At 68.4% G+C, this 57,671-nt stretch carries 43 protein-coding genes and 1 pseudogene (2 of these 44 only partly in view); 28 read left to right on the forward strand and 16 right to left on the reverse strand.

All coding sequences use genetic code 11. The features are described from left to right. A protein-coding gene (locus CFB52_RS24645; RefSeq protein WP_059639790.1) for a LysR family transcriptional regulator crosses the window boundary here: on the reverse strand, nucleotides 1-221 show its 5' portion. Its footprint begins 694 nt before the window's first position; the window shows 221 of its 915 coding nt (coding positions 1-221); the start codon lies at nucleotides 219-221; its stop codon lies off the left edge, out of view. A 108-nt stretch (nucleotides 222-329) separates the two neighbouring features. Between CFB52_RS24645 and lysA the strand changes: the two genes are divergently transcribed. Further along, nucleotides 330-1,577: a diaminopimelate decarboxylase gene (gene lysA, locus CFB52_RS24650; RefSeq protein ID WP_099317687.1), complete on the forward strand. Its 1,248-nt coding sequence runs from the start codon at nucleotides 330-332 to the stop codon at nucleotides 1,575-1,577. A 132-nt stretch (nucleotides 1,578-1,709) separates the two neighbouring features. Here lysA and CFB52_RS24655 read toward each other — a convergent pair whose 3' ends face one another. Further along, nucleotides 1,710-2,597, reverse strand: a complete 888-nt coding sequence (locus tag CFB52_RS24655) for a DMT family transporter (protein ID WP_099317688.1) — start codon at nucleotides 2,595-2,597, stop codon at nucleotides 1,710-1,712. Nucleotides 2,598-2,721: 124 nt separating this feature from the next. Here CFB52_RS24655 and CFB52_RS24660 point away from each other — a divergent pair, with 124 nt between their 5' ends. Then, nucleotides 2,722-4,185, forward strand: coding sequence for a PLP-dependent aminotransferase family protein (locus tag CFB52_RS24660; protein ID WP_099317689.1), 1,464 nt, complete (start codon nucleotides 2,722-2,724; stop codon nucleotides 4,183-4,185). A 42-nt stretch (nucleotides 4,186-4,227) separates the two neighbouring features. On the opposite strand, the gene CFB52_RS24665 is transcribed toward CFB52_RS24660, so the two are convergent. Both CFB52_RS24665 and CFB52_RS24670 read right to left on the reverse strand, forming a co-directional pair. After that, nucleotides 4,228-5,661 (reverse strand): nicotinate phosphoribosyltransferase, encoded by a 1,434-nt coding sequence (locus CFB52_RS24665; RefSeq protein ID WP_059584662.1) that lies wholly within the window; start codon nucleotides 5,659-5,661, stop codon nucleotides 4,228-4,230. Nucleotides 5,662-5,734: 73 nt separating this feature from the next. Next, the gene (locus CFB52_RS24670) at nucleotides 5,735-6,775 is read right to left on the reverse strand and encodes a bifunctional nicotinamide-nucleotide adenylyltransferase/Nudix hydroxylase (protein WP_099317690.1); all 1,041 of its coding nucleotides are present in this window, start codon (nucleotides 6,773-6,775) and stop codon (nucleotides 5,735-5,737) included. A gap of 191 nt (nucleotides 6,776-6,966) precedes the next feature. On the opposite strand from CFB52_RS24670, the gene CFB52_RS24675 reads away from it, so the two are divergent. Beyond that, nucleotides 6,967-7,419: an SRPBCC family protein gene (locus CFB52_RS24675; protein WP_099317691.1), complete on the forward strand. Its 453-nt coding sequence runs from the start codon at nucleotides 6,967-6,969 to the stop codon at nucleotides 7,417-7,419. Here CFB52_RS24675 and speD read toward each other — a convergent pair. The 5 genes from speD to CFB52_RS24695 are packed head-to-tail and all read right to left on the reverse strand — an operon-like array spanning nucleotide 7,382 to nucleotide 10,919. Continuing rightward, complete coding sequence (gene speD / locus CFB52_RS24680; protein WP_099317692.1) at nucleotides 7,382-7,798, reverse strand: adenosylmethionine decarboxylase; 417 nt, start codon at nucleotides 7,796-7,798, stop codon at nucleotides 7,382-7,384. The two genes, CFB52_RS24675 and speD, sit on opposite strands and share 38 nt — an antisense overlap. Beyond that, nucleotides 7,795-7,944, reverse strand: a complete 150-nt coding sequence (locus CFB52_RS34765; RefSeq protein ID WP_155634559.1) for a hypothetical protein — start codon at nucleotides 7,942-7,944, stop codon at nucleotides 7,795-7,797. Before CFB52_RS34765 ends, speD begins: the two co-directional genes overlap by 4 nt. Beyond that, nucleotides 7,941-9,455: a DUF4178 domain-containing protein gene (locus CFB52_RS24685; protein WP_099317693.1), complete on the reverse strand. Its 1,515-nt coding sequence runs from the start codon at nucleotides 9,453-9,455 to the stop codon at nucleotides 7,941-7,943. Before CFB52_RS24685 ends, CFB52_RS34765 begins: the two co-directional genes overlap by 4 nt. Before the next feature lie 9 nt (nucleotides 9,456-9,464). After that, entirely contained in the window at nucleotides 9,465-10,505 is a 1,041-nt protein-coding gene (locus tag CFB52_RS24690; protein ID WP_099317694.1) for an SPFH domain-containing protein, read from the reverse strand. 27 nt (nucleotides 10,506-10,532) lie between these two features. After that, nucleotides 10,533-10,919, reverse strand: a complete 387-nt coding sequence (locus CFB52_RS24695; protein ID WP_099317695.1) for a DUF350 domain-containing protein — start codon at nucleotides 10,917-10,919, stop codon at nucleotides 10,533-10,535. 121 nt (nucleotides 10,920-11,040) lie between these two features. Between CFB52_RS24695 and CFB52_RS24700 the strand changes: the two genes are divergently transcribed. From CFB52_RS24700 to CFB52_RS24715, 4 genes are all read left to right on the forward strand, one after another. Then, complete coding sequence (locus CFB52_RS24700) at nucleotides 11,041-12,555, forward strand: polyamine aminopropyltransferase (protein ID WP_069617304.1); 1,515 nt, start codon at nucleotides 11,041-11,043, stop codon at nucleotides 12,553-12,555. Then, nucleotides 12,555-14,174, forward strand: coding sequence for an NAD(P)/FAD-dependent oxidoreductase (locus tag CFB52_RS24705; RefSeq protein WP_059584649.1), 1,620 nt, complete (start codon nucleotides 12,555-12,557; stop codon nucleotides 14,172-14,174). Before CFB52_RS24700 ends, CFB52_RS24705 begins: the two co-directional genes overlap by 1 nt. A gap of 124 nt (nucleotides 14,175-14,298) precedes the next feature. Further along, the gene (locus CFB52_RS24710; RefSeq protein WP_099317696.1) at nucleotides 14,299-15,063 is read left to right on the forward strand and encodes an N-acetylmuramoyl-L-alanine amidase; all 765 of its coding nucleotides are present in this window, start codon (nucleotides 14,299-14,301) and stop codon (nucleotides 15,061-15,063) included. 55 nt (nucleotides 15,064-15,118) lie between these two features. Further along, nucleotides 15,119-15,508, forward strand: a complete 390-nt coding sequence (locus tag CFB52_RS24715) for a lysozyme inhibitor LprI family protein (protein ID WP_099317697.1) — start codon at nucleotides 15,119-15,121, stop codon at nucleotides 15,506-15,508. Between the two features lie 133 nt (nucleotides 15,509-15,641). Here CFB52_RS24715 and CFB52_RS24720 read toward each other — a convergent pair whose 3' ends face one another. The 3 genes from CFB52_RS24720 to CFB52_RS24730 form a co-directional block, all read right to left on the reverse strand. After that, a complete protein-coding gene (locus tag CFB52_RS24720; RefSeq protein WP_099317698.1) occupies nucleotides 15,642-16,988 on the reverse strand; it encodes a glutamine synthetase family protein in 1,347 nt (448 codons plus the stop codon). A gap of 157 nt (nucleotides 16,989-17,145) precedes the next feature. After that, nucleotides 17,146-17,703: a helix-turn-helix domain-containing protein gene (locus CFB52_RS24725; RefSeq protein WP_059584641.1), complete on the reverse strand. Its 558-nt coding sequence runs from the start codon at nucleotides 17,701-17,703 to the stop codon at nucleotides 17,146-17,148. A 17-nt stretch (nucleotides 17,704-17,720) separates the two neighbouring features. Continuing rightward, a complete protein-coding gene (locus CFB52_RS24730) occupies nucleotides 17,721-19,010 on the reverse strand; it encodes an FAD-binding oxidoreductase (protein WP_059584639.1) in 1,290 nt (429 codons plus the stop codon). Nucleotides 19,011-19,165: 155 nt separating this feature from the next. On the opposite strand from CFB52_RS24730, the pseudogene CFB52_RS35440 reads away from it, so the two are divergent. The 5 genes and pseudogenes from CFB52_RS35440 to CFB52_RS34770 form a co-directional block, all read left to right on the forward strand. Then, nucleotides 19,166-19,282 (forward strand): annotated as a pseudogene (locus CFB52_RS35440) (IS5/IS1182 family transposase); the annotation flags it as partial. A gap of 401 nt (nucleotides 19,283-19,683) precedes the next feature. Next, the gene (locus CFB52_RS34345) at nucleotides 19,684-20,004 is read left to right on the forward strand and encodes a hypothetical protein (RefSeq protein ID WP_124859847.1); all 321 of its coding nucleotides are present in this window, start codon (nucleotides 19,684-19,686) and stop codon (nucleotides 20,002-20,004) included. Nucleotides 20,005-20,227: 223 nt separating this feature from the next. Beyond that, a complete protein-coding gene (locus tag CFB52_RS34350) occupies nucleotides 20,228-20,896 on the forward strand; it encodes a hypothetical protein (RefSeq protein WP_144029756.1) in 669 nt (222 codons plus the stop codon). Continuing rightward, nucleotides 20,893-21,540 (forward strand): hypothetical protein, encoded by a 648-nt coding sequence (locus CFB52_RS34355; protein ID WP_124859842.1) that lies wholly within the window; start codon nucleotides 20,893-20,895, stop codon nucleotides 21,538-21,540. Before CFB52_RS34350 ends, CFB52_RS34355 begins: the two co-directional genes overlap by 4 nt. A 163-nt stretch (nucleotides 21,541-21,703) precedes the next feature. After that, a complete protein-coding gene (locus CFB52_RS34770; protein WP_180278250.1) occupies nucleotides 21,704-21,847 on the forward strand; it encodes a hypothetical protein in 144 nt (47 codons plus the stop codon). Nucleotides 21,848-21,863: 16 nt separating this feature from the next. Here CFB52_RS34770 and CFB52_RS24735 read toward each other — a convergent pair whose 3' ends face one another. After that, nucleotides 21,864-24,146 (reverse strand): TonB-dependent receptor, encoded by a 2,283-nt coding sequence (locus tag CFB52_RS24735; RefSeq protein WP_180278251.1) that lies wholly within the window; start codon nucleotides 24,144-24,146, stop codon nucleotides 21,864-21,866. Between the two features lie 504 nt (nucleotides 24,147-24,650). Here CFB52_RS24735 and CFB52_RS24740 point away from each other — a divergent pair. From CFB52_RS24740 to CFB52_RS24765, 6 genes are all read left to right on the forward strand, one after another. Continuing rightward, the gene (locus CFB52_RS24740) at nucleotides 24,651-25,154 is read left to right on the forward strand and encodes a sigma-70 family RNA polymerase sigma factor (protein ID WP_099317930.1); all 504 of its coding nucleotides are present in this window, start codon (nucleotides 24,651-24,653) and stop codon (nucleotides 25,152-25,154) included. Next, nucleotides 25,151-26,134 carry a FecR domain-containing protein gene (locus CFB52_RS24745; protein WP_099317700.1) on the forward strand — a complete coding sequence of 328 codons (984 nt, stop codon included), beginning with the start codon at nucleotides 25,151-25,153 and terminating at the stop codon, nucleotides 26,132-26,134. The genes CFB52_RS24740 and CFB52_RS24745 overlap by 4 nt, the downstream gene beginning before the upstream one ends. Nucleotides 26,135-26,411: 277 nt before the next feature. Then, the gene (locus tag CFB52_RS24750) at nucleotides 26,412-27,173 is read left to right on the forward strand and encodes a response regulator transcription factor (protein WP_099317701.1); all 762 of its coding nucleotides are present in this window, start codon (nucleotides 26,412-26,414) and stop codon (nucleotides 27,171-27,173) included. 977 nt (nucleotides 27,174-28,150) lie between these two features. Further along, nucleotides 28,151-28,297, forward strand: coding sequence for a hypothetical protein (locus CFB52_RS34775; RefSeq protein WP_180278252.1), 147 nt, complete (start codon nucleotides 28,151-28,153; stop codon nucleotides 28,295-28,297). A 146-nt stretch (nucleotides 28,298-28,443) separates the two neighbouring features. Continuing rightward, entirely contained in the window at nucleotides 28,444-29,196 is a 753-nt protein-coding gene (locus CFB52_RS24760) for a thioesterase II family protein (RefSeq protein ID WP_059584631.1), read from the forward strand. Between the two features lie 259 nt (nucleotides 29,197-29,455). Further along, the gene (locus CFB52_RS24765) at nucleotides 29,456-30,118 is read left to right on the forward strand and encodes a helix-turn-helix transcriptional regulator (RefSeq protein WP_081059157.1); all 663 of its coding nucleotides are present in this window, start codon (nucleotides 29,456-29,458) and stop codon (nucleotides 30,116-30,118) included. 44 nt (nucleotides 30,119-30,162) lie between these two features. Here the strand turns inward: CFB52_RS24765 and CFB52_RS24770 are convergent, their stop codons facing one another. The 3 genes from CFB52_RS24770 to CFB52_RS24780 form a co-directional block, all read right to left on the reverse strand. Then, nucleotides 30,163-31,419, reverse strand: a complete 1,257-nt coding sequence (locus CFB52_RS24770) for an MFS transporter (protein WP_059584627.1) — start codon at nucleotides 31,417-31,419, stop codon at nucleotides 30,163-30,165. Then, the gene (locus CFB52_RS24775) at nucleotides 31,416-44,021 is read right to left on the reverse strand and encodes a hybrid non-ribosomal peptide synthetase/type I polyketide synthase (protein WP_099317702.1); all 12,606 of its coding nucleotides are present in this window, start codon (nucleotides 44,019-44,021) and stop codon (nucleotides 31,416-31,418) included. The genes CFB52_RS24770 and CFB52_RS24775 overlap by 4 nt, the downstream gene beginning before the upstream one ends. Before the next feature lie 88 nt (nucleotides 44,022-44,109). After that, on the reverse strand, nucleotides 44,110-48,123 hold the full coding sequence (locus tag CFB52_RS24780) for an amino acid adenylation domain-containing protein (protein WP_099317931.1): 4,014 nt from the start codon (nucleotides 48,121-48,123) through the stop codon (nucleotides 44,110-44,112). A 218-nt stretch (nucleotides 48,124-48,341) separates the two neighbouring features. Here CFB52_RS24780 and gntB point away from each other — a divergent pair, with 218 nt between their 5' ends. The 10 genes from gntB to CFB52_RS24835 form a co-directional block, all read left to right on the forward strand. Further along, the gene (gntB, locus tag CFB52_RS24785) at nucleotides 48,342-49,349 is read left to right on the forward strand and encodes a guanitoxin biosynthesis L-arginine gamma (S) hydroxylase (RefSeq protein WP_060011805.1); all 1,008 of its coding nucleotides are present in this window, start codon (nucleotides 48,342-48,344) and stop codon (nucleotides 49,347-49,349) included. Nucleotides 49,350-49,877: 528 nt separating this feature from the next. Continuing rightward, nucleotides 49,878-51,026, forward strand: a complete 1,149-nt coding sequence (locus CFB52_RS24795) for an acyl-CoA dehydrogenase family protein (protein ID WP_099317704.1) — start codon at nucleotides 49,878-49,880, stop codon at nucleotides 51,024-51,026. Between the two features lie 35 nt (nucleotides 51,027-51,061). Further along, nucleotides 51,062-51,466 (forward strand): thioesterase family protein, encoded by a 405-nt coding sequence (locus CFB52_RS24800; protein ID WP_059584619.1) that lies wholly within the window; start codon nucleotides 51,062-51,064, stop codon nucleotides 51,464-51,466. Nucleotides 51,467-51,483: 17 nt separating this feature from the next. Then, a complete protein-coding gene (locus CFB52_RS24805) occupies nucleotides 51,484-52,503 on the forward strand; it encodes a nitronate monooxygenase (protein ID WP_099317705.1) in 1,020 nt (339 codons plus the stop codon). Then, nucleotides 52,500-53,642: a prephenate dehydratase gene (pheA, locus tag CFB52_RS24810; RefSeq protein WP_099317706.1), complete on the forward strand. Its 1,143-nt coding sequence runs from the start codon at nucleotides 52,500-52,502 to the stop codon at nucleotides 53,640-53,642. Before CFB52_RS24805 ends, pheA begins: the two co-directional genes overlap by 4 nt. Further along, the gene (locus CFB52_RS24815) at nucleotides 53,639-54,310 is read left to right on the forward strand and encodes a hypothetical protein (protein ID WP_060011809.1); all 672 of its coding nucleotides are present in this window, start codon (nucleotides 53,639-53,641) and stop codon (nucleotides 54,308-54,310) included. Before pheA ends, CFB52_RS24815 begins: the two co-directional genes overlap by 4 nt. After that, nucleotides 54,307-54,831 (forward strand): shikimate kinase, encoded by a 525-nt coding sequence (locus CFB52_RS24820; protein ID WP_226094029.1) that lies wholly within the window; start codon nucleotides 54,307-54,309, stop codon nucleotides 54,829-54,831. The genes CFB52_RS24815 and CFB52_RS24820 overlap by 4 nt, the downstream gene beginning before the upstream one ends. A gap of 163 nt (nucleotides 54,832-54,994) precedes the next feature. Then, nucleotides 54,995-56,440, forward strand: coding sequence for an efflux transporter outer membrane subunit (locus CFB52_RS24825; protein WP_099317707.1), 1,446 nt, complete (start codon nucleotides 54,995-54,997; stop codon nucleotides 56,438-56,440). Beyond that, a complete protein-coding gene (locus CFB52_RS24830; RefSeq protein WP_059584610.1) occupies nucleotides 56,437-57,636 on the forward strand; it encodes an efflux RND transporter periplasmic adaptor subunit in 1,200 nt (399 codons plus the stop codon). The genes CFB52_RS24825 and CFB52_RS24830 overlap by 4 nt, the downstream gene beginning before the upstream one ends. Before the next feature lie 2 nt (nucleotides 57,637-57,638). Beyond that, nucleotides 57,639-57,671, forward strand: partial view of a DHA2 family efflux MFS transporter permease subunit gene (locus CFB52_RS24835; RefSeq protein ID WP_099317708.1) — the beginning only. Its footprint extends 1,506 nt past the window's final position; only the first 33 of its 1,539 coding nucleotides appear in the window; its start codon is at nucleotides 57,639-57,641; its stop codon lies beyond the right edge, outside the window.

Below are 57,671 nucleotides of genomic sequence, written 5' to 3' on the forward strand. Positions count from 1 at the left end.
ACATACGCGAGCCGCACGTCGTCGAACAGCGTGAGCGCGGCCATCGTCGGACGCAGCCGACCGTGCGCGCGCTCGAACAGCGCAAAGCCGACGACCTGCTCCATCCGCGCGAGCTCGCGGCTGATCGTCGGTTGCGACGTGTACAGCATCTCGGCCGCCCGGGTCGTGCTGCCGGTGACCATCAGCGCGCGGAAAACCTCGATATGACGGTGCGTCAGCATGATCGTATATATCAGAAATGAATCGAGTATCGATATATAGGCATTTTACTGTATAGACGATCAGGCGCATCATCCGGCTATCCGTTCATTCGATCCGATTCATCCGCCATGTCCCTCGATTCCCGCCAGCTCGCAGCGCTCGCGCAGCAATACGGCACCCCGCTGTGGGTGTACGACGCCGACGTCATCCGCGACCGCATCGCCCAACTGCGCCAGTTCGACGTGATCCGCTATGCGCAGAAGGCGAACTCGAACGTCCATATCCTGAAGCTGATGCGCGAAGAAGGCGCGTGCGTCGACGCCGTGTCGCTCGGCGAGATCGAGCGCAGCCTCGCGGCGGGGTTCAGTCCGGCAGGCGAGGCAGGCGAGCCGGAAGGCGTCGTGTTCACGGCCGACCTGATCGACCGCCCGACGCTCGCGGCGGTGCTCAAGCACGGCGTGACCGTGAACGCCGGTTCGCTCGACATGCTCGCGCGCGTCGGCGAGCACGCGCCCGGCCACCGCGTGTGGCTGCGCGTCAACCCGGGCTTCGGCCACGGCCACAGCAACAAGACCAACACCGGCGGCCCGCAGAGCAAGCACGGCATCTGGATCGACGACGTACCGCGCGCGATCGAGATCGTGCGCCAGTACGGGCTGAAGCTGGTCGGCATCCACATGCACATCGGTTCGGGCGTCGACTACGGCCACCTGTCGCAGGTGTGCGATGCGATGGTCGATCTCGTCACGTCGCTCGGCCACGACATCGACGCGATCTCGGCCGGCGGCGGCCTGTCGATTCCGTATCGCGACGGCGAGCCGCGCGTCGACGTCGGCCACTACTTCAGCCAGTGGGACGCCGCGCGCAAGCGCATTGAACGGCATCTCGGCCACCCGGTGCGCATCGAGATCGAACCGGGCCGCTTTCTCGTCGCCGAAGCCGGCACGCTCGTCACCGAAGTGCAGGCCGTCAACCGTCGGCCGAAGCACGATTTCGTGCTGATCGACGCGGGCTTCAACGATCTGATGCGCCCGTCGATGTACGGCAGCTACCACGCGGTGTCGGTGCACGCGCATGATGGCGCGCTGCCTGCCGGCCGGCCGCTCGTCGACCTCGCGATCGCCGGGCCGCTGTGCGAATCGGGCGACGTGTTCACGCAGGATGCGGGCGGCGTGGTCACGCACCGCAAGCTCGCGCAGCCGCAGATCGGCGACCTGCTGTTCCTGCACGACGCGGGCGCGTACGGCGCGTCGATGTCGTCGAACTACAACAGCCGGCCGCTCGCGCCGGAAGTGCTCGTCGATCGCGGCACGCCGCGGCTGATCCGCCGCCGGCAGACGATCGGCGAATTGCTCGCGCTCGAAACGTTCGAGTAACCCGCGTCCGGCGTGGCGAACGACCACGGCCAGGCTTGCCGCGACCGGCGGCCTGGCCGTTCTGCGTTGGGTCGCCGCCAGCCGCGCACCGGGTGATGTCAGCCCGAGGCCCGGCAAGCCGCGGTACCTGCGTCACCCCGCGCGCTGCACGGGCGCCATCTTCGAGAAGTACTTCGCGCCCGCGACGCAGCCCACCACCACGACCGTCACGACGACCATCGACGGCGGCACCGTCTCGTGCAGAAACCCGGCCGCGAGCAGGAAGCCGAAGAACGGCTGCAGCAGCTGCAACTGGCCGACGCCCGCGATCCCGCCGAGCGCGAGCCCGCGATACCAGAACACGAAGCCGATCAACATGCTGAACAGCGACACGTACGCGAGCCCCCACAGCGCGGCGGCATCGACGCCGTCGAACGACGCGGGCCAGGTCAGCCACGCGAGCGGCAGCATCAGCGGCAGCGACAACACGAGCGCCCACGAGATCACCTGCCAGCCGCCGAGCTCGCGCGACAGGCGCGCGCCTTCCGCATAACCGAGCCCGCACGCCACGATCGCGGCCAGCATCAGCGCATCGCCCACCACCGACGCCTGCCCGCCGTTGCGCAGCGCAAATGCGGCCACCGCGCCGCTGCCGACGATCGAGAAGATCCAGAACGGCAGCCGCGGCCGTTCGCCGCCGCGCCACACGCCGAACAGCGCGGTCGCGAGCGGCAGCAGCCCGACGAACACGATCGCATGCGCCGACGTCACGTGCTTCAGCGCAAGCGCCGTCAGCAACGGAAAACCGACCACGACACCGAGCGCGACGACGGCCAGCGACACGGCCTCGGCACGCGACGGCCGCTTCTGCTTCAGCACGACGAGCAGCAGCAGGCCGAGCGCGCCGGCGATCGTCGCGCGGGCGAACGTAAGGAACAGCGGGTCGAGCCCTTGCACCGCGACGCGCGTCGCGGGCAGCGAGCCACTGAAGATGATGACGCCCAGCAGGCCGCTGAGCCATCCGTCGGTCGTTTTCTGCACGGTCGATCCTGATGGGAAAGGGGATGACCGATGATCCGCCGCCGGCCAAAACGGCGTAAGCTACAGCCCAATACAATTCACACAAACTGTACTGGACAACCGGCCGTACAGTTCATCGTTCGCCATGCGCCATTCCGCCCCGCTTCCCGTCCCGATTCCCGCTCCGCCCGCGCCGTCGCGCACGCGTGTGGAAACCGTCATGGACACGTTGCGCGCACGGATCGCGAGCCGTGCGCTGATGCCCGGCGCGCGCGTGCCGTCGATCCGGATGATGGCCGACGCGCTCGGCGTGTCGAAATCGACGGTCGTCGATGCGTATGAGCGGCTCGCGAGCGAAGCCGTGCTCGTCGCCCGGCGCGGCTCGGGCTTCTACGTGTCGGGGCACGCCCCGCCGCTCGCGCTCGCGGAGCTCGGCCCGCGCCTCGATCGCGAGCTCGATCCGCTGTGGCTGTCGCGCCAGTCGCTCGAAGCGGCACCGACGTCGGTAAAGCCCGGCTGCGGATGGTTGCCGTCGTCGTGGCTGCCCGACGAAAGCCTGCGTCGCGCGCTGCGCGCCGTGTCGCGCGACGAATCCGACGCGCTGACCGACTATGCGACGCCGCTCGGCCTGCCCGCGCTGCGCCAGCAGCTCGCGTGGCGGCTCGCGCAGCACGGCGTCCACGCGGAACCCGCGCAGATCATGCTGACCGACGGCGGCACGCACGCGCTCGACCTCGTGTGCCGCCTGCTGCTGGAGCCCGGCGATACGGTCGTGCTCGACGATCCGTGCTACTTCAACTTCCAGGCGCTGCTGCGCGCGCACCGCGCACGGATCGTCAGCGTGCCGTTCACGCCGAACGGCCCCGATCTCGTGCGCTTCGAACAGGTGCTCGCCGAGCATCGGCCGCGCCTGTACATCACCAACGCCGCGCTGCACAACCCGACCGGCGCGACGCTCGCGCCGCCCGTCGCGCACCGGCTGCTGACGCTCGCGGCCGAGCACGGGCTGCTGATCGTCGAGGACGACATCTTCGCGGATTTCGAGAGCACGCCCGCGCCGCGCCTCGCGGCGTTCGACGGGCTGTCGCGCGTCGTGTCGATCGGCAGCTTCTCGAAGACGCTGTCGGCCGCGATCCGCTGCGGCTATGTCGCCGCGCGCCCGGAATGGATCGACGCGCTCGTCGACCTGAAGCTCGCGACGTCGTTCGGCAACGCGCAGATCGGCGCGAACGTCGTGCACCGGCTGCTGATCGACGGTACGTACCGGCGCCATCTCGACAGCCTGCGCGAGCGTCTCGCGGATGCGATGGGCGAAACGATCCGGCGTCTCGCACGGGCCGGGCTCGAAATCTGGACCGAGCCGCGCGGCGGGTTGTTCGTGTGGGCGCAATTGCCGGACGGGCTCGATGCCGCGCGCGTCGCACGTCATGCGCTGGACCACGACGTGGTGCTCGCGCCGGGCGACGTGTTCAGCGCGTCGCGCAGCGCGACGTCGTACATGCGCTTCAACGTGTCGCGCTGCAAGGGGCCGGCGGTGTTCGATGCACTGGCGCGCGCGATGGAGGCGGCGCGAGTGGTGGCGCGCGGCGATGTGCCGGCCGGCAATTGACGCAAGCCGGCCGCACGGCGGCGAGAGACCCCGCCGCCCGCGTCACACCTCGCCCGCGTGCGCCCTCGCCCGCACCTCGGCGAACGACGTATCGACGAGCAGACGGCCGGTGTCGAACACCGTCTCGAGCGCTTCGTCCCATTCGCCTTCCAGCGTGCGATCGTCCCACGCAACCGGCAGCGTCACCGTCCGATACTCGCCGGTGCGGCGATTGCGCAGCAGCGTGAGCCGCCCCTTCTTCGAGCGCTTGCCCTGATCGGTGGCCGGGTCCTTCCGGACGTCATGCCATACGTCGCCACGCCGGATCGCCGAGCACTTCATCGCGAAGCGCTGCGTATCGCGGTTCACGCGCTGCAACAACGCGCCGCCCATGCCGAACACCACGTTGCCGGCCGCGTAGCCGGCCTCGTCGAGCGCGACGAGGATCGCCTCGATCGACTGCTCGTCGACCCCATCGCCCTGGATCACGCGCACGCGGTTCAGCACGCGCCGCCCTTTGCCGTTCACCGTCGAGCCGAACGACGCGTCGAGCGCACGCACCGTTTGCAGCACGATCGTCACCGGGTCGCCGGAATCGGGACGCACGACGAGCGTCGCGCCCGAATCGATCACCGCCTGGCGCAGCGGGCCGCCCCACATCTCCAGCGCGGCGAACAGATCGTAGGAGTCCGACACGACCGATACGATCGCGCCCGGCAAACCGAAGCGGGCGATCATGTTGCGGTACGCATCGGCCTCGCCTTCGCGCCCCCACGACGTGATCGTGCTGTGCTCGGCCGCCGGCACCGAGTACGCGGCCATCGGCTCGCGATAGAAGCGGTTCGCGGCCAGCACGCCGAGCACCGTGTCCGAACCCATGAAGCTCACGAGGTGCGCGGCGCCGCCGATCGCGGCCGATTCCGCGCTCGACACGCCGCGCGCGCCGAAGTCGTGCAGCTTGAACGGCAGTTGCGCGAGATCGTCGTCGGTCTTGTCGAGGAAGCGGCGAATCGTCTGCCGCAGGTGCCAGCTGCGGGTCGCCACCGTCACCGGATACCAGACGCGCAACAGCATCGTCTCGAGATACGACGCGAGCCAGAACACCTGCGGATCGTCGCATTCGACCGTCATCAGCACGTTGTGCACCGGCACGATCGACCCCTCCGGCACCGCGCGGATCTTCACCGGCAGGTAGCCGTCGTGGCGTTCGACGATATGGCGCCATCCGGCTTCGTTGAACGGCTCGCCGTGCACGGTGAAGAAATCGCGCGCCTCGTCGATCATCGCGTGCGTAACGGGCTTGCACAGATACTCCTTCAGCAGCATCTGCAGGCCGAAGAACAGCGTGCGGTCGTAGCGGCCGCCGCGCGATTCGACGTACGAGAACATCGCCGATGCATCCGGCGGATATTGCAGGAAGTGGGAAGCCTTGTACGAATCCGTGTTGAGAATCGGATTGGCGAGAACCGCGGCAAAGCCGCCGGGAACGTTTTGCATGGCTAGAGCTCCTCTAGGCCGTTGAAGTGCCGCCGCGTCTGTCGCGGCGGACCGGATGCGGGGAATCAGCGCGTCACAGCTTCCCCAGGAAGTGATACGCGATGTCGAAGTGATCCTCGAACATCACGTTGCGCATCTGCGCGAATTCGTTGAGCGGGACCCAGCGCGCCTTGTCAGCGTCGTCGCTGCCCTTCACGCGCGGCAGCTCGCCGGTCGGAAAGTTGAACAGGCACGCATGCGTGATCGTGCGGCCGCGCAGCGAGCGCGTCGGGTGATCGAACACCTGGCGATCCTTGATCGAGCCGCGCAGCACCGGCTCCGGCAGCTTGAGCCCGGTTTCCTCGCGCAATTCGCGGATGCAGGCCGCATCGAGCCGTTCGTCCTGGTTCACGAAACCGCCCGGCAGCGCCCACAGGCCGCGGCCCGGTTCGCTGCGGCGGCGCACGAGCAGGATATGCCCCGAGTGCACGACCACCGCGTCGACCGTCACGAACGTGACGGGATACGGCGCGGCCGCCCACGCCTTGCGATACGCGGCGATGAATTCGGCTTCCGACTTCAGTTGCGCGAATTCCGGCTGCGTGCGGAACCGCTCGAGCCAGCCGAACACGGGTTCCGGCACGGCCCACTGCACGAAGCTGTTGGTTCGTTCGGCGAAATACTGGTCGCGGATTTCGGTCGCGGAAATGTCTTCCGTCGCGTCGACGTCGACGAGCTCCCATTGCGGGAACATCCGCAGGTAGTACGACGTGGCGTCCTTCTCGTGGCCGATCAGCCCGACCTTGCGCTGCGCGACGTCGCCGAGCGCGGAGGCAACCGCGTCCTGCACCCAGCGCACCCAGTCGCCGTCGTTGTAGGTCGAATCCTGCAGCGGCGCGATCGTCACGCGGTCGCGCTCGGACGCGTCGAGCAGCGAAGCCAGCATCTGCCGGCGCTCGTCGAACGAGAACGGATCCTTGATGGTGCGGGGCTTGTCGGTCGACCCGATCAGCACGCACACGCGCTCGGCCCGGCTCAGTGCCGACTTCAGCACGTTCAGGTGACCACGATGCGGAGGCTGTAAACGACCAATGAAAACGAGCGCGTCGAAGCGCCGGTTCTGTTGCGTACTCATGAGGCTCCCTCAAGAGATTGAAACGCTCCGGGTCTGTCCCGAAGGGTTGAAACGAATCCTAGGGGAAATCCCGAGGTACGTCAATCGAGCAGGGTCGAGCCCGCACTCGACTTGACGAAGTCTGACGAAACACCGTTTATTGGCGCGTTACACTCGATTTCATCCCATTCCGCAACCTGGCGCCCACCCTCATGAGGATCTCAGTCAGCCGGACCGTCGACGTCGATCGCAGGCGCCTCTTCACGTGGTCGCAGGACTACGGCCGGCGGCTCGTGTGGGACAACTTCCTCATCGATGCGTATCTGCCCGACGGAACGACCGCCGACGTCGGCGTCGACGCGTTCTGCCGCAGCCGGTCGGGCGCGACGATGGTGTCGCGCTACATCTCGTACCGTCCGCCGCAGGTCGCCGCCGTCGAAATGGTCGAAGGACCGAAGGTGCTCGAACGCTTCAGCGGCAGCTGGAACTTCACCGAGCACACGCCCGGGTCGACCGAGGTGAAGTTCACGTACCACTTCCGGGCGCAGCCGTCGTGGCTGCGCTGGCTGCTGGAGCCGCTGATCGGCGCGTTCTATCTCGTGCACACGCGCCGGCGTCTCGATTCGTTCAAGCGCTGGGCCGAAGCCGAAGCGCTGCCGCGCTGATCGGCACGCCGCCGCGCGCCACCTGCTGCCGAACCTGCGCATGCGTGCCGAGCGCCGTGGCGATCGCATCGACGGCATCGGCCGCGCGCGCCGCGCCGCACATGAACGCGTCGACGGCCGCGAAACGATGCTCGGGCCACGTATGGATCGTGATGTGCGACTCCGCCAGCAGCACGACGCCCGTCACGCCATGCTCGCCGCCGAAATGGTGGAAGTGCGCGCCGATCACGCGCGCGCCGGCCCGTTGCGCCGCGTCGGTGAGGATCGCCTCGAGCCGCGCGGCGTCGCGCAGCAGCGCCGCGTCGATGCCGGCCAGGTCGGCCAGCACGTGCGAGCCGAGCACCGCGCAGGGCGGCGCGATCCCGTCGCGCGCGGTCATTTGTGCGACCCGTACGACGAGTAGCCGCTGCGCGCCGAGGAACTGCCCCACCCGCCGCCGCCCGAACCGCCGCCGCCGATCGACGCGCAACTGAACAGCGTGACGACGATCAGGCCGTAGATGCCGTAAAGGATGTACCGAATCACGCGTTGCCCCCGTCCGACGCAAAACGCGCCCACAGCCATTCCGGCAGCCACAGCACCAGCAGGCCGACCAGCACGTAGACGGAGCGTCCGGTAAACGAGAACAGCGAACCCAGGTTGAAGATCACGAGCAACGCGCTGAACATGAACGGCAGCGGCGCGAAACTGTGCGGCCCCTTCCTGCCGAACAGGCCCGTCGATTCGGTGGCGCCCGCGGCAGCCGCGACGGCTGTCGCAAGCGCCGGCGTGCCGAAACGCTCGGCGAGCGCGCTGCCCGACAGCGGCCGCGCACGCGACCAGACGATCTCCGCATCACTGCGCTCGCGCGTCAGCTTGTCCTTCTGCCAGCCATAGTCGACGATCGACGTGCGGTCGCCCGCCTGCACGCGCCAGTTGAATGCCCCGACCACGTAGACGACCTCCGATTCGTATTCCTCGCGCAAACGGTAGGTCTTGCCGCCATCGGTCACGCTGGATTCGCCGCCGATCGTCGGCCAATGGTCGAGCACCTGCACGCGCTCCCAGCGCCCTTCGCTTTGCACCAGCCACAGGAAGCCGCGCTTCGGGTTCAGCAGCAGGTATTCGTCCCATGTCTCGGCGTCGCCCGGCACCCGGCAGCGCATCATGCCGATCACCGTGTACTTCACGCCGTCGAACGTGCCGATCGCGCCGAGTTCGAGCGCGCCCTTCACCGATTCGAGCTTGCGCTGCGCCGCGAACACGGTCTGCTGCTCGGCCGTGCACTGCACGCCCGCGTGGCAGTTGCCGCACACGACGTAGTCGGCCACGTTCGGCGCATAGGACAGTGGCGCACCGCAGCTCGGGCACGCGAACGGCACCATCTCCGCGCCGCGTTTCTCGCGCATATCGTTTTCGGTATCGCGCAAGCCCGTGAACGCGAGCGCATCGAATTCCAGCGCCTCGCCCGAATAGACGGCCGGAATGCCGCCGTTCGACTCGGCGTCGGAATAGTCGTAGGTCGCGAATGCATTGCCGGTGCGCAGGTCGACGACGCGCGCTTCCCACCCGGCATCGACGCGGAACGGCAGCTCGCCGTCGCCGCCCGTGCAGCGTGCGGTACGCACGTCGGACACCAGATATGCGCGGCCGCCGTGGTCGATCCGCATGCCCGGTTCGAGCGTGCCGAATGCGGGCCACGCTCGGCCTGCCGCATCGTCGGGTTCGCGCACCGTGATCGCGTACTGGCCCGACGCATCCGACAGCCATCCGAACGCGCCGTCGTCGAACACGACGTACCATTCGCTCCACGCACCGGCGTCGTAGGTCATCTGGATGCGGCCGAGCACCGTGAACACGCGGTTACCGTAGCGCCCGGCCGTGCCGATCTGGATCGGCGATGCATCGTCGAGCACCGTGGCCAGTTCGCCGATGCGCTCGACGTCGGCGCCACGCTTGAGCAGCGTGCTGCGGCAGAACGTGCAGACGGCCATCACCGCCGCGGCCGAGCGAAACTCGACCGGCGCGCCGCATTGGGGGCACGAGGTACGGAACATGCGCGACGCTTACCGCGTGAGCTTCGCGAGGATCTCGGCCTTCGCGCGCGAATATTCGTCTTCGGTCACGAGGCCCTTGTCGAGCAGCGCCTTCAACTGCTCGAGCCGCTGCACGTAATCGGTACCGTCGGCCGCTGCCGCGGCGATCGGCGCCGCAACGGGCGCGGGCGGCGCAGCCTGCGCCGGTTGCGCGGCGCCCGCGATCTGGCCGGCCATCGCCTGGCCGATCGCCGCACCGGCGGCCAGCCCCGCGCCGACCCCGGCGATGCCGCCCGGGTTTTGCGCGGCGAGCGGAATCGCCTGCGCGGTCTGGTATTGCGTGGCGCGCGCGAGATCGCCGGCCATCCCCGCTCCGATCCGCAGATCGAGGGCCTTTTGCAGCTCGGCCGGCAGCGACACGCTCTCGACCGCGAACGCGTCGAGCGCGAGCCCGTAGCGCGTGAACACCGGCACCAGCGCGTCGGCGACACGCTGCGACAGCAGCGACTGGTTCGCGGCCATGTCGACGAACGGCACGTCGGCCGAGCCGAACGTCGTGCTCATCGCGGTGACGACCAGATTGCGCAGTTGCTGCTCGAGATCGTCGACCGTATAGGCCGCGCGCGTGCCGCTGACCTCGCGATGGAACGCGGCCGCATCGACGATCCGGTACGAGTAGATGCCGAACGCGCGCAGTTGCACGAAGCCGAATTCGCGATCGCGGATCGTTACCGGCTGCGCGGTGCCCCACCGCCGGCCGAGCTGCAACCGCGTGCTGAAGAAGTAGACGTCCGACTTGAAAGGCGACTGAAAGAATTTGTCCCAGTTCTTCAGGTTCGTGAGCACCGGCAGCGTGCGCGTTTCCAGCGTATAGAGCCCCGGGTGGAACACGTCGGCAACCTTGCCCTCGTTGACGAAGATCGCGACCTGCGTTTCGCGCACGGTCAGCTTGCCGCCGTACTGGATTTCCTGGTCTTCCATCGGATAGCGCCAGGCCAGCACGCCGTCGGTGTCTTCCGTCCATTGCAGGACATCGATGAACTGCTTGCGGATGAATGAACCCAGACTCATGTCGGTCTCCTCGAAGCGCGTGGCGCGTCAGGTCAGGCAGGCGGCATTGATGATGCCGACGACGAGCGACGCGGTGCCCATCAGGCCGCCCATCGCGACGTTGCGATCCTCGATCGCATGATTCATGCCGGGCATCACGCGCGTCAGCACCACATAGGTGATCAGTTGCACGATCATCGCGCCGACGGCCCAGATCACGACTTCGCCGAGCGTGGAATTGTGCGCGATGCTGGACGCGAGCGTCAGGCAGAAGCCGATCAGCGCGCCGCCGAACGACAGCGTCGCGGCCGCGTTGCCGTCGCGGATCAGCGCGAGTTCGTCGAACGGGGTGACCTTCAGGTACACTGCCGCGAACACAAGAAGCAGCACGAACGCCGACAGTAAATGAACCGCATAAAGATAGGCACTATTCATTCTTTTCCTCGGATTTTGTGCTCGGTTCGCCGCCCCGTCGCCGGTCGGCCCGCGCGGGGCCGCCAGACGAAAATCCGCGCCAGTATATCCACATTGCCGAACACTGCACAACGGATGCGCGATGCTGCATAAGCGTGCGCTCGTCCTGTCGATCCTCGTGCTCGCGTCGTGCGGGCTCGGCTACGAACTGATCAGCAGCGCGCTGTCGAGCTACCTGCTCGGCGATTCGATCCTGCAGTTCTCGTCGGTGATCGGCTGCTACCTGTTCGCGATGGGGATCGGCTCGTGGCTCGCGAAGTTCGTCGAGGACGACGACGTGCTCGATCGCTTCGTCGACATCGAGCTGCTCGTCGGCCTGCTCGGCGGCGTATCGGCCGCGCTGCTGTTCGTCGTGTTCGCCTGGCTCGCCGCACCGTTTCGCGCGGCGCTTTACGCACTGGTGCTCGCGCTCGGCCTGCTGATCGGGATGGAAATTCCGCTCGTGATGCGCGCGTTCCAGCAGCGGCGCCAGGCGTTCCGCCATACCGTCAGCGAGGTGCTGACCTTCGACTATCTCGGCTCGCTCGCCGTGTCGCTGATCTTCCCGCTCGTGCTGGCGCCGCGTCTCGGCCTGCTGCGTACGAGCTTCCTGTTCGGCCTCTTGAACGCATTCGTCGCACTGTGGACGACCCACCTGTTCCGCGACGAAATCCGCAACGTGCGCGGCAAGCTGATGCGCGCGTCGCTCGTGATCGGGCTGCTGATCGCCGGGTTCGCGCTGTCGGAGCGCATCACGCACTGGGCCGAGCACGGCGTATACGGCGACGAGACGATCTACTCGGAAACGACGCCGTACCAGCGCATCGTGCTCACGCAGTGGCACGACGACATGCGGCTGTACCTGAACGGCAACCTGCAATTCTCGTCGCGCGACGAGCACCGCTATCACGAAGCGCTGATCCATCCGGCCATCGAGGCGCTGCCGTGGGCCAAGCGCGTGCTCGTGCTGGGCGGCGGCGACGGCCTCGCGGTGCGCGAACTGCTCAAGCACCGCAATCTCGAACGCATCACGCTCGTCGATCTCGATCCCGCGATGACGAAGCTGTTCTCGACGTCCGCGCCGCTCGTCAAGCTGAACCAGGGCGCGCTGAAGGATCCGCGCGTGCAGGTGATCAACGACGACGCGGTGCGCTGGCTCGAATCGAATGCCGACGTGTACGACGCGATCGTCGTCGACTTCCCCGATCCGACCAACTTCGGGCTCGGCCGCCTGTATTCGGTGCCCGTATTCCGGCTGCTCGCGCGGCACCTGTCGGAGAACGGCTACACGGTGATCCAGTCGACGTCGCCGTATTTCGCGCCGCATGCGTACTGGACCATCATCGCGACGCTGCGCGAAGCCGGGTTCAACACGTGGCCGTACCACTGCTACGTGCCGTCGTTCGGCGACTGGGGCTTCGTGATCGCCGGCAAGCGCCGCGATTTCACGGTGCCGACGCACTACTCGGTGCCGACGCGCTGGCTCGATCCGCAAACGGCCGCCGAGATGTTCCACTTTCCGGCCGACATGCCGGCGCTGCCGATGTCGCCGAACGAACTCAACGACCAGCCGCTCGTGCGCCGCTTCGACGACGACTGGAAGCACGTACTGCGCTGATGGACCGTCGCACGTTCCTCGTCGCGTCGGCGGCCGCGTCGCTCGCCGCCTGCGGCCGCACCGGCTGGATCGAGACGACGCCGCGCATCGACTACCCCGGCATGCGCGAAGGCCATGCGCTGCGCGACCATGCCACGCTGCCGCCGCCGTCCGGCACGATCGAGACGGACGTCGCGATTCTCGGCGCCGGCGCGGCCGGGCTGTCGTGCGCATGGCAGCTCGCGCGCGCCGGTCATACGCGCTTCACGGTCCTCGCCGGCCCCGAATTCGGCGGCAACGCGGCCGGTGGCCGCTTCGGCGAGCTCGGCTATCCGAAGGGCGCGCACTACCTGCCGCTGCCGTCGCTCGAATCCGTGCATCTGCGCGACATGCTCGCCGATCTCGGCGTGATCGAATCCGCGCCGTTCTCCGCGCGCCCCGTGTACGACGAGCGTGCCCTCGTCCACGCACCGGACGAACGGCTGTTCATCGGCGGGCAGTGGCAGGACGGCATCGTGCCGACCGCCGGCCTCGACGCCGACGCACTCGCGCAGCAGGCGCGCTTCTTCGCGTACACCGACGGGCTGCGCACCGCGCGCGGCACCGACGGCCGCAAGGTGTTCTGCATCCCGATCGCGGAATCGTCGCGCGACCCGCGCTGGCGCGCACTCGACCGGCGCTCGTTTCGCCAGTGGCTGCGCGACGAGGGCTACACCGCGAAGGCGCTGCACTGGTATCTGGACTATTGCTGCCGCGACGACTACGGCGCCGGTTACGAGCACGTCTCCGCATGGGCCGGGCTGCACTATTTCTCGTCGCGCGGCGGCCATGCGGGCGATGCGGGCGACGGCGCGGTGCTGACCTGGCCCGACGGGCTGCACACGATGGTGACGAAGCTGGGCGATTCGATCGCCGCACGCACCGGCTCGAACGCATGGTCGCGGGACGGCTTCGCGGTGCGCGCGACCGAACGTGCGGGCGGCGTCGACGTGCTGTGCGCCCGCGTCGGCCACGACGGCGCGCTGTCGACGTTCATGCTGAAGGCGCGCCGGGTCGTTTCCGCGATGCCGCTGTTCGTCGCGGCGCGCGTGTTTCCGCAGATGCCGGCATACGGCTTCGATCCCGCACGCGACCTGCCGCCGCGCGCGCCGTGGCTCGTGTCCAATTTCCTGCTCGACGGCATGCCGGCCGAGGAAGCCGGCGTACCGCTCGCGTGGGACAACGTCGTCTACGACAGCGTGGGGCTCGGCTATGTCGTGTCGACGCACCAGTTGATCCGGATGTCGCCGCCGACGCGCTCCGTCTTCTCCGCCTATCAGGCATTGAGCACGCAAACGCCGGACGATACGCGCCGCTGGCTCGCGCAGGCGAAGCCCGACGCGTTGCGCGAGCAGGCGGCAATCGACCTGCAGGCCGTGTACGGACGCGAGCTGTGGAAGCATGCGACCGCACTCGAGATCACCGTGCGCGGCCATGCGATGGCGACACCCGACGTCGGCTTCCTGAGCCGACCGGGGCTGCTCGCGCTGCGCGATGCCGACGGCCCCGTCGTGTTCGCGCATGCCGACCTGTCCGGGCTGTCGCTGTTCGAGGAAGCGTCGTACTGGGGCATGCTGGCGGCCCGGCGCGTGCTGGCCTGACAACCGCCGTTCGTCATTGCGGCGTCGCCGCCACCCGCTATAATCGCGCGACATTCCGACTGCATTGAGCAGGCCGACGGTGGCGCGCCGTTCGACGCACCGCACGCCCTTCTCGACAACAACAATGACGAACCGAACCCTCCGACGCCTTCGCCCGTTCGTGCGCGCCGCCGCGCGCGTGCTCGCGTGCGCCCCGCTCCTCAGCGCGCCACTGGCGCTGCATGCGGCCGACGCCGCCGGCACGACCGTCGCCGCGCCCGCGTCCGGGCGCTACATCGTCGTCGACACCGGCCATACGCCCGCGCATCCGGGCTCCACCGGCGCCAGCGGCCGCGTCGAATACCTGTACAACCTCGACCTGTCCGGCGCGGTCGCCGACACACTCGCCGCGCACGGCGATCGCGTGCTGCGCACGTCGGCGGACGGCCGCGAGATCGCGCTCGATCGGCGCTCGACGCAAGCGCCCGACGCGAACCTGTTCGTATCGATCCATCACGACTCGATGCAGCAACAGTTCATCGACGCGGGCCGGCAGCGCGAATTCCGCGGCTTCTCGGTGTTCGTGTCGGCGCGCAACCCGCACTATGCGGAAAGCCTGCGTTGCGCGAAGGCGATCGCCGAACGGCTGGTCGCGGCCGGCGAACGGCCGTCGCTCTATCACGCGCAGCCGATCAAGGGCGAGAACCGCCCGCTGATCGACCCGCCACTCGGCATCCATCGCTTCGACGATCTCGTCGTGCTGCGCACCGCGCCGATTCCCGCCGTGCTCGTCGAGGCTGGCGTGATCGTCAATCCGGACGAAGAAGCGCGGCTCGCGCGACGCGAGACGATCCAGCGCCTGTCCGCCGCGATCGCGGGCGGCATCGACGCGTGTACGACGCCCGGATAAACGACGGTATCGCCCGCCCGGTTCACCGGTTTTCACCCCAGTCAGGAGACTCACCATGAAGAAAAAGAATCTGCTCGCGTCCTGCGCGTTGCTCGCCCTTGCCGTTCCGTTCGCCGCGCATGCGGCCGGCTGCGGGAAGCCGCGCAGCGCGTTCGACCAGGTGTATTGCACGAGCACGCAGTTCTCGCAGTCCGACCGCGATCTCAACGACGAGTACGGCCGGCTGCGCAAGCAACTGAGCGGCGACCAGCAGGCGACGCTGAAGTCCGGGCAACTCGCGTGGCTGAAACAACGCGATGCGCAGTGCAGCGAGACGCGCGGCAGCAGCTACCTCGTCGATATCCAGTGCGCGAACGACATGACGCAGGCGCGGCTGTCGTTCCTGCGCGAGCGTGAGCGCGAATGCTCGAGCACCGGGTGCGTGACGTCGAAGCTCGGGGAGTAAGGGCGCGACGCATGCGATGCCGCGACGCGTTTCGCGGCATCGCAGCCCGAAAGGAATCACACGAGGGCGCTTGACGTCGAACACGACGACGATCGCCCCCTTCCCTGATCGACTTTTCCGACGCGCGCGGCAATCACAGAAACCACCGATACTCCCGCGCGCCGATCTCGTTGCGAAAATCCAGCTCCTCCTGCCGCTTGTTCTCGCAATACACCATCACGAACTCGCTGCCGAGCCCTTCGCGCACGGCCGGATGATCCCGCATCGCGGCGACCGCCGACAGCATCTCCTTCGGAAAATCGATGCCGCTGCCGCGATCGTCGTTGAGCGGCGCGATCGGCTCGAGCCCTGCATCGAGCCCGTGCTCCATCCCGCTCAGGATCGCCGCCAGCACCAGGTACGGGTTCGCATCCGCGCTCGCGAGCCGGTGCTCGATCCGCAGGTTGCGTGTGTCCGACGCCGGAATCCGGATGCACGCGTCGCGATCCTCGAAGCCCCAGCTCGCGCGGCTCGCCGCGTTCACCATCGACCCGTAGCGGCGAAACGCATTGTGATTCGGCGCGAACACCGGCATGCAATGCGGCAGCAGCGCGAGGCAGCCGGCCACCGCGTGCCGCAACGGCCGCTGCCCGTCTGCCGCAAGCACGTTGCGTCCCGCATCGTCATACAGGCTCACGTGCACGTGCATCCCGCTGCCCGGCGCATGCAGATACGGCTTGCCCATGAAGCTCGCGCGATAGCCATGCCGCAACGCGACGCCGCGCGTACTGCGGCAGAACAGCGCCGACCAGTCTGCTGCGCGCAGCGCGTCGTCGGTATGCCCGAAATTGATCTCGAACTGGCCGGGCCCGAGCTCGGCGGTGATCACCGTCGCATCGACGCCCTGTTCGCACGCGGCGTCGACCATCTCGTGCAACACCTCGGAGAAGCGTGACAAGCGCTCGATATGCATGTTCGGCTGATCGTCGCGGTCGTCGCTCAGGCGGTCGCGCGGATACTGCGGCAATCCTTGGGCGAGCTGCGCGGCGAACAGGTAGAACTCGAGCTCGAATGCGACGACCGGCCGGATGCCCCGCGCCGAGAACCGCCGCAGCACGCGCGCGAGCACCTCGCGCGGCTCGAATTCGATCGGCGAATCGGTACCGTCGGAGCTGATCAGCATCTGCGCGAGCGGCTGCCGCTCCCAGCGCACAGGCTTCAGCGTGCCGGGGATCAGGCGGCGCGGCGCATCGGGGTCGCCGTCGTTGAAACAGTAATCGCCGATCTTGTAGAGGCCGCCTTGCGTGCCGAGCAGCACGCAGTTCTGCGGCAGCTTCAGCAGCGAGCCGGACGCGACTTTCTCGAGCGCGTCGATCGGATAGCGCTTGCCGTAGAAATGCCCGGGCAGGTCGAGGCAGATCAGGTCGACATAACGGATCTCGGGGTGCGCCTGCCGGAATGCGCGAACTTCACCGACCAGCGCGGGAACGACGTCAGCCATGTCTCATCCTTTCCATGTCTTGTAGGGCGGTGCCGCAACGCGGCGAACCGGATTCATGCGGCGCACGGCGCAACGCATGCCGCATGTCGATCAGTACTGCAAACAGGCCGTGTGGCGCGACGGACTGCGGAGGCGCCCGCCCCGCCGACCATTCAGCTCAGGTAAATACCCAGATCACGCGCGTCGGCGCGTCGGTCAGGTTCGCATACCGGAAGCGCTTGTGCGCGGGAAGCTGGAATGCATCGTTCGGGCCGAGCGTGACGGGCGTGTCGTCGCCGTCGATCCAGATCGTCAGCGCTCCTTCGAGCACGAAGCCGCCCTGCTCGTCGCTGTCGTCGACCGGCCGCTCGCCGCTGCTCGCCCCCGGCGCGAGATGGCTTTCGAGGATCGAGAAGCGCGAACGCATGTTCGGCGACACGAGAATGTCGGTAATGCCGGCTGCGTAATGCACGGTGCGGCGTTCGTCGGGCCGCGTGACCCACGGCACGCTGCGCGGCTTGCTCAGGCTGTAAAAATACGTGGTCGGCACGCCGAGCACCTCGCCGATCGCGGTGAGATCCGCGACCGTCGGACGCGACAGCCCGCGCTCGACCTGCGACAGAAAGCCGACCGAGCGGCCGATCCGTTCGGCGAGATCGCTCAGCGTGACCTTGCGATGCTTGCGCAGGTCGCGGATCAGGATCGCCAGACTTTCTATCTCTTCCTGTTCGTTCATGAAGGATTCCGATGCAATCAAACGGTATCGCGCAGGCGGTACCAGACCTTGCCGATCGCCTCCAGCGGCGCGGCCAGCCGGTCGCCGCCGGGAAAGCGCGGGTTGCGAATGCGCTGATACTGCGCGAGCAGATGCGCGTCGCCGAGCACGGCATCGGCCACCGCGCGCGCGCCGGCGAGCGTCGGCAGCACGCCATGCCCCGAAAAGCCCTGCAGCCAGAAGCGCTGCCCGTGGCGGCCGATGTCCGGCGTGCGGCGCATGCTGATGTCGATGTGACCGCCCCACGCGTAGTCGAGCGGCACGCCGGCCAGTTGCGGGAACACGCGTTCGAGGCGCGGGCGCGTCGCCGCCGGGATATCGGCCGGAATGCCGCCGAGATACGTGCAGCCGCCGCCGAACAGCAGCCGGTTGTCGGGGCTCAGGCGGAAATAGTCGGGCACGAACTGGTTGTCGATCACGCAACTGTTGCGCGGCAATAGCGCCCGCGCGACGTCGGGTGCGAGCGGCGCGGTTGCGACCTGGTACGTGCCGACCGGCAGCAGCCGGCGCGCAAGGTCGCGATCGAGCCGGTCGACGTATGCGTTACACGCGAGCACCAGCACGTCCGCGCGCACTTCGCCGCGCGCCGTGCGGGCGACGTGGCCGCCGGCCGTCTCGCGACAGTCGAGCACGCGGCTCTGTTCGAAGATGCGGCCGCCCGCGCGCTCGATCGTTCGCGCGAGGCCGAGTGCGAGCTTGAGCGGATTCAGGTGGCCGGCCTCCGGATCGTGAAGCGCCGCGAGATAGCGCGTGCCGCCGATCCATTCGGGCATCTCGTCACGGCCTATCATGCGCAACCGGTCGTAGCCCCAGCGCTCGGCGGCCTCGTCGCGCGCCTGCGCCAGCATCGCGACGCGCCGCGGCCGCACCGCGGCCCACAGGCTGCCGGGCCGGTAGTCGATGTCGAAACCGTGTCGCGCCGGCAGTTCGCGCACTTCGGCCGCCGCCCAGCGCATGCTGTCCCAGAGCAACCGGGCGCCGTCGCGGCCGAGCGCATCCTCGAGCGGCCGCATGTCGCACGACCAGCCGAGCAGCGCCTGTCCGCCGTTGCGGCCCGACGCGGCCCACGCGACGCGGCTCGCTTCGAGCATGACGACGCGCCTGCCGGCGAGCGCGAGCCGCAGCGCCGTATGCAGCCCGCTGAAGCCCGCGCCGACGACCAGCACGTCGGCGTCGACACGTTCGTCCAGCGCCGGCCGATGCGGGATCGGCGCCGGGTAGGTACCGGCGTAGTAGCTTGCGACGTGACGGTCGGACTGCACGAACATGCGAGCCTCCGTGAAAATATTGCTGCGAAATTTCATGAAAAACTAGCACGACAATTTCACGGAAGCAACGCCAAGAAATTCCAACAAAATAAATTGCGAAGGCCACTAACCCGTCGCGCGTTCCGTTAACCGCTTCGTTGTTTCGCCGAGAGGCCATGGCCAAACCGATACTCGATGACGAATCGTGGTCACTCACCCAACCGCTGTTGTCACCACCGAAGCGGCGTCCGACGCGATACCCCGGACGCAAGCGTCTCGACGATCGCGGCGTCGCCCTCCATTCATACAGTGGGATCGGGTCGAAAGCAGGACCCAATCCCACTGCGTATCCGGTTCGAACGCCTCGCCACCATACATGAGGCGTTCATGAAAATCGCCGTCTGAATCATCTGCTGGAGGCACGTTCAAAAATCGTTCTGTTAGCGTTCCTTAGCGGATGGGATCGCAACCAACCGGAGCAACGAAACATTCGCTCCGGTCAAGGCTTCGCACGCACTTCCTTGTGAGCATTTTTGAGAATCCACAGTTTCTACACCTATATATTTTCACCACGCGTTCGATAACAAGGCGGGTTCGCCGTCCCCGGCATACGCGCGCAAGCGAAAACGTTTGCCGCCGCCGCGCGAGAGTTTCGTCTCCGCGTGGCCAACATTACGGACGTAACGATACGAACATGAGCGATACGAAACATCGACTTGAAGCGAGTGCTGGCCTTTCCCGTCGCACGTTCCTCTACAGCCTCGGCGCACTCGCGCTTTCGGCGTGCGGCAGCGGCCCGGATACGAGCGAGGCGGCCGCCGGCCGCGCGACAGGCACGGCAGACGCAGCGGCGGGCAATCGCGCGCTTGCGCGCGTCGCGACCCGCGCCGACGCCGTCACGACGAGCCAGGCCTTCGTAACCGCCACCAACCGAATATTTTTACGCCCAGGATGTGGGCCGACGTCAATCGAAAGAACATACCTATATTTTTCAGAAACGAAAGATGCTATCTAGCCCGGCGTTATTCCGCTTTCGAATGTTCGATTTTGTTCGATATCGCATTACCTCCGAGCGAAGTCACGCTCTTTAAATATTTATCATTTAAAAATCGCATGCCACGGATCCGAATGGCGGATGCTTTACCAAGACCCATCCAAATCGTCCAACATAAAAAGACATGACATTTTGCATTTCATAGCATCAATTCCAGACGAAGCAAATTACCGAACCATCGGCCATGACATTTTTTGAGGATCGAATGTTAAATACCACATATATTTCAGGTTTGATTCTGCTTGTTTCTTCTATTTTGCAGGGATGCTCCGGCGGCGACGCCTTGCCGTCAAAGCCTGCTCAGAACTCAACAGATCAAAGCTTGAATCAGCAAAATGTCGCGCAAAATCTGCACTCTACGCCCCCGCCTCCGGGCAACACGGTACTCGTAGCCAGCGGGTCGACGCCTCAGCAGAAAGTCCGAAATCTGGGATCGGGGACGGGGTTCGTCGCGTCGGCATTGTCTGAGAAACTCCCGCCGGGAACGGCTGACGACTACGATGTTCTGGTCGTTTCCAGCGACCAGACTGCAAATCCGGGCGTAATGAAGGAAATTGTCGACGGCCTGGGAAATGGCAAAGAGATAGTCATCGATTCCGCCGGTAGCGGAAAGCCCGGGGGCGCGACCGTCAATTCCGCCGTAGAACAAATTGTCGGCCCGGGAACCGCGGTTGCCGGCGACGCAGTCCGAATTCAACGAGGCCCGAACGGCGACGGCTATCTGATCACCCCGATATTCAACACCGGCGGCGGAAATACCAACGGAGGACCCGACCAGAAGGTTTCAGGCATCGATGCGACACAAAACAACGTCGCGAATATTTTTCAAACCAATGATGGGGGTAACAAGTGAAGTCGAAATCGCTTTTCAATTCCGCGATTGCGGGCGTCGTTTGCCTGTTTCAGGTCGGCCATGCCGTTGCCGGGACGACGTGCCTGCTCGATAGCCAAACCAACCAGGCAAATCTGGTGGGAAACAGCTCGTCCTGGTCGATTCCTATTCAGCAAGCAACCAATACGTGGCAAGACTGGATATGGAGAGGTGATACCTTCCTGTGCAATGGCGTCCGCAATGTAGCTGCCCCGTGTACGTATACATGGACGAAAACCCGTTCCAATGGATACACCGTCAGCGGCAGTGCCAGTTTGAATCCGGAAAGTATTCCGATCGTGGGAGGCATCTTGAATCTGCTTCACGTTGACGCCTCGTATGGGCGCACCGTGACTAATACGGAATCGACTGGCTGGAGTCAACAGGTTCCGGCGGGGAAATATGCCACGTTCGTCGAGGTTGTCGTGCGTCGCTGGAAGCAAGGCGTGTTTCAAGGGGCGTATCAAATCACAAGCAAGCGATGCACGATCGACGAAATTGGGGATGGGCATTTCGCGTGGGGGCATGTGTATTCCTGGAATGGATCGGCCAGATACGGAAACTGGACGGCGAACCAGGCGGTCAATGGTTCCAATTCCGCGTACGGCATGGTCTGGATTCACTGACTTTGTTGCAAGGGTCGTCCGTGATACGCCAAGCCTCAACCGAGGAACGGCTTCAATTCCCGGAAGGAGAGCCGGTTTTTCGTTAACACCCAAGACAGGTCATCACGGCGGCCCGAAATTCGCTCTTTTCGGGCACTTTTGCGCCTCCTGACCGGGCTCGATATTGTCTAGTCATCCTGATTATTCCGCGCTGAAGCTGCGCGGCGCGCGGATGATCGTCACCGGCACGGCCGACGCCGAGCCCGGCTTCGCGCTCGAAGGCCTCGGCTACCGGCCAATCGAACGCGTGTACGGCACGCAGCCGTGAGCGCGGCGCAAGATATTCAGCCCGGCGAGAACGTCGTCGTCAGCAAGAACGTGCGCCCGGGCAGCACGGGGATGAAGTTCGGGTAAAGCGCGGCGCCGTAAAGCTTCCGGTCGAACACGTTCTTCACGCCAAGCTGCACGGCCCACTTCTCCGCTCGGTAGAACACCGTCGCATCGACGCGCGCATCGCCGGGCACGACGTAGCCGGGTGCGCCTGTCGCCCGCTGCGAGCGGAAGAACACGCCGCTGCCGACGCCCCAGCCGCGCCACGCCGGCGCCTGCAGCGCGTAGGTCATCCACAGACTGCCGGCGCGCGCCGGCGTGCCCGGCGCCCGGACCTGCGTACCACGCGGGTCGACCGCCACGCCCGAATCGGACACCGTCAGCGAGCCAATCACGTCCAGTCCCGTCAGAACCTTCCCGGCCAAGTCGAACTCGACGCCGCGGTTGTGCTCGCCCGGCACGCGTGCGTAAAAGCCCGGATGCGTCGGATCGCCGATGATCTTGCCATCGTCGCGCAGCTGGTACGCGGCGGCGGTCGCGGTCAGCGCATCGCCGAAGAGCGTGAACTTGATGCCGGTCTCGATCTGCTCGGTGCGGGTGGCCTGCAGGGTCTTGCCGTCCCACGACACGGTGTCGAGCGACGGCCGAAAACCGCGCATCCAGTTTGCATAGATGCTGACCGACGGCGTGATCGCGTAGCTGGCGGCGACGCTCGGCGACCAGACGGAATTGCGCACCAACGGCGAGCTTAGCGATTTGTCCAGCAACGCGTTCGTGTGTCGCAGCGATGCGAGCACCGTCACCCGATCGGCGATCAGCGCCTGGAGCTGCACGTAACCGCTCAATTGCCGCATCGCCGAATCGGATTCGCGCGCGAGCGGACCGGACGGAATCGACGGTAGCGGATGCCGCGCATACAGGTTCTGGACGGCAGACGCGTACGGTGCGATGTCGGCCGTCGACGACAGCCGCCAGTGCTCGACGCCCGCGAGCATGGTGCCGGACACACCGCCCGCGCGGAACGTGCGCAGCAGTTCCGCCGCCACATCCGATTCATGCCGCCGCTCGACAGAATGCAGGCCGTAGAGTGCGATGTCGCCGGAGCCGTCCAGCAGCGCGTAGGGCACGTGCCAATGCGATACGGTTTCGTATTTCAGCCAGACCGCGCGCACGCGCGCCTGCCAGCCGTCGCCGAACGCGCGCTCGGCGTTCAGCGACGCGCGCAGCGAATCGGTGCCCATGTGGTCGTCGCGCGCGCCGGCGGGCTCGAGCGACGTTTGCGGTAACGGATTGCCGTCGTCGCCGCCGACCGAATACGGCAGGACCGGCACGCGCTGCCGGTAATGCTCGAGACGCAGCGTCACATCGGTGTCGGCGTCCCGGTAGCGCACCGACGGCGCGACGAAAAAGCCGCGCTGCCCATCGTAGCCGCCATAGCTGCGTCCGTTCAGGTTGCCGCTCGCTACGAACCGGTAGCCGACCTGCGCGTCGCTCGACACGTCACTCATGTCGAGCATGCTCTCGCGCCGCCCGCGCGACGACAGCGTCGTCTGCAGCGTCGCATGGCGCGCGAACTGCGGCCGCTTCGTGACCAGGTTGACGATGCCGCCGTTTGGCGCACCTCCGACGAGCGCCGTCGCCGGGCCCTTGACGACCTCGATGCGTTCGATGCCCGCGAGCGGCGGGTAATCGGCGGATTCGACGACGCTCCCGTCGACGAGCAGCGCCTGCGCGGTATAGCCGCGTATCCCGATGCCGTAGTTCGCGTTGTTTTCGTCGAACACCGACGTCGCGCCGCTGACGTTCGCGATCGCGTCCGCGACCGATTCCGCCTGCTGGCTCGTCAGCACGGCATGGCTCACGACGCCGACCGACTGCGGCGTGTCGACGAGCGGCAGGTCGAGCCGCGCCGCGGCCGACGAGCGCGTCTCGGCGAAGCCGCCGTCCGCGCCAACCCGAGCGCGCATGCGAATGGGCGGCAACATGATGGTCGCCGCGCCGGCATCCGGTGTACGGGTGCGCTGCAGCGTCCACGTGCCGCCCGCGACGCTGGTCGGTTCGAGCGGCGTGCCCGCCAGCGCGCAGGCGAGCGCGTCGCGCGCGGTCATCGTGCCATCGACCGGCCCGGCCCAGCGGCCGGCCGTCAGTGCGCTGTCGAACGACAGCACGACGTGCGCCTGCCGCGCAACCTCGAGCAACACGGCATCGAGCGCGCCGCCCGGTACGTGAAAGGTGACGACGCCCTCGTCGGCGCAGGCGGCGGCCGTCGCCGCGCCCCACCAGACGCCCGCCAGCATCGCTCGTCCGACGACGTCGTTTATTTCGAATCGACTAAACACACTAAACATGCTTACTTCTCTGTCAGGTCGGAGCGCGAGCATACAGGGTCCGCGTGAACGTCAAAAAAAGCGGTGGCCGGCATGCATTCACGGCAATAGGATGTGTAGCATCACGAAGAACAGCGGCGGTGCACCGCAGAGCGATTGCGAAACCGTGTCGATTCGCAGCCTGCGACACGCAGGCTCCGGCCCTCGGGCACGCACGCCTGGGGGGCGCTCCCGCTCGACGCGATACGCCCGTGGACGGGCTGTACGGGCCGGCCGATAACCCGACACGCGCAGCCATGCGGCGGCCGCGCGACCGTCACGGCAACGTCGCCACACCGCAGCGAATTCGTCTTGCGCGAATCGCGGGTAAAAATGCGCACCGGCATCGAGGTTGAGTGCTCGTATATTCTTTGCTAGCCTGCGTGCAAGGCGCTCCTGGCCGCTCCAACCGTTCGATGCAACATGGAATTCAGCATGACGACGCTTGCCGCTGTCCCACCCGTCGAAGCAATCTTCCGCAACGACTACCCCTGGCTGCTCGGCCGTCTGCGCTACAAGCTCGGCTGTGCGTTTACGGCTGAAGACATCGCTTCCGAAACGTTCGTGCAACTGATCGCGCAAGCCGGCGCATCGTCCGTGCGGGAGCCGCGCGCGTTGCTGACGACAATCGCCCACCGCCTCGTCTACGACTTCTGGCGCCGCCGCGACCTCGAGCGCGCGTACCTCGCCGTGCTCGCCGCACGCCCGGAAAGCGTCGCGCCGTCCGAGGAGGAGCGCGCGCTTGTCGTCGAAACGCTGCATGCGATCGACCGGATGCTGGCCGGGCTGTCCGCGAAGGCGCGCAACGCGTTCATCTACAGCCAGTTCCACGGGCTCACGCATGCCGAAATCGCCGACCGGCTCGGCGTATCGAAGCGCACCGTGCGCGACTATCTCGCGCAGGCGCTGCGCGCGTGCTATCTCGCGTCTTTGCAGTGAATCTGGCCGATCAACCGAAAGTGGTCGACGCGATCGACCCGCGCGTACTCGACGATGCGATCCGCTGGATGGTGCTGCTGCGCTCGGGCGATGCGACCGGGCGCGACCGCGCGCGCTTCGACGCGTGGCTGCGCGCCGATCCCGCACACGCGCGCGCGGTCGCGCGGCTCGACGCATCGCTCGGCGCGCTGACGCCGCCGGCAACGCACGGCCTCGCGCCGAGCGCGCTCGGCGATGCGCTACTGGCCGTACCCGCACGCCGGCGCGTCGTGCGCGGCGTGCTGTCGTTCGGCGCGCTCGTCGCCGGCGCGGGCGCGCTCGCCGATCGCTTCTCCCCCATCGCCGAGTGGTCGGCCGACCTGCAGACGAACACCGGCGAGCAGCGCACCGCGACGCTTGCCGACGGCTCGTCGCTGATGCTCGCCGCGCGCAGCGCGGTCGACCTCGACTACCGGGCGGACGAGCGCGGCGTGCGATTGCGCGCGGGCGCGCTGCTCGTGCGCGCGGCGGCGAACACGCGCCCGTTCGTGGTCCGGCATGCCGAGCGCATGGTGCGCGCGCGCGCCGGCAGGTTCGCGGTTCGCGTGGACGGCCCGTGGCTGCACGTCGCCGCGCTCGATGCGCCGGTCGGAATCGCGGTGCCGGGTGGCGCGACGCTGTCGCTGCGGCCCGGACTCACCGCGCGCGCCGGCGCCGACCTCATCGAGCCACTCGCCGCCAACGCGACGGACGAAGCCGCATGGACCGGCGGCCAGCTGGTCATACACACCGAGCCGCTCGGCGCGGTGATTGCGCGGCTGCGTCCGTACTACCCCGGCGTGATCCGCGTGACCGACGCCGCCGCCGCGCTGCCCGTCACCGGCGTGTTCCGACTCGACGATCCGCCGCGCACCCTCGCCGCGCTCGCCGCGACGCTACCGCTGGAGGTCCGGCGCTATGCGGGATGCGTTGTGCTCGTTTCGCTCGCGTCGCAAGCCTGACGCGCACCGGGAGCGCGGCGCGATTGCCCGGGTGATCGCCCGATTGCCCGTGGTAACCCATCCAACGCCAGACAGCAAAAATTTTTTGCGGAAGGCACGTCACTTTTCGTCACTCGTCGCACAAGCAATCTGAAACACCGCGAAGTCGCGACACCGCAGGCGAACGGCAAAACCGTCCCGTGCGTGCAGGCACGGCCCGTCCCGGCGAACTGCCGGGCGCCGCCGCGCGACGACGGGCGCGGACGCCGATATTCCGTTTCGATTTGAAGAGGTCACTTTGGACTATGCCCTCCTGACCCGCGACCTGCGTCTGGCCGACCGCATCGCGGACAGCCTCGGGCGCGGCGCGCACTGCGGCGAGCGCCGCGGCGACCGGTTCGCCGACGAGCTGACGATGCTGCGCGCATTGCGCCACCGGCCGTACGACCTGATCGTGTTCGACGCGCGCTGCGTCAATGCTACCCACAATCCGGTGCTGTCGTGGCGCGCGTGCCACGCGGACAGCCGCGCGCCGGTCGTGGTGGTCGGCTCGTTCGACGGGCCCGCCGAGATGTTCCTCTGGTACGACCTCGGCGCGGCCGACGTGTTGACGCTGCCGTTCGATCCCAACGAGCTGTACGTGCGCGCGACGCTCGCCCGGCGCGGGCAGGCCCGCGCCGCCTCGGCCCCGGCCCGCCTGTCGGTCGGTCCGTATGCGCTCGATCGCGATACGGGCACGGTCAAGCTGCACGGCGGCGCGATCGCGCTGACGTCGCGCGAGTTCGCGATGGCCTGGCTGTTCTTCTCGAACCCCGGCACCTGCTTCAATCGCGGCCAGGTCGCAAAATCGATCTGGGGCAACTACCGCGACTGCGCGGACCGGACGATCGAGCAACACATCTACAAGCTGCGCAAGAAGCTCTCGCTCGGCATTGCGAACGACGTCGCGCTGCGCACCGTGTATGGCTTTGGCTACAAACTCGAAGTCGGGTCGTGCAGCGACGCGCATGAGCCGGAATTCGCGGCGCCGACAGCAGCCGGCCGGCCCCCGGCCGCGTGAGGTAGGCTGTCGAACGCGTGCGCGCGGCGGCAGGTTCGTCGCGCATCGCGTCCGGCCGCCCGCCGTCACCGCGAACCGGTGGCTGCGGCCGCTGCCCGCAGGCGCGACCGGTCCGCGACGCGCCGCGCCGCGCCGCGAAGAACGCGATGCCTTGGTCTATCGCGCACACATAGCCGACGCGGGGCGCGAGCCGGTTGTCCGTAGGCGGCGAAAACGGACCGGCCGAAAACGCGACGGTCTGGCCGGGCTTCACCCGACAGCGGATGAACCTCCAGACCGGCCGCCCCGACTCATCGACCATCGCGGGTTCGTCGGCGAAGCTCAGCGTGCCGTCCGGCGTGATCCGCTACGCGTTGATTCGCAGCCCGCCGCATGTCGTGCCCGGCGCGGTTGCCGTGCCGGCCGGCGCGCATTTCGGCAGATCGCCCTTGAAGGACACGCCCGCGCGCTGGTTCAGCGTGTTTTCCACTTCGCTCGGACCGGACAACCGTATCGTCGGCCCTTGTGGACGGAAAGGCATGGCGCGTCCGCGGCCCCTCGCCGCGCAGTCGCCCGGCGACTCGCTTGACAGCTCACCACGAAAGTCAACATTCTCGATGAGTGTTTTTGAAATCGTCTCTTAGCAAAAATCCAACTATCCATATCAATTCAGTTAGCCGTATATCTAAAAATTTTTCAATTTTTTGTGCATATTTGGTGCTTTTTAAGCGATTTTCATCCATATAATCCGGACATCGGTGGTCCATCGATATTCGGATGACCAGGAATTCCGCCGCGATTACGACAGCACTTGATGCCTTCCATGAGATTTTTTGAGGATTCCGGCGTGATTCACCTTATATATTTTCGTCCTGTGTTCGTTAACCCGACGAACTCGCCGTTCTCCGCATACGCTCGCAAGCGCAAACGTTTGCCGTCGTTGCGCGAGTCGCTTATCGCTGCATGAATCAAGTTATGGACGACAGAACGATACGAACATGACCGACACGAAACATCTACTCGAAACGAATGCCGACCTCTTCCGACGCACGTTTCTTCACAGTCTCGGTGCGATCGACAGGTTCCGCCTCCATCACGACGCGCCGCCCGCCGATCAGGCCGTGGTGCTTGCCTGCGGGATCTGATGCGTCCTCGCGACGGCTCACTCGCCATCCGGACGTCACGCTCACGTCGGAATGGGGCGATTCCGCCTCCTCTCGAAATGCGCGTCCCGTGCCCTCTACACACGCTGTCCGCCTGCGCTGCGCCGTGATTTCCACTCCGAATCCGCATGCTCATCAATCACACACCCTGGTTCGTCCTGCATCGCCCGCGTCCCCGGGCAACGCACCGGCTGTTCTGCTTCCCGTATGCCGGCGGCGGATCGCTGCTGTACCGGAGCTGGGCGTTTGAACTGCCAGACTGGCTCGAAGTCGTCGCCATCGAACCACCGGGGCGCCAAACCCGCTTTGCGGAAGCGGCGCTCACGTCGCTCGACACAATGTGCACCGCGCTTGCGACGGCGGCGGCCGGCCTGCTCGACAAGCCGTTTGGCACGTTCGGCTACAGCTTGGGCAGCGTCGTCAGCATCGAATGGACAAGGGAACTCGTTCGGCGCGGCCTTCCCACCCCTTCGCACGCATTCAGCGCCGCACACCGCGCGCCGCACGTGGCGCCAAGCGGGCCGCCGGCCCATCGGCTATCCGATCCGGAACTGATCGAGTGGCTGAAAGCGATGGGCGGAACGCCGGCTGCCTTGCTGTCGGAGCCCGAATGGCTAGGGCACTTCCTGACGTCGCTGCGTGCCGATCTCGCACTCGCCGACGGGTACCGGGTGGATACGCCATTCGTGTTGCCGTGCGGGCTGACGGTGTTCGGTGGTCTGCGCGATCCCCATGTCGCGAGCGATGCATTGGCCGAGTGGGCCCGCTACAGCGGGGGGCCATTCGCGCTGCACCGGTTCGACGGCGGGCACTTCTTTCTCCAGGCGTGGGAACAGGAGATTCGGAACCGCGTCGTCGCCGCGCTGACCGACCCTACGTAGCAGTCCCGTCAAATCGGCACCAGCATGCCGCGGGGAAATCTGCCGGCCAGTGTACGCCCGGTGCCGCGCACCGGTCGCACCTGCCGGCATTTGCGGCATTGCATGCCGACATCGGGATTGAAAAGGAGAACGACCTCGATCGACACGATCAGTATGAGTTGAAAGTCCATAACGATGAATAAGCAAGCGCTATCGGTCAGCGGGAGACACCTTCAGTAACACGGGCCGAATTTATTCAAATTTCATCGGGTATCGAACCATGACGACTCAATGGCATGAAATTTACTTGGGCATAGAGAATGCGAAGACCATGTCCGATCTTGCCGATACAGCCTCGCGCGCTGTATCGAGGATCGGCTTTTCCAACTGGCTTTTCGAAGTCAAATCCACATGCTCCGGCAACGACTCGGAATTCTTTTCCGACCGCGGGCAATACGAAAGCTGGATCAAGTATTACAAGGATGCGGATTTCCTTCCGGGTGGCAGTCCCGTCTATGCCGCACTCCGAACCAAAGGCCTGGCAGAATGGAGCGACGGCGCACGCTTCGTTCTTACCCAGTGCAGCTGGATCGGTGCCGATTTACCCGCCCTGTTTTCGGTCGGACGAGAAATCACACCTGTAAGAGTCGAGGAAAAGGCGACGAATGCCCCGTACATCGCGTGGCTCGCCGGCGCGATCCATGCGAAGTTCATCGCGCTGTCGGCGCCGACGCCGAAAACGGGCGACGTGTGCAGTCTTACGGACCGCGAACGGGAACTGCTGCGGTGGACCGCGCTCGGCAAGACGGCCGGCGAAGTCGCGTCTATCGTCGGGCTCACGACACGCACCGTCTATTTCCACCTGAAAAACGCGATGCTCAAGATGAATGCGACCAATACGCTGCAAGCGGTCGTGAAGGCGATGGTACTCGGCCTGATCTGAGGCCGTACCATGCCGCGCGACATGCGCCGCGCGGCATGGCCCGCTCAGCGAGCAGCGGCGCGCCTCGCCGGCGCACGCGCCACGATGGCAAGCGCGCACGCGTACGACGCGACGCCCAGCGCGAACGGCCATCCCGCCGCGGCCGCGCCACCGCCCGTGCGCGCGGCCGCGGCGAGCGCGGCCGACCCGAGGAGCGGCGCGATCGCCCCGACCAGACTGACGAGCGACGCGAGACCGCCCTGCAGTTCGCCTTGATGCCGGTCGGACGCATGGCGCGACAACTCGGCGCGCAGCGCGGGGTCGGCCACGAGTCCCAGTGCCTGGGCCATCATCCCCGCGTACGTGAGCCATGGAGACGAAGCAGCGAAATAGCACAGATACGCGACCGCACAACAGCCGTAACCCAGTGCGAGGATCGCTCGGTTGTCGACGCGCGCGGTCAACCGCCGCACGAGATAGCGTTGCGACAGGGCCATCCCGACAGCGAGCGCGGCGAGCGCCCGCGACGCATCGATCACGCTCCATCCGTAACGCGCCTGGTTCGCGAGCACGAAGCAGCTCTGGAACACGCCGTATGCGGCCCAGGTCAGCAGTAACGCCAGCAGGTACGGACGCAGCGTTTGGTTGCCGAACAGCGCGCGCAGGCTGCCCAAAGGCTGCGCACGGCGCCAGTCGAACGTTCGCCGGTGCGCGGCAGGCAGGCTTTCCGGCAGCCACGATGCGACGTACGCCGCATTCAGCGCGGCCAGCGCGCCGGCGATCGCGAACGGCAGGTACGGGTCGAACGACGCGAGCCAGCCGCCCGCGACCGGGCCAGCCACGAGTCCGACCGCGATGACCCCGCCCGCGCTGCCGTACAGATGCGTGCGGCGCTCGCCGTCGCTGACATCGGCCAGATACGCCATCACCGTCGACACGTTCGCGGCGGCGGCACCGCCGAGCGCGCGGCCGATCAGCAGCGACGCCAGACCGCCACCGAACGCGACGGTCCAGTGGCTCGCCGCGATGCCGACGAGCGCGGCCAGCAGCACCGGGCGGCGTCCGTACCGGTCGCTGAGCGCGCCCAGCATCGGTGCGCACAGGAACTGCATTGCCGAGTAGGACGCGATCGCCGCGCCCAGCACGAGCGAAACGCGCGCGGGCGACAGGCCCGCGAGCCCCGCGACGAGCGTCGGCAGCACCGGCATCGCCAGCCCCGTGCCGAGAACGTCGAGCGCGAGGATCGCGAGCACCACGCGCACCGCGCGCGTGCCGCCGTGCCCGGCAGGCGGCGCGCCGTTGACGTGCGGTTGCGCGCTCATCGCTCGAACGCCTGCAGGCGATCGGCCAGCGGCAGCGCGATCGCATGGGCGTGCACGTCGGACAGGCACGTGAAGTGATCGCCCGGCACGTCAATGCATTCGACCGGTGCGCGACTGAATGCCTCCCAACCCCACGCGGGCGTCTGCCGGATCTCCGGCAGATTGATGCCCGACGGCATCGAATCGACCGCCCGGAACAGCACGAACGACCAGTCCGACGGTTGCTTCGGCGGGTCGTAAGCCATTCCGAACGCCGCGGCCGCGCGATAGACGTTGAAGATGCCGCCGATGCTGCCGTCGTCGGCGCGCGCGTCGATCAACCCGTGAGCCTGGAGCTGCGTCTTCAGGAAGCGCAGGCGTTCTTCGTGCGATGCGGCTTCGAGACGCGCCAGCATATCGCGCGTCACGTCGACTGGCTTGCCCGAGTAGCGTCCGAAAATGCCCAGCAGCGAACCGACTACCTGGGCATCGGTCGGCGTCGTCATGCGCAGGTACGGCGGCGCAGCGGAGTCGAACAACGCGATCAGGCCGGGGGGCTCCCCTTCGGCGTCGAGCCGTCGCGCCATCTCGAGCGCGACCTTGCCGCCGAGCGAATGGCCGCCCAGCAGATACGGCCCGTGAGGCTGAACGGTGCGGATGCAGCGCACGTAGTGCTCGGCCATCGCCTCGACGCTATCGTGCGGTTCGGCCTTGCCGTCGAGCCCGAGGCACTGCAGACCGTAGAACGGCCGCGCCGCTCCCATCGCGCGTGCGAGCGGCAGCACCTGGGTAACGTTGCCGCCCATGCCCGGTACGCAGAAGAACGGCGTCCCGGCACCGGTACGCTGCACGGGCACGAGGCAGTAGCGCACGTGCGCGTCATCCTCGCCGCGGGCCGTATCGGCCGCGTCCGGCGCGCCGAGCGACCGCGCCATCCGTTCGATCGTAGGCTCGTCCAGAAACTCGGCAAGCGTCAGGCAATTCGCAAAGCGCTCCCGCACGCGCGATATCAGCTGCGCGCCGAGCAACGAGTGCCCGCCCAGCGTGAAGAAATTGTCGGTCACGCCGGGCAGTTCGCCGCCCAGCAGCTCGCGCCAGAGTTGCGCCAGCTCGCGCTCGACGTCGTTGCGCGGTGCGATCCGCTCGTCGACGGCCGGCGCCGCATGCGCGTCGCCGCGCTCGCCGCGCGCATCGGTCCCGCCCGCGAGGCGGCGCAGCCACACCTCGATGTCCTCGGCCTTGTTCACCGCGATTTGCGCGCCATCGTGCGCGAGCGCGATGTCGAACACGCGGCAGCCCTCGTCGTTCAGCAGACCGTGGGCCGCGTCGATCGGCGTCTGGTTCGGATGAGCACGATCGTATGCGACCCGCATGCCGACCTCGGCCCAGGCATCCCAGTTGATCGAGACGACCGGCAGCCCGTCGTGGCGCGCCGCATGCGCGACCGCGTCGAGATACGCGTTCGCCGCCGCGTAGTCGGCCTGGCCGAGACCGCCGACGAGCGCCGCCAGCGACGAACACAGCAGCACGAAATCCGGCCGGTGCGCGCGCAGCGCATCGAGCAACGCGTCCGTGCCGAGCGTCTTCGGCGCCAGCACGCGCGCCCATGCTGCCGGCTCGCCGAGCTGGACAGGCCCGCTGGCCTCGATCCCCGCCGCGTGGATCGCTCCGTCGATGCGGCCGCAGCGTGCGGCGATATCCGCCAGCGCCGCGGCCCACGCGCGAGGTTCGCCGCAGTCGGCCTGCACGAGCGTCACGTCGGCGCCGAGCGCACGCAGCGCGGCAGTCGCCGCCGCGACGTCCGGCCGCGACGCATCGACCGTGCGCGATACCAGGAACAGGCGCGGCGCGGCGACTCGGCGCGCGATATGCTCGGCAAACGTCAACCCCATGCCGCCCAGGCCGCCCGTGATCACGTACGCGCCACCGTCGACCAGCACAGGCGTCGCGTCCACGTCGGGCAGCGCCCGGAAGCCCGGCTCGTGGAACGTGCCGTCGCGCAGCGCGAGCGTCGGCACGAGCGTCGGCACGAGCGGCGCCGGCGAGCCGGCGTCGGCGCGCGCAAGCAGCCCGCGCAGCGCCGCATGATCGGCATCGCCCGGCTCGGCCGGAAGATCGACGTGGCGACAGCGCAGATGCGCGAACTCCCGGCTCGCTGCACGCAGTGCGCCGACCAGCGCGGCTTGCACGCCGCTGGGCCGTTCGCCGGCACGCACGGCGCAGGCGCCCGTGGTGACGAGCGTCAGAACCGTGCCGGATGCGGCTTGCGGGCCGAACGTCTGCAACAGGCGCATCAGATCGTCGAAGCGCTCCACCGCCGAACCGCGATCGTCGGCGCCGACGCAATAGAGGATCTGCGCCGGCCGGGAATTCCGTTCGAACGCGCGCGCATGGCCGTAGCCGTCGCCGGCCTCGGGCGCGTGCGTGCCGCACGCATCCTCGTCGACCAGGATGCTGCCGTGCGGTGCATGCGTCGCGATCGCGTCGCGCATCGACTTGCCGCGTGCGACGATCGTCCAGGCCGCATCGGGCAACGCATCGCCGCGCGGCGGCAGTGCGGGCCGCCATGCGGGGCGCGAGCACCATGCGGCCGGCGACGAGCGGTCGGCCGCCGCCGCGGGCGCACGCTCGTCGCGCAGCGTGAAGCCCTCCACCTCGACGAGCGCGGGCCCGACGCCTCCCGCCTCGTCGAGCGCGAACAGCGTCACATCGAAGACGTTCTCGCGCACGCGGCGCGCATGGCTGAACAGCCGCGCGGTCAACGGTGCATGGAGCGACAGCCTGCGATAGTGGAACGGCAGCCGCGCGCCGCGGTTTTCCAGCGTCGACAGGAAACCGGTGGCCATGTCGAGCAACGCCGGATGCAGCGGGGCATTCTCCAGGTCGGCCGCGAACGCGGGATCGAGCTCGAGCTGCGCGACCCCTTCGTCGTCGGCGAGCCACAACGCGCGGAAACAATGCCAGCGCGGGCCGAACAGCGCGAGCCGGTCGTCGAGCGCGGCGCGCGCGGCGGGACTCGCGAGCGTGTCCGCACGCTGCGCGCGCACGTGCCCGAACCGGGCCGGCGGAGCCGGCATCTGGTCGGCATCGGCGATCGTGCCTTGCGCGTGCACGGTCCACGCCGCCGCATCGTCCGCGGCGGCGGAGGTGACTGCGAAGTCCTGAACACCGCCGTCCGCGCCGCCGAAGCTCACGCGCACGATACGTGCGCCGTGCGCGTCGTCGAGCACGAGCGGCGCCGGGAAATAGACGTCGCTCAATGCAATCCGCGGCCCGTGTCCCATCCGCTCGAATGCGCCTCGCACGAGCTCGAGACAGCCGGTGCCGGGCAGCACCGGCTTGCCGTCGAACACGCGATGCTCGTCGACGACCCACCACGACGGCGGCAATGCAAGCTCGTACGTGCGCCGCCCGCCGGCAACACGCCGCCAGTGACGGTAAAGCGCCGGCGGCCCGCTTCGCTCGACCGGCGCGTCGATCCAGTGTCGTGTGCGCGCGAACGGATAAGCCGGCAGCGGCACGCGCCGCGCGGCGTTGCTGCCGCACGCGCGGCGCCAGTCGACGCGTGCACCCAGCCGCCACAATGTGGCGATCGCATGCGCGAAGGTCGACACGTCGTCCGAACGATCGCGCGGATGACGGCCGCAGCCGAGCACATCGTATGCCCGGCCGTCCGCTTCCAGCGCGGTGCGCAGCGTCCGCCCCGGGCCTACTTCGACGAGCAGCGGCGCATCGAACGCGTCGTGCAACGTCGCGATCCCGTCGGCGAAACGCACCGTGTCGCGCAGGTGCGATGCCCAATAGCCGGCGTGGTTGGAGGCGTCGAGCGACAACCAGGCGCCGGTGCGGTTCGATATGACGGGCACCGTGCTCGCCTGCACCGGAATCCGGGCGACGAAGGCCTCGAGCGCCTGCGCGGCCGCCGCCATCCGGTGCGAATGAAATGCGTGCGACGTCGCAAGCGGCTGGCTCTGCACGCCTGCCTCGGCAAGCGCTTGCCGCAGCCGCTCGATCGCCTCGGTCCCGCCGGCCAGCACGCACTGGTTGCGACCGTTGACGGCCGCCAGCTCCACGTCCGCGTCGAGCCAGCGCGCGCATGCGTGCTCGTCCAGCGCGACGGCAAGCATCGCGCCGCGATCGGCGGCCTGCATGAGGCGTCCGCGCGTCGCGACGATTGCGAGCGCATCCGCCAGCGTGTAGTAGCCGCCGACGCACGCGGCGACCAGCTCGCCGAGACTGTGGCCGATCAGCGCGTCCGGCTCGACACCGCGAGCGCGCAGCAGCATCGCGCACGAATAGTCGACGGCGAACAGCGCCGGTTGCGCGATACCCGTCTCGCGCAGCCCGGCGGACGCATCGGTCTCCCTGCCGGGGTCCGGGTACATGGCCGCGAGGATGTCGAGCCCGTGCTGTGTGCGCAGCAGCGTCGCGCATTCGTCCAGCGCGTCGCGGAACGCCGGTTCGCGTTCATAGAGCCCCTTCAACATCCCGATATGCTGCGCCCCCTGACCGGGGAACATGAACACGACCGGGCGATTCTCCCGCGGCTCACCCGCGGGCGCATCCCACGGCGCATCCAGCGCCGTGCATGCGGCCTCGCGCGTCGCGCACACGATCGTGTCGCGCACCGGCAATCGCGCACGGCCCGCGCCGAGCGAGAACGCGACGTCTGACAGCCGCGCGGACGACGCGCGCAGGTGCGCGGCCAGGCGGCGACGCATGCGTCGAAGCGCGGCCGGCGTGCGGGCCGACAGCGGCAGAACCTGCACGCCAGCATCGGGTGCGTCGGGCGACGGCGACGGCCGCGGCGGCGGCGCCTCGACGATCACGTGCGCATTGGTGCCGCCGATCCCGAACGAGCTGACGCCCGCGCGACGTGGCCAGGGTGCATCGGGCCACGTGTACCGCTCGGTGTTGATATGAAACGGGCTGCCCTCGAGATCGATCTCGGGATTCGGTTTCGTAAAATACGGCATCGGCGGCACCTCGCCGTGCTCGACGGCGAGAACGGCCTTCACGAAGCCGACGATCCCTGCCGCCGCATCGAGATGCCCGAGGTTCGCCTTAAGCGAGCCGAGCGCGCACCGGCGGCCGGCCGGCCATGCGCCGTTCGGGGCATAGGCCTGCGTGAGCGCGCGGAATTCGACCGGATCGCCAAGCCGCGTGCCGGTACCGTGCGCTTCCACGTACCCGACCGTGTCGGCCGGCACGTCGGCATCCCGCAGCGCGGCCGCGATGACGCCGGCCTGCCCGGCGACGCTCGGCGCGGTGTAGCTCACCTTGCCGGCGCCGTCGTTGTTGATCGCCGAGCCCCGGATCACTGCATGCACGTGATCGCCGTCCTCCAGCGCCTTCGCGAGCGGCTTGAGCATGACGACCGCGCAGCCGCTGCCGCCCGTCGTGCCGGACGCATCGGCGTCGAACGGCCGGCACCGGCCGTCCGTCGAGATGATGCTGTCCGGCATGGGTCGATAACCGTAATACTCGGCCTCGAGCGACACGCCGCCGACGAGCGCCATCTCGCAGTCGCCCGCGCGCAGGCTCGCGCAAGCGGCATGCACTGCCACGAGCGAGGACGAGCAGGCGGTCTCGACGGTCACGGCCGGGCCGGCCAGGCCCAGCTTGTACGCGACGCGGGTGGCGAGGAAGTCGCGGCCGTTGCCGAGCAGCCACTGGATGTTCTCGAGCTTCAGTTCGCGTCTGCGCGGATAGACGTTGTCGAGCAGATAGTGGCTCGTGCCGGCGCTCGCGAACACGCCCACCCGGGCGCCGCGCGCGGCACCATAGCCGGCCGCCTCGGCAGCCTCCCACGCACACTCGAGAAACAGTCGCTGCTGCGGGTCCATCAGCGCCGCTTCGCGAGCGGAGTAGCCGAAGAACTCGGCGTCGAAGCCGTCCACGTCCTCGAGCCGGTTGCCGAGCCCGACGAAGTCCGGTTGCGCGCGCGTCTGCGCATCGACGCCGTGTTCGGCGAGCAGTTCGTCGCTGAAGTGCAGCGTCGACTCGACGCCGTCGAGCAGGTTGTCCCAGAAGGTCTGCAGATCGGGAGCGCCGCAGAAGCGGCCCGCCATCCCGATCACCGCGATCGCGCGCTCGCTTGCCGGCGGCACGGCGGCCGGCGCATCGGCCGCGGCCGCAGCCTGCGCCGGCGCATCGTCGGCCTCGGCTTCGGCCACGCTCACGCGGTTGCGCTCCAGGTGCGCGACCAGTGCGCGCAACGTCGGATGCTCGAACAGGTCGGCAATCGCGATCCGAGTCGCAAACGCGTCCTCGAGGCGTTTGCGCATCTCGACGATCCGCAGCGAATGCCCGCCGAGATCGAAGAAATTGCTGTCGGGCTCGACGTCGTCGCGTTCGAGCACGGCTTGCCAGATCGCTTTCACGTGCGCGAGGAGCCGGCGGCCGCCGGTCGGCACACGTTCGCCCTGCACCTCGGCAGCAGCTGCCGGTGGCGCCGAAGCATCGCCGGCCGGTGCGTCCACGACGGGCGCGACGGGCGCGACGGGCGCGACCGGCCCGGCCGCCTGGGCGGCGAGCGCGTTGCGGTCCACCTTGCCGGTACGCGCGCGCGGCAGATCGGGCAGCCTCACGAGGCGCTCCGGAACAAGATGGGCCGGCAATTGCTGCGCAAGCCGCGTGCGCACCTCGCCTTCCGCGGGTTCGCCCACGTAGTAGCCGACCAGGATCCGATGCCCGTTCGCATCGAACGGCGCGAGCACGACGCCCTGCGTGATCCCCGGCAGCGCGTTCAGGCGCGCCTCCACCTCGCCCGGTTCGACCCGGAAGCCGCGGATCTTGACCTGCGCGTCCGCGCGTCCGACGTACGTCAGGCTGCCGTCCGGCTGGCGGATCACGTAGTCGCCGGTCCGGTAGCGGCGCGCGCCGGGCTCGCTTGAACGCGGATCCGGCACGAAGCGGCGCGCGGTCTCCTCGTCGAGGTTCAGGTAGCCGGCCGCCACGCCCTCGCCGCCGATGTACAGCTCACCGGGCACGCCGCACGGCAACGGATGGCCGTAGCGATCGAGCACCTCGAACGTCACGTTCGCCAGCGGTCGCAACACCAGCGCGCCGCGGGCATCCCAATAGTCGGTCGCCGATGCGTAGATCGTCGTCTCGGTCGGCCCATAACCATTGATGAAGCGCCGGCCTTGCGCCCACTCCCGCGCGATGTTCGCCGGACAGGCCTCGCCCGCGGCCACGATCGTCGCAAGCTCCGGCAACTCGGCGTACGGCAGCAGGCGTAGCGCGGTCGGCGTGATCTGCAGATGCGTGATCCGCTCGGCGCGCAGCAGCCCGAGCAGCTCGGGCCCCGGCAGCAGCCGGGCGGCGGGCGCGAACACGAGCGTCGCGCCCGACACGAGCACCGGAAACACTTCGCCGCACACGCCGTCGAAGACGGGCGAAAAATACTGCAGCTGGCGCGCACCCGGATGCAGCCCGACGGACGCTGCGAATGCGTGCGCGGTATTGAGCAGGTTGCGCCGCGTCACCATCACGCCTTTCGGACGTCCGGTCGAGCCCGACGTGTAAAGCACGTACGCGAGATCGGTCGGCGCGTGCACGAGACCCGGCGCGCGCACGGCCGGCGCGCGGTCGTCGTCGATATCGTCGGCGATCAGTGTCGTCACGCCGAGCGCGGCGCAGCGCGACGCGAGGTCGCGCTGGGCGACGACCAGCCGCACGCCGGCGTCGGCCACCGTGTAGCCGAGACCTCCGTCGACCGTGTCGTCGGGATTCAGCGGCACGAACGCGCAGCGCGCCTTCAGCGCGCCGAGCATGCCTGCAACGAGATAGGGATGGCGTCCGGTGAACAGCCCGACATGCGTGCCGGGCGTCGCGCCGTGCGCGCGCAGCGCGCCGGCGATCCGGTTCGCGAGCTGGTCGAGCTGCGCGTAGGTCCAGCGCCGTGCGTCGAACTCCAGCGCAATCGCGTCCGGCGTCGCCGCCGCGTGCGCTTCCAGTTGCGCGATCACGTCACCCGTCGCGCCGAAATCGCGCCGCGTCCCACGGCACGCGTCCGTCAATGCCGCGTATTCGTCGGCCGGCAGCATCATCACGTCCGACACGGTCTGGTCGGCATCGGCCAGCAGATTGCGCAGCAATTCGCCGAAATGGCGCGCGAGCCCGCCCACAAATGCGCGCGCGTAGCGTGACGTACGGTACTTGAAGCTGCCGCCGAGCGATGCGCCGTCGAATGCGCGCACTTCGACCATCAAGTCGAGCTTGACGTCGGCGGGCGCGACCGCGAGCTCGTCCACCGCCAGCCCCGCCAGGTTGAGCGCCTCGGGCGCCGCACTCTGCACCACCAGCCCGATCTGGAAGAACGGGTGCCGACCCGGCGCGCGAGCCGGATTCAGCGTTTCGACGAGATGATCGAGCGGCACCGACTGTCCGGCGTCGGCCTCGAGCAGCATGCGCCGACTTGCTGCGATAACGTCCGCGAGTCGCATCGGCGCGTCCAACTGCAACCGTATCGGCAACAGATTGACGAAGAACCCCATCAACGCTTCGGCATCCGGATGATCTCGTCCCGCGAACGGGATGCCGATCACGATATCGTCCTGCCCGGTGTAGCGATGCAGCAGGACCGCGAGCGCCGCGTGCATCACCATCGTCGGCGTGCAGTTCAGCCGCTCGCACAGCCGCTTCAGCTGCGGTGCGCACGATGCGGGCAACGCGAAATCGACATAATCGGCGCCCGGTGCGCCGGCGCCCGGCGCGTCGGTCCGCTCCGGCAACGGCAGCGCGGACGGCAGATCGCTCAGGCGCTCCCGCCATGCGGCGACGGATTCCGCAAAACCGCTCGTCGCCGTCCGTGCGCGCTGCCACGCCGCGTAGTCCTGATACTGCAACGCGGGCTCGCTCGACACGAGCGCCTCGCCTGCGGCGCATGCCCGATAGGCTTGCGCCAGCTCGCGGCGCAACAGCCCGCTCGACCAGCCGTCGTACGCGATGTGATGCAGCACGATGCACAGCACGTGTTCGTCCGGCGAGACGCGCAGCAGCAATGCGCGGATCGGCCACTCGCGGTCCAGCTCGAACGGACGCGCCGCTTCGCGCGCGAGTCGCTCGTTCACGCGCCCCGGCTCGATCTGCTCGACGACGAACGGCACCGGCGCCGGGGCGTCGATCTGCGCCAGCGGCTCGCGGCGCGGATGGCCGGCATCGTCCACCCACGCCTGCACGTCCGCGGTGAAGCGCGTTCGCAGCACCTCGTGGCGCCCGACCACGCGGTTCAGCGCCGCTTCGAGCGCGTCTCGATCCAGGCGGCCGCGCACACGGAACACTTCCGGCATGTTGTACGCCGCGCCCGGCTCCGCCTGCCGGGCGAACCACATACGCCGCTGCGCGAACGACAGGCGCCGGCGCTCGTGGCCGTCCGCGCGCGGAATCGGCGCATCCGCGCGAGCGGCCACGCCTTCCCGGGCAGCCGACATCATGTGCTCCATCACGCGCTCGGCAAGCTGCTCGATCGTGGGCCGCTCGAACACGTCGGCCACCTTCAATTTCACGCCGAACGCATCGTGGACGCGCGTCAGCGCCTGCGTGACGAGCAGCGAATGGCCGCCTCGCTCGAAGAAATTGTCGTGCACGCCGATGCGCGTCGTGCGCAGCAGCGCCTCCCAGTCCTGCGCAAGCCGCGCCTCGAGCGGGTTTCGCGGCGCGACGTACGCATGCGCGAGCGCATCCCAGTCCGGATCGGGCAAGCGCTTGCGGTCGATCTTGCCGTTCGGCGACAGCGGCAGCGCCGGCAACAGGACCAGCGCACGCGGCACCATGTGCTCGGGCAGCCGCGCGCGCAGATGCTCGAACAACGCTTCCCGGGTTGCCCCCGCATCGGCATAACCGACCAGTTCGAGCTCGCCGCCCGGCGCCCCGCGCGCCACGACCGCGCATTCGCGCACGCCCGGATGCTCCGCGAGCACGCTTTCGATCTCGCCGAGCTCGATCCGGAAGCCGCGAACCTTGACCTGGTTGTCGAGCCGGCCGATGAACTCGATCGTGCCGTCCGCAAGATGCCGGCAAAGATCGCCGGTGCGGTAGAAGCGGCGGCCGCCCGGATCGGACACGAAGCGCCCGTCGGCATCGAACCCGCCGACCGGGAAACGTTCGCGGGTCAGCTCCGGCCGATTCAGGTAACCCGACGCGACGGCGCCGCCGCCGATCAGCAGTTCACCGGGCACGCCGAGCGGAACGAGATTCAGTGCGTCGTCGACCACGTACATCGACGTGTTCGGCAACGGCGTGCCGATCGGCATGCTGCGTTCGGACTCGTACCACGCGTCGCGCGGTTCGAAGGTCGCGCTTTCGCACGTGGCTTCCGTCACGCCATACACGCTGAGCACGCGGGTATCCGGCGCGCACAGCGCGCGCAGCTTGCGGTACTCGTGGACGAACCAGACGTCCGCACCGCACGTGACCGCCTGCACCCCGTCCAGGCGCTTGCCGCTGCGTTCGAGATATTCGATCATCTGGCGCACGACGGCCGGCACGAATTCCATCACGGTCGCACGCTCGCGCTCGATCAGCGCATGCAGCGCCTGCGCATCGGTCAGGCTCTCCCTCGGGCACATGATCAGCCGCCCTCCCCCGCCGAGGCCGCGAATCACGTCGCTCATGAACACGTCGAACGTATGGTTCGCCATCTGCAGCACGGCCGTCACACCCGGCTGCGTGCGGCCGTAAGCTGCCTCGAATGCATGAAACAGCGACATCCAGCTCCCGTGCGAAACCTCGACGCCTTTCGGGCGACCGGTGGAGCCCGACGTGAAAATCACGTAGGCGATGTCGTCGGCGGTCGTCATCGCTCCGTCCGGATCGAAGCCCGCGAGCGGTGCGCCCGGCTCGCACACAAGCGCTTCCATCGCGATCGCGGTGCAATCGAACCCCGCACCGTCGCACGGATGTTCGACGACGATCGCCGCCGGCGCCACGTCGGCGATCAGTGCATCGCGTCTCGCGTCGTCGGGCGACACCGGCACGAACACGGCGCCGGCCTTGTGGATCGCGAGCAGCGCGACGACCACGTCCGGACCATAGCGCCGCAACACGACGACGCGATCGCCGCGCCGCACGCCCGACGCCCGCAATTGCGCGGCCAGCGCCGTCGCTCGCGCGTCGACGTCCGCGTAGGTGGCGCGCCGCTCGCCGTATACCAGCGCCAGCGCACCGCCGTCGCGCTGCGCCGCCTGCTCGAACGCGCGGTGAAACGGCACGAATGGGCGGCCCGGGTCTCGCGCGCCGTCGTTCGCGAGCGCCAGCATCGCGGCCGCGGCCTCGCGCGACAGCAGCGGCGCCGCGTCGATCCGCGCGTCGGGGTCGGTCACCAGGCAACGCAGGATGCGCACGAGGCTGTCGGTCATCTGCTCGACGAGCGCGCCGCCGAGCAGGTCGCAGTCGTACTCGAACGCTGCGCGCATGCCGTCGCCGGCGAGTGCCAGCGTGAGGCTGAGATCGTACTTCGCGGTGCAGGAGTCCAGCGTATGCATCCGCGCTTCGATTCCGGCGCCGAAGTCCACCTCGAACCCTTCGGCCGCGAAATCGAACAGCACCTGGAATATCGGCGCATGAGCCAACGAACGCGGCGGCTGGACGGCTTCGACGATCTTCTCGAACGGTACGTATGCGTGCTCGAGCGTGTCCAGCACCGTCGCACGCACGCGTTCGAGCACGTCGGAAAAAGTCGGCGTGCCCGATACGTCGACACGGTTGGGCATTGTGTTCACGAAATAGCCGATCACGTCGTCGCGCTCGAGCGCATAGCGATTCGAAATCGGCGATCCGACCACGATGTCGCCCTCGTGCGTATAGCGGCGAAGCAGCACCGCGAACGCCGCGAGCCCGACCATGTACATCGACAGGCCGCGCGCCCGCGCGACCTCCTTGAGCCCGTTGGCCACATCGAGCGGCACATCGAATTCGATCCGGCGCCCGTTGAAGCGCCGCGCGGCCGGCCGCGGATGATCGAGCGGCAGCGGCAGCACGGCAGGCGCGCCCGACAGCCGGGCCTCCCAATACGCGAGGCCGGCGGCGAGATCCGCGGATGCGGCGTTCGCATCGGCATGCAGGCCGTCGTCGAGCGGCGCGGCGTCCGGTTCGCGGCCGTGTGCGAGTTCGGCATACGCCCGCGCGAGTTCATCGAGGAACAGCTGCAGCGAACGGCCATCGAACACGATGTGATGCACGGTCGCGACGAGACGGTAGTCGTCGTCGGCCACCCGCGCGAGCGTCGCGCGCAACGGAGCATCGCGCTCGAGGTCGAACGGTGCTCGTGCCTGCTCGCTCTCGAGTTCCGCCACGCTCGCCGCCGGATCAGGCAGGCTCGAGAAGTCGACGCGCGTCAGTGCGGCCGGCGCGTCGACGATCTGCACGACCGGCTGGCCGCCGCGGCTCGGAAACCGGCAGCGCAGCGCGGGATGCCGCCGCTGCACGACGTCGAGCGCGCGCGCGAGCGCATCGGGGTCGACACGGCCGGACAGGCGCAACGAGAACGGGACGTTGTAGGTCACCCCGCCACGTTCGAACTGATTCAGGAACCACAGGCTCTGCTGAGCCGCGGACATGCCGGTCGGGCCGGCGGCGATGGACTGGACGGACGTTTCCGCCGGACTTGCGAGATCCATGCATTGCTCCAGGATGGAACGCGCGCGCCGGTCGGCGCGCGCGGAGGTGCTTCGAGGATGGGAAAGGTTCGGCCGGGCCGGCCGCGGGTCAGACGGCCTGGCCGGCCGCCACGGCGGCGGCCGGCGTCGCGTGGGCCGGGCTGTCGGACAGCGCGCCGGCGAACGACGCGACCGTCGGGAAGCGGAACAGCGTGTCGAGCGACACGCGCCGGCCGAGCGTCTTGCCGAGGCGCGATACGATCCGCATGCCGGCGAGCGAGTGGCCGCCGATCGAGAAGAAGTCCTGCTCGCGCTCGATCACGTCGAGTTTCAGCACGTCGGCCCAGACCGCGGCAATCGCCTCTTCCAGCGCACCGGTCGGCGCGGTGCGGCGCACATCCTCCCGGGCGCCCGCGTCCGTTTCCACGGGCGCGAGTGCGTCGCGCAGCGCGCGCTTGTCCAGCTTGCCGCTGGCCGTCATCGGCAGGCGCTCCACGACGTGGACGCGCGCGGGCACCATGTAGTCGGGCAGGATATCGACCAGTGCGTCGCGCAGCGCGGCCGCGGAGGGCGTCGCGCCGCGCGTGGCCGTGACGAACGCCTCGATCCGCTTGTCCGCCCCTTGCGCGGCCACCACCACCGCGCACTGGGCGACGCCGTCCAGTGCCCGGATGGCCTGCTCGATTTCGCCCGTCTCGATCCGAAACCCGCGAATCTTGATCTGGCTGTCGCGCCGGCCCAGGAACTCGACGCAACCTTCGGCGGTCCAGCGGCCGATGTCGCCGGATCGGAACAGCGTGCGCCCACTCAACCACGGCAGGCTGACAAAGCGTTGCGCCGTCAGGTCGGGCCGCTTCAGATAGCCGTCCGTCACGCCGCCGCCCACGTACAGTTCACCGGGCACGCCTGGCGCGGCCAGATTGCCAAACACGTCGATCACGTACAGGTCGCGATGCGAAATCGGCCGACCGATCAGCGCGCGCGCATCGATATCCTCCGGGCGTTCGAGCGTATATGCCGTCGTGAACACGGTGCCTTCGGTCGGCCCGTAGCACACCGTGAGCGCCCGCCCGCCTGCCGCGAAGAAACCGCGCATCGCGTCGGTCGACACGACGTCGCCGCCGGTCAGCACCTGCCGCGCGTGCCGCAGCGCTTGCGGATGCTGCGCGACCATCTCCTGGAACAACGCGGAAGTGAGCCATATCACGCTCGCCTGCGACGACACGAGCGTATCGGCAAGATCCTCGAGGCTCGCGTGCGTGCCAGGCTGCACGATCAGTTGCGCGCCGTTGAGCAGCGCGCCCCAGATCTCGAACGTCGACGCGTCGAACGCGAGCGGCGCGAACATCAGCACGCGGTCGTCCTGCCCGATCTTCACGCAGCTGTCGCTCGTCAGGAAATTCACCACGTCGCGATGGCGGCTCGGCGTCGCCTTCGGCTCGCCGGTCGAACCGGACGTGAACATGTAGTAGCACGGCGCGTCGATGCCTGCGTCGGGCCTGCCGGCATCGCGGATCCCGGCGTACGATCCGAGCGGCACGCGATCGACGCAGTGGGTCGCGACACCGTCTGCGAACGGCGGCGCGTCCGCGTCGACCAACACATGCGCGACTCCGGCTGCACTGACCTGCCAGTCGCGACGCGCGGCGGGCAGTGCCGCATCGAGCGACAAATAGCAGGCCCCCGCTTTCAGGATGCCGAGCAGCGCACCCACCTGCGCGGGCGAGCGGGCCATGCTGACGCCTACCACATCCCCAGGCCGCACACCGCACGCGATCAGGTGCGCAGCGACCTCGCTTCCTTTCGCATCGAGTTCCGCATAGGTCCATACGGACTCGCCGCACCGCACCGCGGGCGCATCGGGCCGTTCGGCCGCCCAGCGCTCGACGAGCGCATGCAGCGTCGCTTCCCGGTACGGCGGCCGCGCGCCTTCCGCCTGCCGGCGCAGTGCGGCGATCTCGCCCGGCTCGCCCACAGCGTCGGCGGCGCCGATGCGCATGTCGAGCGACAGCGCGGCCGCATCGACCAACCGTTCGACCGCCCGCGCGAACGACGCGACAGTCTGCGCCGACAACCCTTCGGAGGTATAAACCGGGGTCGGCGTCGTGCCGCCTGGCGTAACGCACAGCAGCGCGTCGATGCGGGTGCGACCGCCCTGCGTCGCGGCGTGCGACGCGGGCGAGTCGTACGTCACGGCGAACGTCGACTGGAAGCCCGGCGCCGTTGCATGGCCCGTACCCGCGCGCCATTCGGCCGTCGCGACATCCAACGCCTGCGGTGCGCGTGCATGACGCTCAACTGCCTGTCGCCACGCGCGCCCGGCCATTCCGGACAATTCGGCGAATGAGGCGGACGGGTCGACGTGCAGCGCGACCGGCAGCGGCACGGGCAGTGTGCGACCGTCGATGTCCGATGCAAGCCCGATCACGACATCGAGACTGCCGCTGAAGCGCGCGAGGGCCGCCGCATGCAGCGCGAGCGACGCAGCGGCCGGCGCGATCCCGCTCGCGTCGCATGCCGCGTCCAACTGCATGAGCGACTCGGCGCCGCTGGCCGGGTCCTGCCGCCCGGTGTAGAACTCGACGGGCGGCGTCCCGGCGGGTGCATCCGCGATCAGCTCGCCCACCTCCGTGTCGAGTTGCGCGCGCCAGAACGCGACGTCCGCGTCGCCGGCCACGGGCTGCGCATCGTCCGCGCCACCGGCCGGCGCGCCCGCAAGCGCGCCGAGACGGCGATCGGGATCGTCGAGCCAGGCATTCGCGGTCGCGAAGAACGCATTCATCAGCGCGAGCACATCCGCCTCGGCCGCCGCGGACGTCGAGTATTCGAGCATGAAGCGCCCACCGGCTTCGGGGCGCGTCTCGTCGTCGAACACGACTATCACGTTCAGATCGAACTTGGCCGAACCATTGCTGAGCCCTTCGAGAATGTCGACGTCCAGCCCGTCGAATTTGAGCTTGCGCGTCATCGAATTATGGAAACTGAACGCGACCTGAATGTACGGCAGCAGATTCGTCGCGCGTTCGGGCTGAAGATCGGCGACCATGCTCGAGAACGGCACGTGCGAATGCGAACATCCGGCGCGGATCTCGTCCTTCACGCGGTCGATCAGGGCAGGCCATTGCATGTCGGGCGACAGCTCGACGCATACCGGCAGCATGTTCACGAGCATGCCGATCGTGTTCTGAATCCCCTGGACGTCTCGATTAGCGACGGCCGTGCCGACGATCTGGCGTGTATTGCCCGAGCGCGCGGCAACCACGGATGCAAACACCGAGAACATCGTCTCGAACAGCGTTGCCTTGCGCTGCGCCGCGTAATGCTTCAGGCGCGTGGCCAGCGCGGCGGGGAACGGCACCGATACCGAACTGCCAACGAAATCGAGATTCGCGACCGGCGCGCCGGCGCGCGGGAACGGCGAATGGCCGTAAGGGGACCATGTCCGCAGGCGTTCCCGCCAGTACGCGCGTCCCGCGAGGCCGGCCGTCGATTCGAGCCACGCACGTTCGAACTCGCAATAGTCGATGAACTGAATGACCGGCTCGAGCGGCGCAAGGTCCTGCCTGCCACGCTCCGCGTTGTAGAAGTGACTCAATTCGCGCAGGAACAAACGAAACGACCAGCCATCGTGAATCAGGTGGTGCTCGATGTGCAGCAGCGCATGATCATGCTCGCTGCGCTTGAACAGAACCCAGCGCACCAGCGGCAGCGTGCCGACGTCGATCTTGGCGCCCGTTTCTACCCTGATCAGCGATTCGATGTACGCGTCGCGCGCGTGCTCGGCCGTCTTCGACATGTCGACGACTGGCACCGTGACGGGCCATGCGGGTTCGATGCGCTGCACCGGCTCGCCGTCGTGCTCGACGAATACCGTCGACAGGCTCTGATGGCGCTGAACGAGCCGCCCGAGCGCACGCTCGAGCGCGCCGATGTCGAGAGCGCCGCGCAGGTTGAGGACCGCCTGGAAGTTGTACGCGATGCTGTCCGGCACCAGCATCTCGAGAAACCACGCCTGCTCCTGCGACATCGACAGCCGCGCCTCCGTTCCCGCCGGGTAGCTGCGGCCGGCGGATTCGCTCAACCGATCAAGGACATTGCCCGTCTCATCGAAATGTTTGCTCACGACCACTCCCTTGTTTTCTCGTTGCTGAAAATTGGCATGCGACCGTACTCGATCGACATGCCTGAAAGTCCGAATCACAATGGAAGAAGAACACGGGACATGGCCGTCTCACAACCTGCGAAATTTCACTGTCAATTTCCACAGCGAAATTTCACAGATGCTGTGCAAAACACGTTCGTATAACTTGGTTCGCATTTCAAAACAGGCAAGGAATCGATATGCGCGAACAGAATACGGGCGTGTTGAGGAAGTTCCGGATAGACGCCGTACTCAAGGCCGATCTCGACCCGCTGTACCGGAAGAACAACTGGCGCGGGCTACTGGGCTGGATGGGCGACCTTGCGACGATCGCCGGCGCGATCTGGATGACAAGGCTGACGCCGTACGCGTATCCGCTGACCGTGCTGATCGTCGGATCCCGCCAGCGCGCACTCGCGTCGCTATTGCACGAAGCGGCGCATCTGACACTCGCACGCAATGGCCGCTTGAATCGTTTCATCGGCGAATATCTTTCCGGTCTCCCGGTTTTTCAGGATTTCGAATCGTATCGCCAGTCTCACGTCATGTCGCATCACCGGTTTCTCGGCGATCCGACGCGCGATCCGGACTACATCTACTATATCGACTCGGGCCTTCAGCGCGCCGAGGATCGATTCGAGTTCTGCTTCGGCCACGTGCTTCGTACCCTGATGTTGCTGAACGTGTTCAGCTACGCCAACTACCTCGTCCGTCATCGCGTTGCGTCGCTGCTCAAATCGCGGCGTGGCGCGATAAAGCTGATCCTGGTCCATGCCTTCCTGTTCGCAGTCCTTGGCATTGCCACGAACCCCGCAGGGTACCTGCTCTTCTGGCTGATTCCGTACCTGACGTCGTTCCAGGTCATCGGGTGGCTATCCGAGGTATCCGAGCACTTCGGCCTGTTCGGCAGGGAAACCGACGAATTGCTGATGACCCGCAACCGATTTCCGTCATGGTGGGAACGCTGGTTCATCGGCATGCATGGCGACAATCTACACCTCACGCATCATCTTCTCGCGGCCATCCCGTACTGGAACCTGCCTGCGGCCCACCGAATCCTGATGCGGGACGAACACTATGCGCGCGCCAACGCCCGCACCGGCGGAATCGTGTCGCGCGGAAGCCACCCGCTGTCGGTAATGGAACAGATCCTCGAAGGCTACAAGGCACCGGCCACCCCGTCTCACGCACCGCAGTCGAACTCATGAGCGTACGTGCAATCGTCCTCGTCGCCCGCATCGCCGCGGCCATGTCCACGCGGTCCTGCCGACAGGATCGACCGATCATGGCGGCACGCATGCGATCCCGTCGTGGTTTGCGCGCGCGGCAGCGTCGTTAGTCGAGAAGTCCGTCGGGCACCTGGCACGCGATTTCAGTCGCGATGCGGCACGAACACGGTGCCGTGTCGGTACCGCACGCTCGGCGAGCGGCTCGCGCCGCGAGTATCGGATCGACCATGTACGCCCGCCGGCGGCGCATCACGTCGGCCTGCGCGAGGTCGGCCCTCCGGTGCCCGGCGGGCGTTTCAAAACAAAGAGACCATCCGCGAGCGCCGATGTACGCGACGCGCGTCAAGATCCCCTCCGGCAATCGCGCTCCGCCGCCCATCGCCTCGCCGATCACGCTCGCTTCACTCCCCGCTGCGCGCCGCGCCGAAGTGCAATAACTGACAGTTTCTCGTCCGGGCGCTTTTCATTAGATTGGCGACACGATCCCTGCAAAGCCCGCGCCCCGACATGACTCTCACCGCCAGCGAAGCACAGCACACGACGACCGCCGCGTACCGGGACATCGCCGAACGCCATGCGCGTTCCGCCCCTTGCGGCGCCTTCCATCGCGACGCATGGGATGCCTTGTCGGACGCGGGACTGTGGCGCCTGCCGGTACCGCGCGAACTCGGCGGCGCGGGCGGCACGTGGCACGACTTCGTCGATGCCTTCGAAGCGGTCGCCGCGGCGCTGCGCTCCGTCGGCTTCGCGATGGCGCTCGCCAATCAGGCGACGCTGATTCGCGCGATCGCCGCATACGGTTCCGACGCGCAGCGCACACGGCATCTGCCGTCGCTGCTGTCCGGCGCCATCGGCGCCACGGCGATCTCCGAGAAAGGTACCGGCACCGAAGTGCGCGCGCTCGAAACGTGCCTCGTTCGCGACGGCGACCACTACCGGCTCGACGGCCACAAGTACAACATCAGCCACGCGCCCGAAGCGCGCCTGATGATGATCGTCGCGACGCTGACCGGCGACGGCAAGCCGGCCACCGCGCTGGTGCTGATCGATCCCGAACGCGCGGGCGTGCGGCGCAGCGCCCCGCAGGCGACGTTCGGCGTCGCGGATCTTCCGATCGGCGATCTCGCGCTGTCCGGCGTGCGCGTCGACGCCGACGAACTGCTCGGCACGCCCGGCGACGGGCTGCGCCTGCTGATGGACATCGCGTCGATGAATCGCGCGCTGTTCGGCCTGCTGTGCGCGAACGTCACCCAGCCGTTTCTCGCCGACGCGCTCGCGCATGCCAGCGGCCGCAAGACGCTCGGCGTCGCGCTGGACGCCCATCAGCACGTGCAGCGCCGGCTGGTGGACGTCCAGGTCGGCATCGAACGCACGCGCTGGACGGCGCGCGCGGCACTCGATCAACTCGTCGGGCAACGTCCCGAGGCGCTCGCGAACTGTTCGATCGCAAAGCTCGCGGGCGCGCGCGATCTCGCGCAGGCCGCGCTGCACCTGCTCGCGATTCACGGCAGCGACGGCTACCGGCGCGGCCCACTCGCCACCTTCGTCGCCGACGCGCTCGCGATGGGCTCGGCCGGCGGCACCGAGGAAATGCATTACCGCAACATCTTCAGCCAGATGCAACGACGCGCGGCCGCCACGGCGCGCGCGGCGTGAGCGTTCACCCTTCCATCCCCCTTCAGGAGCTGCCCTTGACTATCCAGACTGGCCTGCGCGCCCGCGCCACCCACCGCGTCGACACGATTTCGCTCGCCGATCAATGGGGAGGCGAAGCGCACGCGCTCGCGAGCCCGATCATGATCATCTTCATCGAACAGACCTGCATGCAGGCGACCGACCATCTGCTGCCGGCCGGGCAGATGACGGTCGGCTACAACTTCGAGATCAAGCATCTCGCGCCGACGCCGCCCGAATGGGAAGTGACGGTCGACGCCGAACTGATCGAGGTCGACGGCCGCATGATGACGTACCGGGTCGAGGTGCGCGACGCGGTGGGCGTCGTCGGCGAAGGCGTGCATACGCGCTGCGCCGTCAGCCGCGACGGCTTCCACCGCCGCCTGGACGAGCGGCGCGACAGCGCGGCGCTCGTGCGCTGACGAGCGGGAGCCCGACCATGATTCCGCTTCCGCTGCAGGGTCTCCGGCTGCCGGTGATTGCGTCTCCGATGCTGATCGCGAGCTATCCCGAGATGGTGCTCGCCCAGTGCAGGAGCGGGATCGTCGGCGCATTTCCGGCGCTCAACGCGCGGCTCAGCGCGCAGCTCGGCGACTGGATCGACACGATCGACGGCACGCTGTGCGCGTACCGGGAGGCCCATCCCGATGCGCCGGTCGGCCCGTACGCGGTCAACCATATCTGCCATCCGTCGAATCCGCGCGTCGAACAGGACCTGCGCATCTGCATCGAGCGCCGCGTGCCGCTGATGATCACGAGCCTGCGCGCGCCGTCGCGCGACGTCGTCGACGCGATCCACGCCTACGGCGGGATCGTGCTGCACGACGTCACGACGGTGCGACATGCGCAGAAGGCGCTGGAAGCCGGCGTCGACGGACTCGTCCTCGTCGCGGCCGGTGCGGGCGGCCACGCCGGCACGCTGTCGCCGTTCGCGCTGGTCACGGAAGTGCGGCGCTTCTACGACGGCTTCATCTCGCTGTCCGGCGCGATCGCGACGGGCGACGCGATCGCCGCCGCGCGCGCGCTCGGCGCCGACTTCGCGTACATCGGCACGCGCTTCCTGGCGTCGCACGAAGCCAACGTGGTGCAGCGCTACAAGGACACGATCGTCGAAGCCAGCGCTGCCGACATCATCTACACCGACGCATTCACCGGCGTCCACGGCAACTACCTGCGCCAGAGCATCGAGGCGGCCGGGCTCGACGCGCGCCGGCTCGCACGGGTCGACGGCGCGCAGCTCGATTTCTCGCCGGACGGCGGCGCGAAGCAGTGGCGCGACATCTGGGGGGCAGGCCAGGGCGTCGGCGCGATGGACGCGGTGCTCAGCGTGGCCGACATCGTCGAACGCCTCGCGGCCGAATACGCGCGCGCCGTCGCTCGCATGCAGCCGGGCGCGGCCGCGCACGTCGCCGCGCATCGGCCGGCCGTTTCCTCCGCTTCACGGATCGACACGCCATGACGCCCACCGAACTTGCCGCCCCGTCGTCCGTCGACGATGCGATCGCGCGACGCCGCGCGCGGATCGACGTGATCGACGACCAGCTTCTCGAACTGATCGGCCAGCGCATCGCTCACGCAACCGAGATCGGTCATCTCAAGCGGCATGCGGGGCTCGCGGTGCGGCAGCCCGCCCGCGAAGCGTCGATCGTCGCCGAGCTGTGCACGCGCGCGCCGTGGGGGCTGCGCGACCGCGACCTGCGCGCCATCTGGCAGACGCTGTTCAGCGCGAGCCGTGACGCGCAAGCGCTGCCGTCGGTCGCGTTCCTCGGCCCGTCGGGCACCTACACCGAAACCGCGATGCTCCGTCATTTCGGCGAGTTCGCCCGCGGGCAGGCGCACGAGACGATCGACGCCGTATTCGACGCGCTCGCGCGCGGCGACGCGGAATGCGCGGTCGTGCCGATCGAGAATTCGTCCGAAGGCGCCGTGACCCGCACGCTCGACCTGCTGATCGCGCAGGCGGCGAGCGTCACGGGCGAGATCGAACTGCCGGTCGCGCACTGCCTGCTGAGCGCCAGCGGATCGCTCGCCGGCGTCGACAGCGTGGTCGGCCATCCGCAGGCGCTCGCGCAATGCCGCGCGTGGCTCGACGCGCATGCGCCCGGCCTGCGCCGCATCCCGGTGTCCAGCAACGCGGTGGCCGCGCGCGAGGCCGCGCACCTGTATGACTGCGCGGCGATCGCCGGTGAGCCCGCGGCCGCGCTTTACGGACTGCGAATCGTTGCCAGTGCGATCCAGGATCACCCGGACAACCACACGCGCTTCGTGATCGTCGGTGGCCAGGCGCCCGCGCCGACCGGCCACGACCGCACGAGCATCGTGCTGCGGCCGACCGATGCGCCCGACGCGCTCGCGCGCGTATTCGACGCGCTCGCCCGACACCGCGCCCCGCTGCTGTGGGTCGGCGTGCGCCCGGCACGCGGCGCCGGCCATGCGTATCGGTACTGCATCGATTTCGGCGGGCACCTGCTCGATCCGAACGTGCGCGCGGCGCTCGACGAGATGGCGCCCGCCGCGTCCGAACTGCGCGTTCTCGGCGCCTATCCGCGTGCCGCGGATTGTCCCGACCGGCACGCCGACGGCCCGGCCGCATCATGACGACGGCGCCCGCTTCGTCCCGCGTCGCCGCCCGGCTGCTCGCGATTCGCGACGGTCGCGACGATCGCCTGCTCGTGCTGTGCGGCATCGCCGCGGCGGACTGCCTGTCGCTCGCCGCCGGGCGATGGCTGCGCGCGTTGCGCGCCGAATACGACGACGAACTGGAGCTGCTGCCGTTCGTGCGCGGCACACCCGACGCCGCCGGCACCGCGTGCCTGCTGCGGCGCTGCGAGCGCCTCCGGCTTCCCGCGGTGGCGATCGGCGACAGCTTGGCGACCGCCTATGGCCGCTGGCGCGCATGCCTGCCCGCGGCGCCGCTGACCTGGCGAGTGCTCGAGACGTCCGCCGCACGGGCCGCGACGCCGCTGCCCGGCGGCCTGCTGGCGCGCTGGCCGGTACGCCCGGCCGAGCCGGTCGACTGGCCGCGCTCACGCCGCGTCGTTGCGGATCTCGGCGTGGCGTCGCCGGCACTCGGCGCGCGAATCGGCGCGCTCGCCGACGCACTGTGCGACGGCACGCTCGTCATCGCCGGCATTGCGCTGGACACGGCTCCGGGCGCGCCGCACACCTTCGTCACCGATGCGCTGGACCCGCTCGCCAACTACGTCCGGATGCAGCGCATCGCCGCCGTGACCCGCCGCGCGCCGTCGCTTCGGAGCCGCCTGTGAGCCCGCGCCCGCAAGCCGGCCCGATGCGCATCGCGCTCGTCGGCATGCCCGGTGCCGGCAAGACGACCGTCGGCAGCGCACTGGCCCGCGCACTCGCGCTGCCGTTCGTCGACGCTGACCGCGAACTCGAACGCCGCTTCGGCGCGCCCGTCGCCGCGCAATTCCATGCGGGCGACTTCCGCGCACGCGAAGCCGACGTCATCGACGCGCTGACCCGCGGGCCGGCGCTCGTGCTCGCGACCGGCGGCGGCGCCGTGCTGCGCGACGACACGCGCGCCCGGCTCGGCCAGCGCTGTTTCGTGATCCATCTCGCGAGCGATCTCGACACCCTGTGGCACCGCACGCGCGGCGACGCGTCCCGCCCGCTGCTGAACGTCGCCGACCCGCGCGCGGCGCTCGCCGCGCTGCACGACACGCGCGAATCGCTGTACCGCGCGTGCGCGCACTGCCGCATCGATACCTCCGGCCAGTCCGTCGCACAAACGCTCGCGGCCGCGCTCGACGCACTCGCCATCGCGTAACCCGCGCGCCTCTGTCCTTCCCCTTCCGCTTTTCGACGATGCCAGCCGCCGGTGCGGCCGGTGTGGCCGACTGCCATTTCTACCAGTTGCCGACCGTCGAATAATATCTAAAGATATATTTTTAGATACAGACCGTTCGCCTTCACGCGACAGGAAACCGACCATGCCTCTACTCATCGACCGAGCGTGCGGCGCCCGCCGCCTGGTTCCCGCCCTCGCCGCGCTCGCGATCGCCGGCTGCGCCCCGTTCGGCCCGCAACGCCCGGCGGCGCGGATCACGCCCGTCGAGCAACTCGATGCGGGCGCCGCGATTCGCTCCGCCGGCACCGGCTCGCCGACGATCGCCGAACGCTGGTGGACCGCGTTCGGCGACGCGCAGCTGGATCGCCTCGTCGACGATGCGCTGGCCGGCGCACCGACGCTGCAGGCGCAGCGCGAACGTGTCGCGCAGGCGCTGGCCGACGCCGACGTCGAAAACGCCGCGCTGCTACCGCAGCTCGGCGCGACGGCGAGCGCGGTGCCGACGCGCCTGCCGGGCAGCTATCGGACGCCGCCGCCCGCGGCCGGACACTGGCAGGTCGACGCGCAGGCGCTCCTCGGCGCGTCGTGGGATCTCGACATCGCCGGCCGGCAGCACGCGCTGGCGCGCGCCGCCGCGCTGCGCGCGGATCAGCAGCGCGCGCTCGAGCATGCGGCCGCCGTGTCGCTGCAGGCGGCGATCGTCGAAACGTACCTGCAGCTCGCGCTCGAACAGCAACTGCTCGCGATCGCGCGCGATACGCTGCAGCAGCACAGCTATCTGCTGCGCCTCACGTCGCAGCGCGCCGACGCCGGCCTCGACATGCAGGTGGCCGTGCTCAGGGCGAGCGAACCCATTCCGCACGCGCAGGCCGACATCGACACGCATGCGGCTGCCTCGGCCCGGCTGCGCCATCGGCTCGCCGCGCTCGTCGGTCGGGGGCCCGGTTACGCCGACGCGCTGACACCCGCCGCGCCGCCGGCGGCGGCGTTGCCGATGCCGGCCGTCCTGCCCGCGGCGCTGATCGGCCGCCGGCCGGACGTCCTGGCCGCGCGCTACCGGGTCGAAGCCGAAGCGGCGAACATCGACGCCGCGCGCGCCGCGTTCTATCCGGACGTCAATCTGCTGGCCTTCGCCGGCGTGCAGAGCTTCGGGTTCCGCGCGCTGTTCCACGGCAACAGCGGCACGCTCGGCGCCGGCCCCGCGATCACGCTGCCGATTTTCGAGGGCGGGCGCCTGCGCGCCGGCCTGCGCGCGCAAACCGCCGCCTACAACGCCGCCGTCGCGACGTACGACGACACGGTCGTCAACGCGCTCGCGCAGGTCAGCGACACCCTCGTCCAGATCGACACGCTCGGCCGGCAGCGGGCGCTTCAGCGCGAGGCGCTGGCGCGCGCGCAACGGACCTACACCATCGAAACGCAGCGCTACCGCAAAGGCATTTCCGGCTACCTCGACGTCCTGCTCGCCGAAGGCCGGCTGCTCGAGGATCGCGCATCGGTCTCCCGCGCGGATGCGTCGTTCGCGATCGAGCACGCCCGCCTGATCGCCGCGCTCGGCGGCGCCACTTCCACTGGAGTCGCACAATGAACCGTCCCGAATCCCCCGCCGCCGAGCCCTCGCTGCAACGCGCGCGCCGGCGCTATTTCCGCTGGTTCTTCATCGCGCTCGCCGGCGCGGCCGGCCTCGCCGCCGCCGCGTGGGCCACCACGCGCGGCACCGAGACGACCGACGACGCATACGTGTCCGGCGACGTCGTGCAGATCTCGCCGCAGATCGGCGGCACCGTCGACGCCGTGCGCGTGCAGAACGCCGACTGGGTGCGCCCCGGCGATCTGCTGTTCAGCGTCGACAAGACCGATGCGCGGCTCGCGCTGGACGAAGCGGTCGCGCAACTCGCGCACGCGGTGCGCCAATACCGCACCGCGCATGCGGACGTGGTGCGCGAGGAAGCGCAGATCCGGGTGCGGCGCACCGAATGGGCCAAGGCGAACGACGACCTGCAGCGCCGGCTGAGCCTCGCGCAAGACGGCGGCGTGTCGCGCGAGGATCTTCGCCATGCGCGGGACGCGATGGACGGCGCGGCAGCCGCGCTGAACGCGCAGCAGGCCGCCTACGACGCGACGCTCGCGCGCACCGACGGCACGTCGATCGACACGAATCCGCTCGTGCGCGCGGCGGCCGCCCGTGTCCGCAGCGCGGCGCTCGCGCTGCGCCGCACCGAAATACACGCGCCGCTCGGCGGGCTCGTCACGCGCCGGGTCGTGCAGGTCGGCCAGCACGTGTCGCCCGGCACGCCGTCGCTGGCGCTCGTGCCGCTCGATCACGTGTGGGTCGAGGCCAACTTCAAGGAATCGCAACTGCGCGGCATGCGCGCCGGGCAGCCGGTCGAGCTGTTCTCGGACCTGTACGGCAGCGACGTGGTGTTCCACGGGCGCGTCGTCGGGCTCGAAGCCGGCACCGGCGCCGCCTTCGCGGCCGTGCCCGCGCAGAACGCGACCGGCAACTGGATCAAGGTCGTCCAGCGCGTGCCGGTCCGGATCGCGCTCGATCCGGCCGAGCTGCGCGCGCACCCGCTGCGTATCGGCCTGTCGATGACGGCCTCGGTGCCGGTCGATCGTGGCCCCGGCACCGCGTCGGCGTCGCCGCCCGCCCGTGCGCCCGAAGCGCGCCGGTCGATCGACGCCACGTCGATCTATCGTGAGGATGACGAAGCGGGCGACGCGCTCGTCGCCGAGACGATTCGCGCGAACAGCGGCGCCCGTCCGCTCGCGCCGGGAGCCTGACGATGCGCTTCTTCTCCAGGAACGCGGCGCCGAAA

The sequence above is a fragment of the Burkholderia sp. AU18528 genome (genome assembly GCF_002223215.2).
Classification (GTDB): domain Bacteria; phylum Pseudomonadota; class Gammaproteobacteria; order Burkholderiales; family Burkholderiaceae; genus Burkholderia; species Burkholderia semiarida.

What these genes read in the sequence shown, in the direction of transcription:
- CFB52_RS24690 (WP_099317694.1), bottom strand. Translation starts at nt 10,505, where the DNA reads ATGAGTCTGGGTTCATTCATCCGCAAGCAGTTCATCGATGTCCTGCAA.
- CFB52_RS24700 (WP_069617304.1), top strand. Translation starts at nt 11,041, where the DNA reads ATGCTGCATAAGCGTGCGCTCGTCCTGTCGATCCTCGTGCTCGCGTCG.
- CFB52_RS24705 (WP_059584649.1), top strand. Translation starts at nt 12,555, where the DNA reads ATGGACCGTCGCACGTTCCTCGTCGCGTCGGCGGCCGCGTCGCTCGCC.
- CFB52_RS24830 (WP_059584610.1), top strand. Translation starts at nt 56,437, where the DNA reads ATGAACCGTCCCGAATCCCCCGCCGCCGAGCCCTCGCTGCAACGCGCG.
- CFB52_RS34350 (WP_144029756.1), top strand. Translation starts at nt 20,228, where the DNA reads ATGACATTTTTTGAGGATCGAATGTTAAATACCACATATATTTCAGGT.
- CFB52_RS24740 (WP_099317930.1), top strand. Translation starts at nt 24,651, where the DNA reads ATGACGACGCTTGCCGCTGTCCCACCCGTCGAAGCAATCTTCCGCAAC.
- CFB52_RS24765 (WP_081059157.1), top strand. Translation starts at nt 29,456, where the DNA reads ATGACGACTCAATGGCATGAAATTTACTTGGGCATAGAGAATGCGAAG.
- CFB52_RS24770 (WP_059584627.1), bottom strand. Translation starts at nt 31,419, where the DNA reads ATGAGCGCGCAACCGCACGTCAACGGCGCGCCGCCTGCCGGGCACGGC.
- CFB52_RS24735 (WP_180278251.1), bottom strand. Translation starts at nt 24,146, where the DNA reads ATGCTGGCGGGCGTCTGGTGGGGCGCGGCGACGGCCGCCGCCTGCGCC.
- CFB52_RS24805 (WP_099317705.1), top strand. Translation starts at nt 51,484, where the DNA reads ATGATTCCGCTTCCGCTGCAGGGTCTCCGGCTGCCGGTGATTGCGTCT.
- CFB52_RS24670 (WP_099317690.1), bottom strand. Translation starts at nt 6,775, where the DNA reads ATGAGTACGCAACAGAACCGGCGCTTCGACGCGCTCGTTTTCATTGGT.
- CFB52_RS24675 (WP_099317691.1), top strand. Translation starts at nt 6,967, where the DNA reads ATGAGGATCTCAGTCAGCCGGACCGTCGACGTCGATCGCAGGCGCCTC.
- CFB52_RS24695 (WP_099317695.1), bottom strand. Translation starts at nt 10,919, where the DNA reads ATGAATAGTGCCTATCTTTATGCGGTTCATTTACTGTCGGCGTTCGTG.
- CFB52_RS24795 (WP_099317704.1), top strand. Translation starts at nt 49,878, where the DNA reads ATGACTCTCACCGCCAGCGAAGCACAGCACACGACGACCGCCGCGTAC.
- CFB52_RS24660 (WP_099317689.1), top strand. Translation starts at nt 2,722, where the DNA reads ATGCGCCATTCCGCCCCGCTTCCCGTCCCGATTCCCGCTCCGCCCGCG.
- CFB52_RS24760 (WP_059584631.1), top strand. Translation starts at nt 28,444, where the DNA reads ATGCTCATCAATCACACACCCTGGTTCGTCCTGCATCGCCCGCGTCCC.
- CFB52_RS24715 (WP_099317697.1), top strand. Translation starts at nt 15,119, where the DNA reads ATGAAGAAAAAGAATCTGCTCGCGTCCTGCGCGTTGCTCGCCCTTGCC.
- CFB52_RS24775 (WP_099317702.1), bottom strand. Translation starts at nt 44,021, where the DNA reads ATGGATCTCGCAAGTCCGGCGGAAACGTCCGTCCAGTCCATCGCCGCC.
- CFB52_RS24730 (WP_059584639.1), bottom strand. Translation starts at nt 19,010, where the DNA reads ATGTTCGTGCAGTCCGACCGTCACGTCGCAAGCTACTACGCCGGTACC.
- CFB52_RS24725 (WP_059584641.1), bottom strand. Translation starts at nt 17,703, where the DNA reads ATGAACGAACAGGAAGAGATAGAAAGTCTGGCGATCCTGATCCGCGAC.
- speD (WP_099317692.1), bottom strand. Translation starts at nt 7,798, where the DNA reads ATGACCGCGCGCGACGGGATCGCGCCGCCCTGCGCGGTGCTCGGCTCG.
- CFB52_RS24710 (WP_099317696.1), top strand. Translation starts at nt 14,299, where the DNA reads ATGACGAACCGAACCCTCCGACGCCTTCGCCCGTTCGTGCGCGCCGCC.
- lysA (WP_099317687.1), top strand. Translation starts at nt 330, where the DNA reads ATGTCCCTCGATTCCCGCCAGCTCGCAGCGCTCGCGCAGCAATACGGC.
- CFB52_RS34345 (WP_124859847.1), top strand. Translation starts at nt 19,684, where the DNA reads ATGAGCGATACGAAACATCGACTTGAAGCGAGTGCTGGCCTTTCCCGT.
- CFB52_RS34775 (WP_180278252.1), top strand. Translation starts at nt 28,151, where the DNA reads ATGACCGACACGAAACATCTACTCGAAACGAATGCCGACCTCTTCCGA.
- CFB52_RS24665 (WP_059584662.1), bottom strand. Translation starts at nt 5,661, where the DNA reads ATGCAAAACGTTCCCGGCGGCTTTGCCGCGGTTCTCGCCAATCCGATT.
- CFB52_RS24815 (WP_060011809.1), top strand. Translation starts at nt 53,639, where the DNA reads ATGACGACGGCGCCCGCTTCGTCCCGCGTCGCCGCCCGGCTGCTCGCG.
- CFB52_RS24685 (WP_099317693.1), bottom strand. Translation starts at nt 9,455, where the DNA reads ATGTTCCGTACCTCGTGCCCCCAATGCGGCGCGCCGGTCGAGTTTCGC.
- CFB52_RS24720 (WP_099317698.1), bottom strand. Translation starts at nt 16,988, where the DNA reads ATGGCTGACGTCGTTCCCGCGCTGGTCGGTGAAGTTCGCGCATTCCGG.
- gntB (WP_060011805.1), top strand. Translation starts at nt 48,342, where the DNA reads ATGCGCGAACAGAATACGGGCGTGTTGAGGAAGTTCCGGATAGACGCC.
- pheA (WP_099317706.1), top strand. Translation starts at nt 52,500, where the DNA reads ATGACGCCCACCGAACTTGCCGCCCCGTCGTCCGTCGACGATGCGATC.
- CFB52_RS24825 (WP_099317707.1), top strand. Translation starts at nt 54,995, where the DNA reads ATGCCTCTACTCATCGACCGAGCGTGCGGCGCCCGCCGCCTGGTTCCC.